Source organism: Methylocystis sp. Sn-Cys (assembly GCF_016745395.1).
Taxonomy (GTDB): Bacteria; Pseudomonadota; Alphaproteobacteria; order Rhizobiales; family Beijerinckiaceae; genus Methylocystis; species Methylocystis iwaonis.
This window is the reverse complement of record NZ_JAERVJ010000002.1, coordinates 54,591-108,472: the sequence shown is the minus strand read 5'-3', so window position 1 is coordinate 108,472 and position 53,882 is coordinate 54,591. Positions and strand designations below refer to the sequence as shown.

Genomic DNA, 53,882 nt, shown 5'->3' with positions numbered 1-53,882 from the left:
AATCCCCAATTTCTATTTCATTGACGCGCCGAAAGCGGAGGCGCCGGCTTTCGCCGCCTTTCTGGCCGAGCAGGCGCCCGGCGCCAAGATCGAGCATGTGCCGATGATGCGCGGCCGCATCATCGAGATGAAGGGCGTTCCCGTCGAGAAAATAACCGTCGCGGAGGACGCCAAATGGGCGCTCGACGGCGATCGCGGCGTGACCTTCTCGACCGACCTACCTGCAAATTCTCGCCTCGCCGCGGGCGAATGGTGGCCGGCGGATTATAAGGGCCCACCGCTGGTCTCGCTCGAGGAGCGGGTCGCGGAGGGGCTGGGGCTTTCGCTGGGCGACGAGATCAAGGTGAATGTGCTGGGCCGCGAGACGGTCGCGAAGATTACCAGCCTGCGCAAGGTCGATTGGCGCAGCTTCGGCATCAACTTCGTGATGGTGTTTTCGCCGAACACATTCGCCGCCGCGCCCTACATGGAGCTTTTCACCATCTCCTATGGCGCGCCGAGCGTCGCGGCGCGCGACGCAATGGATGCGCGCCTCGCGCGCGAGGCGGCGAAGCGCTTCCCGATGATCGTGTCGGTGCGCGTGAAGGACGCCTTGCAGGCAGTCGATAAAATCGCCGGGCAATTGGCGCTGGCCGCTCGCGCAGCGGCCGGGCTCGCCATCGTCACGGCTATTCTCGCCCTCGCCAGCGCCGTGGCGAGCGGCCAGCGGGCGCGGCTGCATGACGCCGTGGTGCTGAAGACCCTGGGCGCGACGCGCGGATGGCTTGCGACGACCTATGCGCTGGAATTCGGCCTCGTCGGGCTCGTCGCCTCGCTGATTGCGCTCCTGGCGGGCGCGGGCGCGGCCTTCGCAATGACGACCATGCTGATGAAGATCGACTTCGTTTTCCCGGTGGGCGCCGTGGCGGCGACAACAGCAGCGGCCCTTGCGGTCACGATCGCGCTCGGCCTTGCGGGCACCTGGCGCGTTCTGTCGCGTCGTCCGGGACCGGAGCTGCGGGAGTTGTGAGCCTCAGGCGTCGACGAGCCGGAATTTGAAATCCGGAACGGCGGCGCTGCGGAGAACCTCTTCCGGCCCCTTCCGCGTCACGCTGCCCCAGCCCGTTTCGCTCGGGCCAAGATGGACGAAGGCCACGCGCTCATTGGCGTCGACGACCCAATATTCGCGCACGCCATGCCTGGCATAGAGCTTGGCCTTCAGGTTGAGATCATAAGCGAGGCTGGAGGCGGCGACTTCGATCGCGAGCGAAACATCGGGGCCGCGGACTTCTTGTGACCTCAGACGCTCGGGGTAAACCGAGATATCGGGCTCGACAAACGTATCCGACGAAAGAAAGATCGAGGTTTCGAAACCGACGATCAATTCAGGCGGGCAAGCGCGCACAAGCGCCATTGCAACTTTGGACTTGATGCGCTCATGCGCAGAATACTTCGGCCCCATGGGGACAATTTCCCCCTCGATCAGCTCGAAATTCTCATCTTCGGAAATGATGCCGGCGTCCTGCATGGCGATAATCTCGTCGACCGTGAAGGCGCGGCGGTAATATCCCTCGGCGGCTTTGGTGATGGTCGACGGCATTGAGCGACGGCTCCTCGCGCGTAACCTATCATAGGACAGGGCGCGCGGCGAGGAGCCGGCCAGCCGCCTCAACTTTGCGGCCGCTCATCCTGGAAATCCCGCGCCGGGTCCGCCGCGGCGCGCACCACGAAATCTACCTTTCCTTCCACAATATCGCCGTCGGTCGATAGCACCCGGTAACGAATTTGATAGGGCCCCGGCTTCAGCGCCGGCGCTGGAAGGGTCATCTCTCGCGAGGCTGTTTGCTGCGTCGTCTCGGCGATCACGGCGCCCTTGTCGTCGGTGAGCTTCACGACCGAGAAATGCGCATCGGCCGTAGCCGAGAAGGCCAGCTTGATCCGTGACAACGGATGCATCACCTCCTGCTTCTTCGCCGGAACCGAGTCGATCAGATAAGCGTGAGCCAGAGCTGAAACCTGCGTTGCAGCCAAGGCGAGCGCGGCAAGGGCGACCGTCTGAGGCAGCATCATGAGCCTTCCTCCTGCAAGGCCGCCGCCTATCGCGGCCCATGTGATTCAAACGTCTGGGCTGAGCCGTTGTTCGTTTCCAGTTTTGAATTTTTCTAAAAGGCTGCCGCGACGCTCGCCCTTGCCCTTCCGCCCGCGCCGGACTAAAAGCACGCGATGCGCCGCCGGCCGAGAGGCCGTATCGGCGCTTTTTGGCTTGACCGCGCCGTATCCCGCGGGCGGGCCGCGGACTTCGACCCGGAAGCTGACGCCCGTGCCAGACAAGAGCGTGTTTTCGCTGCAGAATATCGGCGTTTCGATCCTCGCTGGCCTCGCCGCCGCGACGATCGCGCTCGTCGTCACGCGCGGCGGCGTCGGCGGGCTGATCTTCGCCCATCTCGCGCCGCTGCCAATCCTCATCGTGGCCTTCGGCTTTGGAATCGTCCACGGCGCGACCTCTGCGATTCTCGCGACGCTGATCCTCTCGATCTATCCCCACCCTGTCGTGGGCATGGGCTATGGCTTGCTGGTCGCCGGCCCGGCCTGGCTCGCCGCCTATGCGGCGTCGGGCGCGCCGCGCAGCGGCCGCGATCTGATCCGGGCGAATTTTTCGAGCTGGGCCTGTCTCGCCGCCGGCGGCGCGATCGCCTTCGCCGTCATCCTGTGGCTCGTCGTCGCCTCCGTCAGCAATGGCTCGCTCGACGAGGCGCTGAACCCGATCCGCGCCCGCGCCTTCATATTGCTCGACAATATGCGGCGCGACCACCAACTGCCCGAATCCTTGAACCCGACCGAGCTTTCAGGCCAGGTCGCCCTCGCCGTGCCGGCCTTTCTGGCGGGTTACGGGCTCTTCGTGCATGTCGCCAACATCTGGCTCGGAGCGGCAATCGCCCGCGCCTCCGGCCTTCTGACGCGTCCCTGGCCCGACATCGCCATGGAGTTCCGCCTTCCGCGTAGCGTGGGCGGGCTGTTCCTGACCGGCCTCGCTCTGACGTTTTTCCCTGGCCCGTCGGGGGCGATCGGCCTGGTTCTGGCCGCCACCATGGGCATGCTGCTGATGCTGCAGGGCCTTGCTGTCGTTCACATTTTAGTGCGCGGCTCCAAGTCCAGCGCATTGGTCCTCGCGATTCTCTATTTCATGCTCGGCTTCCTCGGATGGCCGATCGTGCCGCTCACAGTGCTCGGCGGCGCCGACACAATCTTCAACTATCGCGACCGCAAGACGGCCGCGGCGCCCCAAAATCCGGCGAAAAGCGATTGACAGAAGCCGGATTTTCCTGACAAAGGCGCCAACTCTCGGAGAAGAAGAAAATGGAAGTCATTCTGCTCGAACGCGTGGCCAAGCTCGGCCAGATGGGCGACACGGTGCGCGTGCGCGACGGCTACGCGCGCAATTTCCTCCTTGCGCGCGGCAAGGCGCTGCGCGCCACGGAAGGCAATAAGGGCCATTTCGAGACCCAGCGCGCTCAGATCGAGGCCCGCAATCTCGAGGCCAAGAAGGAAGCCGAGGCCGTCGCCGAGAAGCTCGACGGCCAGACCTTCGTGATCATCCGCCAGGCGGGCGAGAGCGGCCATCTCTATGGCTCGGTCGCCACGCGCGACGTCGCCGAGGCCGCGACGGCCGGCGGCTTCTCGCTCAACCGCAACCAGATCGTGCTGACCCATCCGATCAAGGCGCTGGGCCTGCACAGCGTGCCGGTGCATCTGCACCCGGAAGTCGACGTCAAGATCACGCTCAACGTCGCCCGTTCGGAAGAAGAAGCCGAGCGCCAGGCGCGCGGTGAATCGGCCACGGCGCGCGAAGAGACCTCTATGGACGATCTCGGCCTCGAGATCGGCGCGGCGCTGGCGGAAGCCGGCGACGTGGAGCTGTAAGAAGCTCTTCCCGTTTTTGTCGTTTGGCCCGGCGCTCGCAAGACCGCCGGGCTTTTTTCGTTGCCCCGCCTTCCAGCCCGAACCCGTCATTGCGAGCGAAGCGATGCAACCCAGAGCCGCACCGGTGTGCTGGATTGCTTCGTCGCTGCGCTCCTCGCAGTGACGATCGCGAAGTGATTCGCGCGGGCTGCAAGCCCTAGCGCTTCCCCGCAGCCTGATTCTTTTCTGCTCTGTGGAAAAGACTCGCAACTGGCGCCGCTAAACCTTCGCTTAAGAGTCAAGGCTGGCGCCCTTACCTCGTTCATGCGAAGGTCACACTCGAACCGGCCGGCTTCCGCGTCGCGTGTTTGAAAGCCCCCGGAATTTCATTCGCAATAAACGAGCTTCTATGCCGCCGATCGAACAATTGGCGGGCCGCCGCGCCTTTCAGGTCGCGCAGCCCGAGACGCCCGCCTATCGCACGCCGCCCCACAATATCGAGGCCGAACAGGCGCTGCTCGGCGCGATTCTCGTCAACAACGACGCCTTCGACCGCGTCTCGGATTTTCTCAAGCCCGAGCATTTCTCCGAGGAGCTGCACCGCCGCATCTATGAGACGACGGGCCAGCTCATCCGCTCCGGCAAGCTCGCGACCGTCGTCACCCTGAAGACCTTTCTCGCCGACATCGAGCTGCCGGCCGGCGTCACCATACAGGCCTATCTCGCGCGCCTCGCGGCGGAAGCGACGACAATCATCAACGCCGAGGATTACGGCCGCATCGTCCACGACCTCGCGACGCGGCGCGACCTCATCAGCATCGGCGAAAGCATCGTCAACACCGCCTTCGACTCGCCCGTCGACGCGAGCCCGCGCGCCCAGATCGAAGAGGCCGAGCGCAAGCTTTATTCGATTGCCGAGACGGGACGCTACGAAGGCGGCTTCCAGCGCTTCGCCGACGCGCTCACCATCGCCATCGACATGGCGTCGAGCGCCTATATGCGCGACGGCCACCTCTCGGGCGTTTCCACAGGGCTTGCCGATCTCGACGAGAAAATGGGCGGCCTGCAGAAGTCCGACCTCATCATCGTCGCCGGCCGCCCCGGCATGGGCAAGACGGCGCTGGCGACCAACATCGCTTTCAATATCGCCAAAGCCTATCAATATGAGACCGAACCGGACGGTTCGCACAAGACCATCAACGGCGGGATCGTCGGCTTTTTCTCGCTCGAAATGTCGGCCGAGCAATTGGCCACCCGCGTCATCGCCGAGCAATCCGGCGTCGCGAGCTACAAAATCCGCCGCGGCGATCTCAACGAAGAAGACTTCCGCCGCATCGTCGACGCCTCGCGCGAGATGCAAAGCATTCCCTTTTACATCGACCAGAGCGGCGGCATTTCCATCGCGCAGCTTGTCGCCCGCGCCCGGCGGCTGAAACGCCAAAAGGGACTGGATCTCCTCGTCGTCGACTATTTGCAGCTCCTCTCCGGCTCGAAATCGCGCGGCGACAATCGCGTGCAGGAACTCACCGAAATCACCACGGGCCTGAAGGCGCTCGCCAAGGAACTGAACGCGCCGGTGATCGCGCTCTCCCAGCTCTCGCGTCAGGTCGAAGCGCGCGACGACAAGCGCCCGCAACTCTCCGACCTTCGCGAATCCGGCTCGATCGAGCAGGACGCCGACGTCGTGCTCTTCGTCTATCGCGAGGAATATTATCTGAAGAACCGCGAACCGCGCGAAGGCACCGAAGAGCATATCCAATGGCAGGCCGAGATGGAGCGCGCCTATGGCCGCGCCGAGGCGATCATCGGCAAGCAGCGCCACGGCCCCACGGGCACGGTGGCGCTGGCCTTCGAGGCCGAGGTGACCCGCTTCTCGAATCTCGCGGACGAGGACAAGCTGCCGGCGCCGATGTGAGGCTGACGATGCCGACCGTTCTCAGGGTTGGTCCCTATCGGTTTTTCTTCTACAGTCTGGAAACGGGCGAGCCGCCTCATATCCATATCGAGTGCGGCACGAGCACCGCGAAATACTGGCTGTCGCCAGTGGAATTGGCTCGATCGCAGGGGTTTCGCGCTCAGGAGCTGACAAAGCTGCGGGCGCTCGTGATCGAAAATCGTGCGCGCTTCCAGGAGGCCTGGGATGCCCATTTCCGCAGTCAAACGTGATGCTTCGGTTGTCGGCTTGGAGTTCGACGAGCACTCCCTGCGCCTTTTCCTTGCAGACGGCCGCGAGCTGGCGACCCCGCTAGAGTGGCTTCCTCGCCTGCGCGATGCTTCGGCGGAGCAACGGAGAAACTGGCGTCCGATCGGCAAGGGGGAAGGCATACATTGGCCAGACATCGATGAGGATGTCTCCGTCAACGCCCTCCTCGGACTGCCGACGTAAAAAGGCCCCGCCAAAGAGCGAGGCCCAATATCATATCGAAGCGTCTTTCGCCGTCAGCGCTCCGCGACCGTCCACGTCTGTTTCGACCGATCGTAGCGGAAGCCCGGGGCCGAGCGGAGCTGATCCTTGTTGACGTTCATTGCGAGCCAGAACTTGTTCTCGCGCTGCGTCGGCGTCACGGCGTCGAACGAAACGGCGACATCCTTCTCGCCCATGCCGAGGAAGCCGCCGACCGACACGATCACCGCCTGCACCTTGCCCTCGCGATCGAGGAGCATGTCCTTGATCTCGCCGAGCTTGTTATCCTGCTGGTCATAGACGTTCTGATCGTACCAATTGGAGACCGCCGAGGCGTGCTGCGGCAGCGTCGTCATCAATTGCGCCGGGGCGCCTGTCGTCCCCATGGTCGCGTTCGGTCCGCGCGTGCTCGATCCGGCGCCCGGCCCCATGGTCGTGCCGCCCGTCGCCTGTGCATAGACGGCGCCGGCCCCCGCCGTCGCCAGCGCAGCCGCGAACATAATCGCTTTCAACATGTCTGTTACTCCGTCGTCGCAAGCGCGAGCCGCGAGCGTGCGATGTCGCGCACCCGTTTCATGACTTCACGCTCTTCGAGGCTCTAGGCACGTGAGACTAGTGTCACGTGCCCCTACAACAGACGGGCTCGGGCGTTGTTCCTAGCTTGGCGGGGTTGGGAAGACGAAGCGATCTTGCAACTCGTCATTGCGAGCGCAGCGAAGCAATCCAGGGCCGCGATTGGGCTCTGGATTGCTTCGTCGCTTCGCTTCTCGCAATGACGGTTAGGCCCGCAACGGCTTACCGCGGCAGCACGGCCCAGTAATCGAGGTCGAGCAGCACCGCCGGATCCGGCTTGCCGTCGGCGGCGTTCAGCGGGAACTCGGCGCAGGGCTTGTCCTTGGTCGCGACGAGGCGCAGGCGCAGCGCGCCAATGTCGCTGCGGCCGGGGATCTCCGCCTTATCCAGCACCTCGCTCCAGGCGAAGATGGTGCCGCCGGCGAAGAGCGGATTGACGTGCTTGCCGCCATTCACCGCCGAGACGTGGAAGACATTCTCCAGCCCGTTGAAGGACAGCGCGCGCGCCATGGAGATCACATGGCCGCCATAGATGATGCGCTTTCCGAAGCGGCCCTGCGATTCGTAATACTGGTTGAAGTGAACCTTGGAGTTGTTCTGGTAGAGGCGCGTCGCGAGCATATGCTCGGCCTCCTCGACGGTCATGCCGTCGATATGGTCGATCTTCTCGCCCACCTCATAGTCGCCCCAGAAGAAGGGCGAGCCGGCGAGCGCCTTGTCATAAGCCGCGACATTGAGCGACGGGACGGCCTTGCCGAGCTCGGACGGCGTAACGGCCTTGGGGAGGTCCGGCACGACGGTCGGGCCAACGGGCGCGTCCTTGTCGCGCTTCTTCACCATCACCCAGCGTGCGTAGGAGAGCACCGTTTCGCCACGCTGATTCTTGCCTGTCGTGCGCACATAGACGACGCCGGTCTCCTTGTTGGAGTTCTCCTTGAGGCCGATGACCTCGGAGGTCGCGTCGAGCGTGTCGCCCGGATAGACCGGCGCGAGGAATTTGAAATCGGCGTAGCCGAGATTGGCGAGCGCGTTGAGCGAAACGTCGGGCACCGTCTTGCCGAGCACCAGATGAAACACCAGCATGTCGTCGATCGGCGCTTCCTGATAGCCGATCGCCTGGGCGAAGGCCTTGGAAGACTGCACGGCAAAACGCGGCAGATAGAGCGCCGTATAAAGCGCGACCTCGCCGACTGTGACAGTGCGCGGCGCGGCGTGGCGCAGCACCTGGCCGATTTTGAAGTCCTCGAAGAAATTGCCGACGTTGATTTTCGACTTGCTCATATTTCTAGCCGTTTGTTGGCGCCAGCTTTGCCAGCGCATCGAGGTAGCGCGCGGGGTCGCCCGCGACAAAAAGCTTCTTCACGCGGCTCGTTTCGCCGGAGCGAATCGTCACCGCTTTTTTGGGCGCCGACAACGCCTTGGCGATCAGCTCGATCAGAGCCGCGTTGGCGCGCCCGTCCTCCGGCGCAGCGCGCACCCGCGCCTTGAGCACGCTTTTGCCGTCCGACAGCGTTTCGATCCCGTCTATGGCGTCGCGCCCGCCCTTGGGCGTCAGCCGCAGCCAGAGCGTGACGCCGTCGGGTTCAACCGACCAGGGCGGCTCAGCCATAGACCAGGGTGCGGGAAATGACGTCGCGCAGGAACTGCAGGGCGAGCAGCAGAATCAGCGGCGAGATGTCGAGGCCGCCGAACGCCGGCACGATGGAGCGGATCGGCCGCAGCGCCGGCTCGGTGAGGGCGTCGATTGCGCGCCAGATCGTCTGCGCAGCCTGGGAGCGCATATTGATCACGTCGAAGGCGGCGAGCCAGGACAGGATGACAGAGATGATCAACACCCACCAATAGAGGTCGATGATGGTGAGAAGCAGATTCGCAACCGCGTAAGACATGCCTTCGTCCCGCAAATGATGGGCTCGGCGCCTTCCTAGCCTCCCCGCCCCCGCGCGGCAACCTTTTGCGACGCCGCAAGCTTATGTGCGAAAAATGACGTTCGGCGTCGATCGGCGATTGACAGAGAAAGGCGCGACCTTTATCCACCCGCCTCGGAGCGGGGCTGTAGCTCAGATGGGAGAGCGCTGCAATCGCACTGCAGAGGTCGGGGGTTCGAATCCCCCCAGCTCCACCAAAAGACCCCAACGAAATCATAGGCAAAGAAAGAAGCGCCTCAAGGCGACGGGAAAGTGCGCGCGAACGCGTCGTTGCGAGCGCGGCGAAGCAATCCAGAGCCCCGTCCCTGCCCTGGATTGCCGCGTCGCTTCGCGCCTCGCAATGACGATCGCGCGACAATTGCCCTCGCCTCCCACCTCGCCGGCTACGCGATCCAAGTTCGAAAAGACCACTGCTCTGCCAGGCAGGCGTCTAGTTCACCAGGAATGGCGAGGGGCGGTGTGAGCGCTCTTATCGTCGCACTCATCATGGTTTGCGTCGGCGGAATTTGCATGCGCCGCGCCCTGTCTCGCGACTGGCGCCCGGACGAGCGAGAACGCCGGGCTTTCCTGCTCTTTTGCGGACTCTTCGGCGCCGGGAGCGTCATTCAGGGCTTGGCGACGAGGAGCGACGCGCCACTGCTTTCGGTGCGGGTCTTCGCCGGTCTTCTGCTTCTGGCGAGCGCCGGTATCGCGATTAAACGCGGTAAATAACCTCTGCGGCTGTCCGCCTTAGCGGCTGCCGCGCTCACCAAAATACGGAGGCTCCGGCGGGCAGTCGGGCGTCGCGCACCTCGGCTTGTAGGCATAAGGGATCATCGCGACGATAAACATCGCGACGCCCAGGACGATGATCGCAAGTCTGTAATTCATGGCGGCCCTCTTCGTGATCTGTTTGGGCCCAGGGCGTCTTTGCGTCCGTGACAATGTCGCTCAATCGACGGGCGAGCGTCCGCCTGCCTTTGGCCAGCGTCCATCAGCCACGTCATGCCCGCGCTTGTCGCGGGCATCCACGCCAGGACATTGCGACACGCGAGGAAAAGAAACGGCGTTGTTCCGCTCATCTTTTTAGCTTTTCCGCGTCGGCGCGGCGTGGATGGCCGCGACAAGCGCGGCCATGACGTCGGGATAATCCGAATTCGGAGCCCTGCGTCAGCGTCGCCTTCAGTGACGGCGCCGCAGACGGCAATTTGAATGTAGGCAGGGTTGATTACGGCCAGCGCCCACCGATTTCCCCTCGCATGCTTGTCAGGAAAGCGCAGGCGAGAAATGGCCCGTATCCAGTTTTACAAATTAGCGATTGGCGGTGGCGTTGGGCGCCTCGTGGGGAGCGTCTCCATGCCGCCATTCGCCGATGAACTGGCGTTCGTTGCATGGGCGCAGGAGGAGCTTCCTGACAGACGCGCAAGCCCCAATATCTGGGAATGGCCCGAAGCGGTTCGCGCGATTGACGAATCCGGGGCCGAGCTATTCCGCTGGACCATCTGGAATCAGATCCAAGCTGGGAAGCCGCTTACCAAAGCGAATTGAACTAGAAACGGGTCAGGACGAGCGCCGCACCGTCTTGATCGCCGCCATCGGCTGCCCCGAGCGCTCGGCGATCTCCCGATCCTGCGCTTCGAGGGCTGCGCGCGCGGGCGCGTCGCCGTCGAGCCCGCCGAGAATTTCCTTCGGAACGCGGCGATTGGAGCGCTGGCTGCCGTCTTCATAGATCACATCGAAAAGGACGAATTCGCTCTTCGAAGCCGGTTTACGAGCCATGGCTGGGCTCTCCTTTGGTGCAATTAGCGCGCTTTCTCATCGCCCGCATGTTTCCATGCGAGCGGAAAGCGCGCTAGCAGCCGGCCACGACCGTGGCCGGCGTGAGCGTCAATTGGCCTGGGCTGCGGGCGCAGGCGCCGCCAGACGCGGCTTCGTGGGGCGAGCCTTACTCTTGGGCGACGGCAGGAGCCCCTCGCGCTGCGCCTGCTTGCGGGCAAGCTTGCGGGAGCGGCGAACGGCTTCCGCCTTCTCTCTCGCGCGCTTCTCCGAAGGCTTTTCGTAAGCGCGGCGCAGCTTCATTTCCCGAAACACGCCTTCGCGCTGCAACTTCTTCTTGAGCACACGAAGCGCTTGATCGACATTGTTGTCGCGAACCAGAACCTGCACGAGTTCTCCGATCTGAAAGTGAGGGACGGCCCCTACTGAGACGCCACATGACGCGCCCCGATGCTCCGGCATCGAAGCGAAAGCTGCGAGAACTCGGATATCGGGAAGATCTCAGGGTGGGGACTTCACGTTCGACCGCCGAACGACCCTGTCCCCTCTCCTGTATGGTACTGCGCCGGCGAGCGCCAGTCTAACAGCGCCTAACCGGGATAATTGGCGGCGTTTTCCCGGCGCCCGCTCATTTTGGGCCAATCGGCGCCTATGACCGCATTTTCATACAACTTCCATTCTGGGCGGGCAGCCCGACCGGGAACCAGAGCCACAAAAGCGCTGGTTTGCTCTGGATTCGATCGCTCGCCCGCGAGCGATCTGGAATGGCGGCGAACCCCGTCATGGCCGCGCTTGTCGCGGCCATCCACGCCGCGCCGACGCAGAAAGCTGCGAACATGAGCGGGAGCAACGCCGCTTCTTCTCCCCGCGTGTCGTCATGTCCTGGCGTGGATGCCCGCGACAAGCGCGGGCATGACGCGGTTGCGTGGGGTTTGTTAACCTGGATCGGAGCCCTGAGCGTGCAAAGACCGCAGTTGCGCGAATGATTAAAGCGTGCTCCATAAGGGCAAAGCCTAAAATGGCCTTGACCAGCATGCGGCTGCGCCGCAATTTCCTGGTTTTCCGCGCCCCTGACGCTCTTGTCACCGCAGACTGACGGTGATTCGCCCCTATCCGCGCACGACAGAAGCGCCCTGTCGGCGAGACACTCAACTTTCCAGGCCCCTCACGCAATGACTTTCTTCGACGCGAGCCCCGCGCTCGCCCGTGCGCTCGAAGAGCGCAACTACACAGCGGCCACGCCCGTTCAGGCCGCGGTCCTGGCGCAGGCGCGCAGCGGCGACATGCTCGTGTCGGCGCAGACCGGCTCGGGCAAGACGGTCGCCTATGGATTGGCCATCGCCCCCACGATTCTCGGCGACACCGGGCAGATCGCCGACGCGCGCGCGCCCATCACGCTCATTGTCGCGCCGACGCGCGAGCTCGCGCTTCAGGTCGAGCGCGAGTTGAGCTGGCTCTACAAATATGCGGGAGCGCGCATCGTCGCTTGCGTCGGCGGCATGGATGCGCGCCTCGAAAGACGCAAGCTGTCGGAGGGCGCCCATATCGTCGTCGGGACGCCGGGACGTCTGCGCGATCACATCGAGCGCGGCGGATTGAATGCGTCGATGCTCAAGGCGGTCGTACTCGACGAAGCCGATGAAATGCTCGACCTCGGATTTCGCGAGGACCTCGAGTTCATCCTGGAAGCGTCGCCTGTCGAGCGACGCACCTTGATGTTCTCGGCCACCATGCCGAAAGGCATCGCCGCGCTCGCCCGGCGCTATCAGCGCGACGCGCAGCGGATCGACGTCGCCGGCGGTTCGCGCGGCCACTCCGACATCGAATACAGGGCGATCCGCGTGGCGCCGCACGAGACGGAGCTGGTGACCGTCAATCTCTTGCGCTACTTTGAGGCGCCGACCGCGATCGTCTTTTGCAACACGCGCGAGTCGGTCAGGCATTTACACGCAACCTTGCTCGAGCGCGGGTTTTCAGCGGCGCTTTTGTCGGGCGAACTCAGCCAGCACGAGCGAAACCACTCGATGCAGGCGCTACGCGACGGGCGGGCGCGCGTCTGTGTCGCCACGGATGTGGCGGCGCGCGGCATCGACCTGCCGAATCTGGATTTGGTGATCCACGCAGACCTTCCGCACGACGTCGAAGCCCTGCAACATCGCAGCGGGCGCACCGGCCGCGCCGGCCGCAAGGGCGTCAGCGCCCTGCTCATCCCCGCCTCGCGGCGCCGGCGCGCCGAGCGGCTGTTGGCGGACGCGGGCGTGGGAGCGCATTGGAGCGGGCCGCCAACCGCCCAGCAAATCCTGGATTTGGACCAGGACCGGATGCTGAAGGATCCGCTTCTGACGGAAACGCCCGCGGAAGAAGATTTTCGCGTGGCGGAATTGCTTCTCGCCGAACGTACGCCGGAGCAGATCGGCGTAGCGCTGGTCCGGCTCTATCGCTCGCGTCTTCCGTCGATCGAGGAAGTCGTGGATCCCGGGGAGGAGCCTGCCCGCCGCGATACGCGCAGCAAGCCGCGTCTCTCCGCCACTCAAATGTGTGAAGAGGCGCGCAAACGCCCGCCTTCCGTCAGCCTGTCCGAACCCGGCGTGTGGTTCCGCCTCGATATCGGCCGCAAGAAGAACGCCGATCCGAAATGGCTGTTGCCGATGCTCTGCCGGAAAGGCGACGTTGCAAGGCAGGATATTGGCGTCATTCGTATTTTCGACCATGAAACGAAAGTCGAAATCTCGTCGCGCGCGGCGGCTCAATTCGCCGCGAACATGCGCCGTCCTGGCGGCGACAATATTCGCGTCGAGAGATTGAGCGGTTCCTCTGAGGGCAAGGCGCGCAATGACGCGACGCCCAAAAGGCAAAAAGAACCAAGAAGCAAAAGTCAAAAAACTGGCCAGAACCGAACGCGGTGACAGTCGGACGGGCGGAGAATCGACTGCCCGCTCTTGAGCATCTTTTAATAACCAATCGGATACTTATCTTTGGCTGTATGGCCGATATTTGGCTTGGAAGCGCCGGAACGGGGTGAGACGCCGGAGCGTCTTCCGGTTCGGGCTTACACAGGAACAGGAGAAACGAGTGGCTAGAGTGACAAACAAGCGGTCGTCTTATCTTTACGGCTTCAACGAGTATCGCCGCGGCGATGCGTTCATTTATCTCGGCGTCCCGTTCGAGCGCGTGCGCAACGCGGCCAAAATGTACGGCTCTCGCAATAAAATGCGCTTCGAGATCACCGAGACAAAAAAAGGCGCGAGGGTCGAGCGCATCGCCTAACGCTACTGTCTGAAGGCGGCGCATCAAAAGTTGGACAGATTTGGTATCAAGCGTCGGCTGAGTTGCTTCGACACAGCGGCGAGCAGGCGCTTTATCTGCAATCGATCGTGTGCGCTCATACGAATATCGCTTGGCGCGATGCGCAGATCCGCCAGCAGCGCCGCTGCTAGCCGATTGCCTGCAAAGCGGGTGATCGCGTAGCGTCGAGCCATAGCAAACGCCTGGAAGTGGCGCAGCAATCATGCTCGATCGAATGCTGTGGCCGTTCGATACTCCCGCTCTTGCGACGCGCGCGAGGGCGCCATCGGCCTTACCCCGGCAAGTTCAACAAACAGGCCCCGAAGCAGCGCGCAACGGGGCCGGCGTATTTCCGTAAATAAAGTGACGGTGCGCCGATCGCCGCGCGTCTACTTGCCCATGCGTCTACTTGCCCTTGCGTCTACCTGCCCATCATGACCGCCATCGCGTCCTTGATGTCCTCGACGGTCACGAAGCCTTTGCGACCCTTGTCGATCTTCTCGAAATTTGCCGAAACGCGCGGCATGCCGGCCTTGGCCTCTTCCGCGGTGAGCTTGCCGTCGCCGTCCTTATCGGCGGCGGCGAATTTGCTCTCCATGGCGGCGAGCTGTGCGGCGTTCTGCGCCTGCGCGGCGCCCAGTCCGATAAAGATCGTCGCACCAACGGCCATTGACAGGCCGGCGTATCCTTTCCTCATCTCGTCATTCCTCCCTAACGCCCAGATTCAAAAGCTGGAGCGCATTCTTTTCGCAAGAGTCTACCAACTTTTGCGGAATGCGCTCTAGCGGCGATGAACGGGCGAGTGTCGCGCATGGCCGCCACGGCGTCAAAAAGGGGCCGATTCGCGCCCGGAGGCGCTTTTGGCCGATCGGAAAAAGCGCGCAGGGCGTTTGAGACGCCAACGGCGCCGCCCGCCGGGCACGGCGCCCGCGTTCGACGAAAGCCATGAAAATCCAGGGTGAAAGGCCACTTGTCGGCTGGCGGCGGCAAGGGCCTGAAACCGCTTGGCGCCCACGAACAAAGTCTCAGAATTGCTACGATCCTCCAATACACGTATCTGTGAGGCTGCTTGACACGGTAGCATGAGCACAGCGATTTTTTGGGAGGAACGCATCGAATGGCGCGTGTTTTATCGACCATTGTGACGGCTCTCGTCGCAGGCGCGATCGGCTTCGGCCTCGGCGTCTATGCGGCGCCGAGCGAGGGCGTCGCCTCTCTGAGGGCGGCGATCGAGAAATTGACGGCGCCGAAGACCGAAGAGGCGCCTGCTGGAACGGCCCCCGCGGAGCCCGCCGCGGCGGAGGAAGCGCCGAAGGAGCCAGACGTTTCGACCGCCCCCGCGGCCGAGTCCGCCCCCGCCGAGACGCCGGCGGCCGTCGAGGCGCCCGCGCCGCAGGAGCCGCAGCCTGCTCCCGCCGCTGCCGAGACCTTTACCCCCGCGCCGCTTCCCGCGCCTGCCGCCGCGCCGCTTCAAAGCGAGCCGGCCGCCGCCGAGGCGCCCGCGCCGGAAGCCGCTCCTAAAGCCGAGGCGAAGCCGAAACCCAAGCCGAAGCCCAAGCCCAAGCCGAAGGCCAAGCCCAAAGCGGCTCCCGCCGACGCGCCGGCCGAGGCGCCCGCGCCGCAGCAGTAATCGGCTAAAAATATTTCGGCCGGCGCCCAGCGCCGGCCGTTTTGCTAAGCTTGTCGGAAGCAGCCTGAACCGCGCGCGGCTTACGCGCCCCTGCGAAACTTCGGCGACCAGCAGGTGACGTTCAATTCATCGAACGATCATCGCAGCTCCACAAAACTCTCATGGCTCTCTCACATGACGCCGCTAGCAATCTGGCGATGCGGTGCGATCGCGCGCTTTCTGGTCACCCGGAAGTCGCGCCATTCCAACAATCGGGGGAATGTCATGGCGAATGAGACGACGCGGAACGCCGGCGCCGGTTCGGCGGAAAAGAAAGAAAGCTACACGGGCAAGATCGCCGGCGGCCTGGTCGGCGCCGTAATTGGCGGCGCGATCGGCGCCATCCTGCTCGGCGCTTACGCCGTCCTCCCGATCGCCGTCATGGTCGGCGTCCTCGGCGTGGGACTTGGCTCGGTCTTCGACTGAGAACAGTCGGAGGGCGTCTTCAGGCGTAAGCATTTGAGCGCGTGTTGCTCGAAAAATAACTTATCGTTTTCTGCGCGTAATCGCCTACTTGAGGCCTCGCTCCCGCGGCGGGGCCTTTTTTGTCCGGCCATGGACCGCGAGCCTTCACGCTCGCTCGAGGAAATGCGAGCCTGAAGGCTCGCGGTCCTGCCACTTGACGCCGGGAGAAAATACCTAGAACATTAGGAGAACAAAAACCTCCGTCCGCGCCATGCCGCCGCCCCGCTACGCAGAGCTTGCGACAACCACCAATTTCTCCTTCCTGCGCGGCGCGTCGCATCCGGAAGAGATGGCGGCGATGGCGCTGGCGCTCGGGCATTGCGGCATTGGCGTCGCCGACCGGAACTCGCTCGCGGGCGTGGTGCGCGCCCTCTCCTATCTGCGGGCGCATCAGGAAAGCGTCGAGGATTTTCGCCTAGCGGTCGGCGCGCGGCTCGTCTTTCGCGACGAGACGCCGGACATTCTCTGCTACCCCAAGGATCGCGCCGCCTATGGGCGCCTGTGCCGGCTGCTGACGCGCGGCAATATGCGAACCGAGAAGGGCGACTGCGCGCTTTTTCTCGCCGATCTTCTCGACTTCGCCGAAGACCAGCAGCTCATCCTCATGGAGAATGGCGCGCCGCCCCCCGCCCTGTTGGAGGCGGCGCGGGGCCGCGTCTGGCTGGCGGCGACCGCCCTGTTCGGCCCGCGCCCGCGCGCGCGGCTGCTCGGCCGCATCGAGCTTGCGCAAAAGCTCGGCCTGCCGCTCGTCGCGGTGAATGACGCGCATATGCATGTCGTGGAACGCCGCCCGCTCGCCGACGCGCTGACCTGCATCCGGGAGAAGACGACGCTCGACGAAGCTGGTTTTCTCCTCGTCGCCAACGGAGAGCGGCATTTGAAAAGCGCCGCCGAAATGGCGCGGCTCTTCATTGACGCGCCAGGCGCCGTCGATGAAAGCGCGCGCTTTCTGCAAAGGCTCGACTTCCGCCTAACCGATCTCGCTTACGAATATCCCAGCGAATTGCGCGAGGGCTTTGCAAGCGAGCAGGAAGCGCTCGAAGCGCTCTCGCGCGACGGCGCAAAGGCGCGTTACCCACAAGGCGTTCCCGATCAAGTCTCGGCGCTACTCGAACGCGAATTGACGCTCGTCGCCGAGTTGAAATACGCCGCCTATTTCCTCACCGTGCACGACATCATGCGCTTCGCGCGAAGCAAGGGAATTCTCGCGCAGGGGCGCGGTTCGGCGGCCAATTCCGTGATCTGCTTTTGTCTCGGCGTCACGGAAGTCGATCCAACGAAGCACGATTTGCTCTTCGAGCGTTTCGTTTCCGCCGCGCGCAACGAGCCGCCCGACATCGACGTCGATTTCGAGCACGAACGGCGCGAGGAGGTGATCCAATATATCTACAGCCGCTTCGGCCGCGAGCGCGCGGGGCTTGCCGCCGCCGTCACCACCTATCGCGGCAAGAGCGCCATTCGCGAGATCGGCAAGGCTTTCGGCCTGTCGAATGATCTCGTCGGCCGCCTGTCGTCGGCGGCCTTCGGGCGCGGCAGCGAGCGCGGTAAGCGCGGAGAGGATATTACCAAACTCGGCCTCGACGCATCCGAGCCGCGCTTCGCCAAGGCGCTGGCGCTCGCCGAGGAGATTGAAGGTTTCCCGCGTCATCTGACGCAACATTCCGGCGGCTTCGTCATCACGCGCGAGCGCCTCGATGAAGTCGTCCCCGTCGCGCCCGCCGCCATGGAGGGCCGCAGCACGATCGAATGGGACAAGGACGATCTCGACGCGCTGGGCCTGCTCAAGATCGACGTGCTGGCGCTCGGCATGCTCACCTGCCTGCGCAAGGGCCTCGCGCTTCTCGCGCAGCATTACGGGATCGCGCATCGCCTCTCGTCGATCCCCGCCGAAGACGAGCGTGTCTACGCCATGATCTCGCGCGCCGATACTGTGGGCGTCTTCCAGATCGAAAGCCGCGCGCAAATGTCCATGCTGCCGCGGCTCAGGCCCAATTGCTTCTACGATCTCGTCATCGAGGTCGCGATCGTGCGCCCCGGCCCCATTCAAGGCGACATGGTGCACCCCTATCTGCGCCGCCGCATGGGCAAGGAGCCGGTCTCCTATCCGTCTAAAGAGCTCGAGCAGGTGCTCGGCAAAACCCATGGCGTGCCGCTGTTTCAGGAACAGGCGATGCGCATCGCCATCGTCGCGGCGGGCTTCACGCCCTCGGAAGCCGACCAGCTTCGCCGCGCCATGGCGACCTTCAAACGCGCCGGCCTCATCGGCGGCTTTCGCGACAAGATGATCTCCGGCATGACGCAGAAGGGCTATGCGCGGGAGTTCGCCGAGCGCTGCTTCAGCCAGATCGAGGGCTTCGGCACTTACGGCTTTCCGGAAAGCCATGCGGCCTCCTTCGCGCTGCTCGTCTACGCCTCGGCCTGGCTCAAATGCCGCTACCCGGATGTCTTCGCCTGCGCTTTGCTGAATTCGCAGCCCATGGGCTTCTACGCCCCCGCGCAGATCGTGCGCGACGCCAAGGAGCATGGGGTCGACGTGCGCGAGGTGGATATCAATGCGTCGGATTGGGATGCGACCTTGGAGGCGGGTGAATCCCAAGGGACAAATGAGGATCAGGGGAGCATGGCGACCAATACCTCCCCTTTACGGGGAGGTCGGCGGCCGCAGGCCGCCGGGTGGGGCTCGAGCCGCAACGACGCTGATGGGGCCTTACCCCACCCGTCGCAGCTTCGCTGCGCCACCCTCCCCGTAAAGGGGAGGGATGAACTCACGCCCAGCGTCAGTCATTCCCCCAAGTCTCTCCACCCCCGCCACGCCGAGATGGAAGGCGACATTATCGGCGACCGCGCCATCCGCCTCGGCTTCCGCCAGATCAGAGGCGTCGCGGAGGAAGACATGCGCCGTCTCGTGGCGCGGCGTGGCAAGGGTTACGATTCCGTTCGCGACGTCTGGCTGCGCGCGGAGCTCTCCCCGGCGGCGATCCAACGCCTCGCCGAAGCCGACGCCTTCGCCTCTCTCGGCCTCTCGCGCCGCGATGCGCTCTGGGCGGCGGCGGGGCTCAATCGCGTCGGCGACAAGGACGATCTGCCGCTTCTGCGCGCGCTCTCTTTCACGCCACTGGAGCCCGACGCCCATCTGCCGCCCATGCCGCCGGGGGAGGAAATCGTCGAGGATTATCGTTTCCTCTCCCTCTCGCTCAAAGGCCATCCTGTGGCCTTCCTGCGCGCCCGGCTGGAGGCGCGCGGCGCCCTGCCCTGCGAGGCGCTCTCGCGCTTCCCCGATGGCGACGGGCGGCGGGTCACGGTCGGGGGCCTGGTGCTGCTGCGACAGCGGCCGGGCACCGCCAAGGGCGTCGTCTTCATGACCATCGAGGATGAGACGGGCCAAGCCAATATCATCGTCTGGCCGAAGCTTCTGGAGCGTCAACGCGCCGAGATCATCGGCGCCCGCTATGTCGCCGTCACCGGCCGGCTGCAAAAAGAATCGGGCGTCATCCATGTGGTTGCGCAGCGCGTCGACGACCTCTCCGCCGATCTGCGCCTCCTGGAGGCGATGCGCGTCTCGAAAGGCGAGGCGATGCCGAAAGCTCGTAACTTCCACTGAAACGCAAGCGAAACCTTTTCACATTAAAAGCATTATCACTCGGCTGCTTGGCCGAAACCAAAACAGATTTTTCGAAGGGAGTATTCGAATGCGACTCAACAAAAGCCTCGCTCTTACTGCGATCTTTTTGCCGCTCCTGGCGAGCGCCGCCTCGGCCGCGCCCGTCACGAGCCCCGTCAATGTGCGCTCGGGCCCGAGCCCGAAATGGCCCGTCATCGCCACCATCCCGGCCGGCGCCGATGTGCAGGTCCTGCAATGCGGGGGCGGCTGGAAGCGCGACTGGTGCAAGGTCTCCTTCGGGCAAATCAGCGGCTATATCGCGGCGGGCGTGCTCGCGCCGTCCGGCAATAATGTCGAGATCGCGCCGGTCGTCACCTCGGAGCTCGCCAATCTCTATAAGGGCCCGGGCATGAAATATAAGGTCATCGGCGCGGTGCCGGGCGGTTCGAGAGTCAATAAGGGCGCCTGCTATGCGGGCTGGCAGGCGAACTGGTGCCAGGTCAATTACAACGGCACGGTGGGCTATATGATGGAAAGCCTGCTGCAGCGCGAAGGCGCCCTCTTCCCGATGTGAGCCGGCGGCTCGCATCCGCCTTTTGAAAGACTGGCGCAAAACTTCTATCTTCCACCCTATCCAGGGAGAAAGAGATGAACGCGCCAGTCCAACATGCCGCCGAGCGCGTCTCTCCGCTGCTGCGCCGCATCGTCGCGCCGAACGGCGGGCCCTTCACCTATAAGGGAACCTGCAGCTATATCGTCGGCCACGGCGAGGTCGCCATTATCGACCCCGGGCCCGCCGATCCGCGCCACCTCGCCGCCCTGCGCGCCGCGATCGCGGGCGAGCGGCTGAAATATATTCTCGTCACCCACACGCATCGCGACCATTCGCCGGCGGCCCGCGCCTTGAAGGAAGCCACTGGCGCGACGATCGCCGGCTGCGCGCCCTATACCCCCTCGCCCAACATCGCCATCGTCGGCCCCGGCCTCGACGCCTCGCATGACGCGGCCTATGCGCCCGATGTCATTCTCGGAGAGGGCGACCGTCTCGATCTTCCCGACGCGACGATCGAAACGCTGGAGACGCCCGGCCATACGGCGAACCATCTCTGCTTCGCCCTGCTGGAGGAGAAAGCGCTTTTCACCGGCGACCATATCATGGGGTGGTCGACCACGGTGGTGGCGCCGCCGGACGGCTCCATGGCCGACTACATGGAATCGCTCGAAAATCTGCGGCTGCGCGACGATCGCATTTTCTGGCCGGGCCATGGCGAGCCCGTGCGCGATCCCGCCCGCTATCTTCGCGCCCTCGTCCACCATCGCCACGCCCGCGAGGCGGCGATCCTGCAACGCCTGGCCGAGGGCGACGACACCATCCCCCAGATGGTCGCGCGCCTTTATGAGGGCGTCGACAAGCGACTCCACGGCGCCGCGGCCATGAATGTCTTCGCGCATTTGGAGGATTTGGTCGGGCGCGGATTGGTCGAAAGCGAGGGCCCGCCGCGACCCGCGGGACGATATTCGCTCAGGTAATATGAGATTCGCTCGATTGGTCCAGCGTCATTCCCGACGCTCGCGCCGTTCGGTCGCCACCGTCATTGCGAGGAGGCGGAGCCGACGAAGCAATCCAGGGCCGCATCGCCGCCCTGGATTGCCCGATGCGAGCTGTTCAAACGGAAGCGGTATGAGCGGATTACGGCGTCTCGCCTTCCGGGAGCAATATCACCACCTCGTTCTTGTGCACGCGACCGAGGCTCTTGCGCGTTTCCTCGTCGAGAATATCGGCGTCGATATTCTCGCCCTTGATAAGCGCGATTCTGGCTTCCCATTGCATGCGCTGCAGCTTCAGCATGTCGCGTTCGAGGCGGAGCTGCGCGAGCTTCTGCTCATATTCTTCGCCGGTCTTGAGGCCGCGCTGGCCGTGGACGCCGTGCCAGACAAAATAGCTCGCGACCGCGCCGGCCGCACAAAACAGTGTGACGGGCAAGATCAGCGAGCGAAGAAACAGGCGGAGTCGGTGCATGAGCAAAACGCTAGCGCCGACTCCTATCGTTATCGTTAACGGGCCGTCAAAGCCGGGCCTGCTTTATCGGCGCCCGCCTCTCGCCACGCGCTCGATCTCGGCGCGCACCAGCCGCTCGACAATGACCGGAAGATTGTCGTCGAGCCATTGTTTGAGCATCGGGCGCAGCATCTCCTGCGCGTATTTCTGAAGGAGGCCGCTGTCGTTGAGGATCATGCTCGCCGCGAGCGTCTGGAATTGCGAAGCGACCGAGGAGGCGGCCTCGGCCGAGACCAACGGCGCGTCTTCGGCTTCATATTCGACGATGTCGGCGCTGTCGTCGTCGACGTCGTCCGTCGGGGCTTCGGGGGCGAAATCCACCGGCTCGGAAAGCTCCGGTTCCTCGAGATAATCGTCTTCTTCTTGCGCGTCCGTCTCCTCGACCAGTTGGACGGGTTCCGGCGCGCGGTTCAGACGCAGCGGCAGCGATCTGATCTTGGCCGCGGAAGCGAGATGCGGCTCTTCTTCGGCGGCAGGCGCCGGCTGCAGGGCGGCTTCCGGCGCAACAGCCTCCGGGACGAGAGCGGCGGATTGCTCTGCGATGGCGCGCTCGGCGTCGCGGCGACGACGTTCCTCGCGCTCGCGACGCGCGCCAGGAAGCGTGTCGTCGTCGGCGATGATGCGGCGGATGGAAGCGAGAATTTCCTCCATCGACGGCTCGTGCGCGCGCATCTCTTCATGGATTGAGGGCGACGGGGCGGAAGCGTTCGCTGCGCTCATGGAGTGCTTTCTCGAAATGGTTAGCGTTGTGTCTTACGACGCAAAGGTCGATTAATCAGTGACCCTCGCCCGCCTCCGAATCAACACGGCGGTACCGAATTCCACACCTTTCGGGTCACGCTGTCACCATTTCAGATCATCGCCCGTCCGGCGTGTCCGTTCCGATCCACTTCAATTTGACTTGTTCGTAATGGACGCCAGGGTCGTAAAGCGCCACGTCGAGATTGATCTCCTGCGCCGACAAACGGCCAATGGAGCCGAGCGCGGCGTAAGACGCCACCACGCGATCACGCTGCGAAATCACCAGCCCCACGCGCGCATTGAGCAACGCCTGCTGGGCGTTGAGCACGTCCAGCGTCGTGCGCTGGCCGACCTTCGCCTCTTCGCGCACGCCGGAAAGCGCGGTCTCCGCCGCCTTCACAGCCGCCTGCTGGGAGATGATGGAGGCCTTCGCCGTCTCGAGCAATCCGTAGCTCGACACCACGCTGGCGCGCACGCTGTCGCGTTGCAGGTCGGCGTTCAAGCGCGCCTGCCCGAGCTGTTCCTTGGCCTGGCGGATCGAGGCGTATTCGGCGCCGCCCTGATAGAGCGGCACGTTCAACTGGCCGGTCGCTGCGGCCGAAAACTGCCTCGATCCCGGAAAGCCCAGGAATGAATCATATTGGTTCGAGACCTGCGCATTGACCGACAGGGTCGGCGACAACGCGCTCTCCGCGACCTTCACGGCGAGCTCCGCCGCATCGACCTGATGCAGCGCCGAAACGACGCCCGGGTGCTCCGCGAGCGCGATGGCGATGGCCTCGTTCAGCGATTTGGGAAGAAGCGGCTCCAGCGAACGGCCGGGCTCGAGATGGCTCGGGTCATTGCCGATGAGCTGATGATAGTTGGCGATGCTCGTCTTGAGCTGCGCTTGCGCGGCGTAGAGATCGGAGCGCGCCTGGGCGAGCGAGGCTTCGGCCTGCGCCACGTCGGTGCGCGTCACCTCGCCGACGTCGAATCGATCGCGGGTCTGCTTGAGCTGCTGCTCGAGAACGGAGATGTTGTTCTTGCGCAGATTGACGACCGCCGTGTCGCGCAGCACATTCATATAAGCGGTGGCGCCGTTTTGCAGGATCGCCTGCTCGGTGAGACGCATCGTGGCGCGCGCGGCGAAGACGCCGGACTCGGCCTGGCGCATGGAATTTGCGGTGCGTCCGCCGTCGAAGACATTCTGCGTGATGTTGAGCGTGGCGCCGCGCGGCCAGCCGACAAATTCGTCGCCGAAATATTGCCGTTGGCCGGTCGTCGTATTTCGCCCGCCGGGAATGCGCAGATTACCGTATTGGGGGCCGGCAGAGGCCTGGATGTTCGCTTTCGGCCGCATGCCGGCGGCGGCCTTGGGCGTCTCCTCGTCGCGCACGCGCACATTCGCGCGGCTCTGATTGAGATCTGGATTGCCGGCGTAAGCCCGAGCGAGCGCCGAGAGAAGCGATTCGGCCTGTGCGTCGCTGATCGAAGCCGAAATCAGCGCCGCCGCGATGAGGGCGCTCTGCGCAACAGTCGCAAGGCCCTGCCCCGGCGACCGTTTAGACGCCACATCCATACTGAACGCTCCTCATCACAATCCGGCTTCCGCCAGAAGCACGACAGCGAGAACGCCCTGCCCAGCAGGCGATTCTCCACAAGACGCGGCACAAGGAACGCAAGGTACGCGAAAAAGCTGAATGTAGGCGCGTCAGAAGACGAAAGACGGCGCCTTCGCAAAACCCTCGAGAACCGGCGCATTCGCGCTGAGCAATGAGATTCGTCCGGCGAGCTGGCCATCCTGACGCTCGAACCGCACAACATGCTGTCCGGCGCCCGTCTCCGGCGTCACGATCGCAAGAAGACGGCCGTTCGGCGTCAACTGAGCGAAGAGCGTGTCGAGACCCGCCTCGACCGCGCCATGGACAAAGATGACGTCATAAGGCGCCGCGGCGGCGAAGCCCTGCTGATGCGGACCCGTCACGACGCGCGCATTGGCGGCGCCGAGCGCCGACAGGCCATCCTTGGCGCGCGCGGCGAGCTCCGGATCGGATTCGAGCGCGACCACCTCGCCGACAAGGCCGGCAAGAAGCGCCGCCGAATAGCCGGCGCCGCCGATGTCGAGCGCCCTCTCGCCCGGGCGGGGTTCGCCCCCTTGCAGGAGGCGGGCGAGAACGAGCGGCGGCAACAGCGTGCGCTTGTTTCCGCCAGCGCCGTTCACCGTGATGGCGAGGTCCGAATAGGCCAGCGGCGCCTGGCTCGCAGGCAGGAAGAGCTCTCTGGGAATCTCGAGGAAGCGCGCGAGGAGCGGCACGTCCGTGACATCGAAGGGACGAAGCTGACGCTCGACCATCGTGCGGCGCAACGCAGCCGCCGCTTGTCCCTGCTCCGCATCCCGACGAACCGTCGCCACCGCTGCTTCCGACATTCAATTCCCGGCGTCAGGCCGGCCTCTAATTTCGCAAGATCGCCCGGCGCGAAAAGCCGGCGCGGGCTTTATAGGTTCAGCCTCACGCCATGTCCATGGCCGCAGCCGGCGCGGATTTCGCCGCTTTGCCTTCGGCCGGCGCCAAACCCGCCTCTCCGAGCGCGCGCATTTGAGCGAGCGAGGTGTTGTCGAGCACCTGAGCGATGGCGTCGCGCGCTTTGAGCATGACCAGGCGGACGGGGCAGCGACACTCGTCCGGACAGTCGTCGCATTTGCGATAAAGCCGCTTGCTGGCGCATTGAATCGGCGCGAGCGGCCCGTCGAGAACGCGCACGAGGTCGCCGACGGCGATCTGCTCCGGCAGGCGGGCGAGCATATAGCCGCCGCCCTTCCCCTTCTTGGAATGGACAAAGCCGGCGTTGCGCAATTCGCTGAGGATGGCGTCCAAAAATTTCTTGGGGATTTGATTGCTGGCGGCAATATCCGCGACAAGCGCCGTCTGGCCCGGCTCAATCCCAGCGAGATAGGACATCGCCTTCAGTCCGTATTTTGCTTTTTTCGTGAGCATTCGACAGCTTACCACAGATTTCGCGCCAGGCGCGGCCCCCGCCGCGTCGGGAGGCTTACCCTATTCTCCCGCTCGGCGGCGCGACTAAATCACATATTCGACGCCTTTCATATAAGAGCTTGACGGCCTCCCTCCAGTCACTCTAGCTTTCAACTAGAACAGTAGACATTTGACGCGACAAACTTTTCCGACAATATACATTAGAAGATGGTGGCTCCCGTGTTTGCACGGGAAGCGGATGTGAAAAAGAAAGGAGCCCATCCCAATGGTCTCGGTCGCCGATGCGCTCCATGCCTTCAACCCTCTATATTCGCTGTCAGGATTTGTCGTCGGCTCGCTCGTCGGGCTCACTGGCGTCGGCGGCGGATCCTTGATGACGCCGATCCTCGTGCTGCTTTTCGGCATTGCGCCGACGACGGCGGTGGGGACGGACCTGCTCTACGCCGCCGTCACCAAGAGCGGCGGCACGATCGTCCATGCGCGCAACGATACGGTCGATTGGCGCATTACGCGGCGGCTCGCCTGTGGCTCGGTTCCGACGACGATCGCGTCGCTCCTCCTGCTCTCCTGGCTCGGCAAGACGGCCGGCCATGCGGCGAACGGCCTCATCACATCGGCGCTCGGCGTCGCCCTGTTGCTGACCGCCGTGGCGATTCTCTTCCGCGGCTGGATCCTCAATTACATTGCGCGCCACACCGACAATCTGACCGACAGCCGCGCACGCTTTCTGACAATCGTGCTCGGCGCGTTCATCGGCGTGCTGGTCTCGGTCTCCTCGGTGGGCGCCGGCGCCGTCGGCATGACGGTGTTGCTCGCCCTTTACCCGCGCATGCCGACGGTGCGCCTCGTTGGCTCCGATATTGCTCACGCGGTGCCATTGACGCTGGTCGCCGGCTTCGGGCATTGGCTGATGGGCGGCGTCGACTGGCTGTTGCTGTTCTCCCTGCTTGTGGGCTCGCTGCCCGGCATCTGGCTGGGAAGTCATCTGGCCGCTCGCGTTCCCGACCACTATTTGAGGCCCGCGCTTGCGACAATGATGGCGGCGGTGGGGGCCAAGCTGTCGATCTGAAACTCGTTCCGGAGCAAGACATGTCGAAAGACACGCCGTTCACGCCACCCGCAAAGCCGGGCCGCGGCCGCATTTACGACTCCATCACCCAGACGATCGGCGACACGCCGCTCGTACGGCTCGACCGACTGGCGAAAGAAAAAGGCGTGAAGGGCAACCTTCTGGCCAAGCTCGAATTCTTCAATCCGATCGCCAGCGTCAAGGACCGTATCGGCGTCGCCATGATCGACGCGCTGGAAAAGAGCGGCAAGATCACCCCCGGCCAATCCGTGCTCATCGAGCCGACCTCCGGCAATACGGGCATTGCTCTCGCCTTTGTCGCGGCGGCGCGCGGCTACCGGCTTATCCTCGTCATGCCGGAATCGATGTCGATCGAGCGGCGCAAGATGCTCGCATTGCTCGGCGCCGAGCTGGTGCTGACGCCCGCCGCCCAAGGCATGAAGGGCGCGCTCGCCAAAGCGTCGGAGCTGGCCGCCGAAACCCCCGGCGCCGTTATTCCGCAGCAGTTCGAAAACCCCGCGAACCCCGAGATTCACCGCGTCACCACGGCGCAGGAGATCTGGAACGACACCCAGGGCCACGTCGATTATTTTGTCTCGGGCGTCGGCACCGGCGGCACGATCACCGGCGTGGGTCAGGTGCTCAAGCAGCATAATCCGGCGTTGCGCGTGGTGGCGGTGGAGCCGGAAGATTCGGCGGTGCTCTCCGGCCGCCCGCCGGGACCGCACAAGATTCAGGGCATCGGCGCCGGCTTCGTGCCGCCGATCCTCGATCGCGGCGTCATCGACGAGATCGTCACCATCGGCAATCAGACCGCCTTCGACACGGCGCGCCTGCTCGCGCGCGTGGAGGGCATTCCGGTGGGCATTTCCTCGGGCGCGGCCGTGGCCGCGGCGCTGGAAATCGCCGGACGGCCGGAGGCCGAGGGCAAGAATATCGTCCTGATCATCCCCTCCTTCGCCGAGCGCTATCTTTCCACGGCGCTGTTCGAGGGGCTGTAAGCAAACCTAGCTGCCTCGCCGTCATTGCGAGGAGCGAAGCGACGAAGCAATCCAGAGCAGCTATCACGGCCCTGGATTGCTTCGCCCCGCTCGCAATGACGGGCTAAACTCGAGCGATCCCTCTCCGGCCATCTGCTGCATTCGCGTTCGCCAAGTGAGCGGACGCACGGAACTCTCTGGACGCCTGGCTACCATTGCGAATTGCGCAGTGGAATTGCGCGGTCAGGAGTTGGTTATGCGCAAATCATCTTCAGCTTTCTTTGCGGCGATCCTCGCTACGGAGAGTCTCGCCCCGAATATTTCTCATGCCTCGGGCGCGCTCCCGCGCGCCTGGGCGTCTGCCCAGTTCGGCGCCGACAGCGCGAGCTGCGGCGCCCTTACGAGCCCCTGTAAGACCTTCCAATATATGCACGACGCCATCGTCGCCGTCGGCGGCGCGATTCTGGTGCGCGATCCGGGAGCCTATGGGCCAGTCGTGATCAAGAATGCGCTGTCGATCGTCAATGCGAACGTCGGCGACGCCAGCGTGTCGGTCTCCTCCGGCGACGCAATCGCCGTCCAGGCCCCGACGACGGCCTCGATTCTCATCAAGGGTCTCGTCATCGACGGGGGTGGAACCGCCACCAATGGCGTCAACGCCACGGGCTTCGGCAACATCGCCATCCAGGATTGCACGGTCATCGGGTTCAAGGGCAATGGCCTCGCCATCGTCCCGCAGGCGGGCCCTGGCCTCTTCGCTGTCGCCGATACCCTCGTGCGCGACAACGGGACTGGCGTTCTCGTGCAGGGCAATATCGCAAACGCGCAGAATATGAACTATGTGCAGCCGACCGGAACGCTGACGCGCGTGAAGGCGAACGCCAATGGGGTCGGCGTGCTCGCGACGAGCCTCGCCTATGTCGAAATCGACCAGGTCGACGCGACCGCGAACGCGGCCACCGGCCTTTCGGTCACGAATAACGGCTTTATCTACCTCACGAAATCGACTGCCGTTGGAAACCCGACCGGCGTCAAAGTCTCAGGCGGTTTCGCCTCCACTTATGGCGACAACAGCTTCATCCGGAACGGCGTCAACATCAGCGGATCGCTGACGGCGATTGCTCACAATTGAGCGCGACAGGCGACGCAAATCTCGCTGTCATTGCAAGGAGCGTAAGCGACGAAGCAATCCAGAGCCGCGTTGCGGCCCTGGATTGCTTCGCTTCGCTCGCAATGACGGCTGGGAGAAGGTCACTCCTTCGCGGCCGCCGCCGTGACGCGCTTGCGCTGATAATGGCGCCCATAGGCGCCGACGATATAGCCGACCGCGCAGATTACGAAATACACGACGATCAGAAAGCCGCCGCGCTGATTGGCGGAATGCGCCTTCTCCAAAAGCCCGGTGACAGACTCCTGATCGAGCAATTTGTCTGAAACGACGCCGCAGACGACGGCGAGAATCGGCACCGACCACGACGGCAACCGAAAATAGCCGATCGCCGCTGCCGCCGCGAAGGCGACGAAGCCGAACACATGAGCGAACTGGATCATGATCGACTGAGACACTAATCCGATGAAGCGGATCAATTTGAGCATTTCGCGCCCCTTCTTGGTTCTTTTCGACCGATCTTACACATTGGGCAGGTGCTGCGCGAGGGCCTCCAGAACGGCCATGCGGACCGCGACGCCCATTTCGACCTGCTCGCGGATCAAGGAACGGCCGCTGTCCGCGACGGCGGAGTCGATCTCCACGCCGCGGTTCATCGGGCCCGGGTGCATAACCAGCGCGTCGGGCGCGGCAAAAGCGAGCTTTTCCTCGTCAAGGCCGAAGAAATGATAATATTCCCGGGCGCTTGGCGTGAGCGCGCCGGCCATGCGCTCGCGCTGCAGCCGCAGCATCATCACAATATCTGCGCCGTCGAGCCCGCTGCGCATGTCGTGATGGACCTCGACCCCGAGACGAGAGAGGCTGTCGGGGGCGAGCGTCGACGGCCCGACCACCCGGAGCCGCGCCCCAAGCGCCGACAGCAGCAGAATATTCGAGCGCGCCACGCGCGAATGGAGAATATCGCCGCAGATCGCGATAATGAGCCCCTCGATGCGCCCCTTGTTGCGGCGAATGGTCAGCGCGTCGAGCAGCGCCTGAGTCGGGTGTTCATGCGCGCCGTCGCCGGCGTTGACGACCGAGCAGTCGACCTTTCGCGCCAGAAGATGCGCCGCGCCGGCCTGCGCATGCCGCACCACGATGATGTCCGGGCGCATGGCGTTGAGGGTCATCGCCGTATCGAGCAGCGTCTCTCCTTTGGATTCCGACGAGCGCGCCACCGACATATTCATCACATCCGCGCCGAGGCGCTTGCCGGCGATCTCGAAGGAGGCCTGCGTGCGCGTCGAGGCTTCGTAGAAGAGATTGATCTGCGTGCGCCCGCGCAGGATCGACCGCTTCTTCTCGACCTGCCGCGACACTTCGACCGCCTGCTCGGCCATGTCGAGAAGCATTTCGATCGTCGGCCTCGACAGGCCTTCGATGCCGAGGAGATGGCGGCGCGGGAAAACGGTTGGGACATCTGGCTGCATGGCCATGTCTATAGCGGGGTTTGACCGCCGCCGCGACCCCTCGAAATATCCGCGCGCTCACCCCGCCGCAGCGAGGCGTCCGGGCTCGTGCTGGGACGTCGGCGCTCGCGCCTCCTCGACGATCGGAAAGCCGCCGAATAGGTCGCCGATCTGCCGCACCGGGCGCGGCGCGCTGAACAGATAGCCCTGAACCTCGCGGCAGCCGAATTCGCTGAGCATTTTCAGTTGGCGCGCGGTTTCGACGCCCTCGGCGGTGACCGAAAGCGAGAGGGAGCGCGCCAGCTCGATCGTCAGCTTCACCACCGAGGCGCACATCGGATTGGTTTCCAGATTGGCCACGAAAGAGCGGTCGATTTTCAGCCTGTCGAGCGGCAGGCCCACGAGATTGGCCAGGGAGGAATAGCCTGTTCCAAGATCGTCGAGCGCCGTCTTCACGCCGAGCTGGCGCAGGTTGGCGAGCATGTCGTAGGCTTTTTCGCCGTCGAGGATCATCGCCGTTTCGGTGAGCTCGAGCTCCAGCCTGCCCGGCTCGAGGCCGCTCGCATTCAGCGCCTCGCGGACAATCTCCTCGAAATCATGTTTGCGCAATTGCAGCGCGGAAACATTGACCGCGAGCCTGAGATGCGACGGCCATTCTTGCGCCGCGGCGGTCGCTTCCCGCAGCGCCCAGGAGCCGACCCGCTCGATCTGGCCTTCACGCTCGAAGAGCGGCACGATCTCCGCGGCGCTGAGCACGCCGCGCACCGGATGGCGCCAGCGCAAGAGCGCTTCGAAGCCCGTTGTTTCACAGCTCTGCGAATCGACGAAGGGCTGATAGACCATGAAGAGTTCGTGCTCGGCGAAGGCGCGGTCGAGCTCGGCGCCGAGCGTGTTTCGCTCGGCGATGAAGCCGAATCGGTCGCGAAATAGCGTATATCCGCAACGGCCGGCCTGCTTCGTTGCATACATTGCGCTGTCGGCGCTACGCATGATGCTTTCCGGATCGACGCCGTCGCTCGGCGCGATGGCGACGCCGATGCTGGTGGAGATTTGCAGGCTGCGTCCCTCGACCTCGAATGGCGCGCGAAAGCTGGCCAGGATGCGTCGCGCGATCGTCACCGCGTCTTCGACGTTGCGAATATCGACCGCAATGAGCGCGAACTCGTCGCCGCCGAGGCGCGCGACAAGATCGTTTTCGCGCGTGGACGCCTTCAACCGACGCGCGGCTTCGACAAGAACGAGGTCGCCCGCCTCATGTCCCATCGAGTCGTTGACGTTTTTGAAGCCGTCGAGATCGAGGCACATCAGCGCGAAGCGTTCGTCCTTGCGCGCCAAACGCGCGAAGGACCGCGCAAGCTCTTCACGAAAAGCGACCCGGTTGGGCAAAAGGGTCAGCTCGTCGCGGAGGGCCCCTTCCTGCGCCGCCGCCTCGGCCGCGCAACGCTGCGCCGCCGCCTCCGCGCGTTTGAACGCGCCGTTGATCATCACCAGGCTGTAGAGAGTCGTGGCGAAGCCGACAACGTCGAACACAGGATCGTGCTTGCTCAAGAGCGCGACGGCGAAGCCCGCCCAGATCGGCGCGACATGGGCCAGCAAAGCGCCGGGGATCATGCACAGCGCAAAACCGCCGCCGAACAAGGTCGACAAGACAAATCCGACGATGACAAGTTGCTGCGGCAGCGGCGAGTCGGCGAAGAAAAAGGCCGGAAAAACGCCCCATAGCGCACCATGCAGAAACGCATTCGCCGTGGCCCGCCACACGCCATTCGCGGAAACGGCGCTGCGGTGACGCTGCGGCGCGCTCACCCGCCGGGCGTAAACGATTCCCGCAAGGCAAAATACCAGCGCTGTCCAGACTTCGACCTGCCCGGCGACGGGGGTTTCCCACATCAGCAGCAAAAAGGTCAGCGCGCTGAAACAGGAAACGAGCAAAATGACCGGCGTCCCCCGTTCGAGATCGGTGAGTTGCTCGGCGCGGAAACGCCCCCGAACGGAAGGCGAGAGCGGACAAGCCTCGAAAGCCAGCGGGTCGCCCTCGAGAAAATGGCGTAGACGCGCGAGGCATGATCTGTCGGAATCGAAAAAGTAAGCGCGCAGGCGCGACAGCGCGCCAGAAAATGCGGATAAAAACATCATGCCATCCCGCGGCCCATTTTTCCCTCGGCGTCATGCCGGGAGAGAATCCGATCGGATGTTCCGCCGCAGACGTTGACAATTGTTAAAGCTGTGCCGGGCGCGCGCCTGAAAAGGAGTTAATGTTTCCTTTTCCGGGGTCTGGCCTTGACTTATGCTCGCCGCGAGAACATGTGTCGGATTGCTAGGGTTGCGGGTGCGGACAAGTATCATTAAGCTCTGGCGAATGAGCGCTCCGGGCGGGGTTCGCCGCGGAGTTTTTGTAGGGCCACCTTATACTCACTTTGAGTATATAGGCCGCGTAGACGTCGACTACTGTGAGGGGCAAGCGAGCCATGACGTCCCAAACCGCCGAACTGACGAGAGACCTCGCGCCCGCGCCGACGATCCGCCCGCGCGCGCTGGGCCTGGGGCCCGACGGCCGCTTTCCGATCATTCCCCGCCCCAATCTGGAATGGACCCCGGAGGTCGAGGCGGCGACGGCGCATCTCTATGAGCGCGTCTCCAAGGTGATTCCGGCGATCGAATGGCCGTTTCACGCGCCTTACGTAAAGGCGATCAATGACATCAAGAAGACGCGCAATGCGGTGATTCTGGCGCATAATTACCAGACGCCGGAAATCTACCACTGCGTCTCGGACTATATCGGCGACAGCCTGCAGCTCGCCAAGCTGGCGGCGAAATCCGACGCCGAGGTCATCGTCCAGGGCGGCGTCTATTTCATGGCCGAGACGTCGAAGATCCTGAACCCCGAAAAGACCGTGCTGATCCCCGACGCCGAAGCCGGCTGCTCGCTCGCCGCCTCGATCACGGCCGCCGACATTCGCGCGCTGCGCCGCAAATATCCGGGCGTGCCGGTGGTCGCCTATGTGAATACCTCCGCGGAGGTGAAGGCCGAGGTCGACATCTGCTGCACCTCCTCCAACGCCGTGAAGGTGGTGGAGAGCCTCGGCGTCGACCGCGTCATCATGGTTCCCGACCGTTTCCTGGCGCAGAACGTCGCCGTGCAAACCAAGGTGAAGATCATCGCCTGGAACGGCGCCTGCGAAGTGCACGAGCTTTTCACGGCCGAAGAAATCCTCGGCTTCAAGGCCGATCATCCGGGCCTCAAGGTCATCGCCCATCCGGAATGCCCGCGCGAAGTCGTGGAAGTCTCCGATTTCTCCGGCTCCACGGCGGCGATGATCGATTATGTGCGCACGAAAAAGCCGGCGCGCGTGCTGCTCGTCACCGAATGCTCCATGGCGGATAATATCGCGGCGGAGACGACGGGCACGCAATTCGTGCGCCCCTGCAATTTCTGCCCGCATATGAAACGGATCACGCTGCCGAAGATTCTCGACGCGCTGCTCGACATCCGCGAGGAGGTCTTGGTAGACCCGGCCGTGGCCGCCCGCGCGCGGCAAAGCGTGCAACGGATGATCGATCTGGGGTGAAGCCCCTCCCTGTCCCTCCCCCGCAAGTGGGAGAGGGGACGCTCGCGATCGGCGCTGTCGATGAAGGCCCCAACCTGCTCCCTCTCCCGCTTGCGGGGGAGGGTTGGGGAGGGGGCGCAACGGGAAGACCACATGCCCTCTCTCGACGCGGTTCTCGCCGCCATCGACGCCGCCAACGCCGAAGACCCCCGCAAAGTCGACGGCCGCGCCGTCGAGACAGTATATGCAGAGCGCATGAGCGCGCGTCTCGCCGCGCTCTACCCCAACGCCTCGGACCTTTTGAAAATCGCCGCCCGCGCGCAGCATCTGCGCCGCTGGGAGATTGCGCGCGGCGATTACCCCGAAGGGCGCAAGGGCTACAATGACTGGCGACGCACGTGCCGCGCCCATCACGCCGAACTCGCCGGCAGGATCATGCGCGCCAATGGCTATGACGAAGCGGCGATCGCCCATGTCGGCGCGCTGATCCGGAAGGAACAATTGAAAAAAGACCCGGAATCGCAGGCTTTGGAGAATGTCGCGGCGGTCGTCTTCCTCGAACATTACTTCGACGAGTTCCTCGCCAAATACGACGGCTACTCCGACGACAAGATCGTCGATATTCTCGGCAAGACCCTTTGCAAGATGTCCCCCAAGGGCCATGCTGCAGCGCTTGCTTTACCCCTGCCCGAGCGCGCCCGCGCGCTCGCCGCCGCCGCCGTGGCGCGCGAAGCCGCCGCGCTCGAACGGCTCGCCGCCGTCTCACTCGATTAGCCTATGCCGAAACAGCTTCCTCCCATCGTCATCGTCGGCGGCGGCCTCGCCGGGGTTTTCTGCGCGCTGAAGCTCGCGCCGCATCCCGTGGCCATTCTGGCGCCGACGCCGCTCGGCTCGAGCGGCTCCTCCTATTGGGCGCAGGGCGGCATTGCGGCGGCGGTCGAGGAGGGCGACACGCCGGAACGGCACGCCGAGGATACGGTTGCGGCAGGCGGCGGCGTCGTGGACGCTGAAATTGCGCTCGGCATGGCGCAGGAGGCGCGCGCGCGCGTCGAGGATCTCGCCGCCATGGGGGCGCCCTTCGATCGCAAGGATTGCGGCGCTTTCTCGCCGTCTCGCGAGGCCGCCCATTCCCGGCGCCGCGTCGTGCGCGTCATGGGCGACGGAGCCGGCCGCGCCATCATGGAGACGCTGGAGAGAAAGGTCGCCGAGACCCCGTCGATCACCGTCGTCGACGGCTATTCCGCGCAGGAAATCATCACCCGCGACCGTCGCGTCGTCGGCGTGCGCGCGCGCCATGCGTCGGGACGCATCTGCGACATCCCCTGCTCCGCGCTGGTGCTCGCGACCGGCGGCGTCGGCCACCTCTACCGGCTCACCACCAACCCCATCGAGTCGCGCGGCGTCGGCCTCGCCATGGCGGCGCGCGCTGGGGCCATCGTCGCGGACGCGGAATTTGTGCAGTTCCACCCCACCGCGATCGATATAAACGCCGACCCGGCCCCGCTCGCGACCGAAGCGCTGCGCGGCGAAGGCGCCATCATCGTCGACCGGGACGGGCGGCGCTTCCTGCTCGACGTCGACCCGGCGGGAGAGCTGGGCCCACGCGACATCGTCGCCCGCAGCGTCTTCGCCAGCGTCAAGGCGGGACGCGGCGCCTTCCTCGACGCCCGCGCCGCCGTCGGCGCCGAATTCCCCGCGCGTTTCCCGACCGTTTACGCGAGCTGCAAGGCGGCGGGAATCGACCCGGTGCGCGAACCCATCCCGATCGCGCCCGCGGCCCATTACCACATGGGCGGCGTGTGGACCGACGCGCGCGGCCGCACGAGCGTCGCCGGCCTCTGGGCGATCGGCGAAGTCGCCTCGACAGGCGTGCATGGGGCGAATCGTCTCGCCTCCAATTCTCTTCTGGAAGCCGTTGTCTTCGGCGCGCGCGTGGCGGCCGACATCGGCGCGACGCCTTTGCAGGACATCGATTCGCGCGTCGCCGCCGAGCGCGCCGAGGCTTCCGCGCGCGAAAGCGATTTTGCGATCATCGAGGAATTGCGCGACCTCATGTCCGCCAATGTCGGCGTCATCCGCGACGTCGCCGGGCTCTCCGGCGCGATCAAAGCGATCCGCCGGCTATCGAGCCGGGCGCGGGATATCGAGGTCTCGAATATGCTGACCACGGCGCTGATGATCTCCGCCTCGGCGCTGATGCGGCGCGAGAGTCGCGGCGCGCAGTTCCGCTCGGATTATCCACAGCCGGACCCCGCCTTCGCCCGGCGCTCGCAGATGACGCTCGCCGAGGCCCTGCGGATCGCGGACGAGGTCGGAACGTGACGGTGCGCGCTAATCGGCGTCGCGATTCCCATCCCTCCCCCTTGCGGGGAGGGTGGCCCGGCGAAGCCGGGACGGGTGGGGCCCGAGCCCAGTCACGCCCGAGATTGTCGACCCCCACCCCTGCCCCTCCCCGCAAGGGGGAGGGAGCGATGCTGCGGGCGCCGGCGATACGTAACTTAGATGCGCGAGCGCGAGACGCCCTTCGCAACCGCGCCAAGGACAATCTCGCCCGCGATCCCCATCCCTCCCCCTTGCGGGGAGGGTGGCCTCGCGCCGCGGGGCCGGGTGGGGCCCGAGCCCGATCACGCCCAAGATTGTCGACCCCCACCCCTGCCCCTCCCCGCAAGGGGGAGGGAGGGATGCTGCGGGCGCCGGCGATGCATAACTTGGACGCGCGAGCGAGAGACGCTCTTCGCAAACGCGCCGACGACACTCTCGCCCGTGATCCCCATCCCTCCCCCTTGCGGGGAGGGTGGCCTCGCGCAGCGGGGCCGGGTGGGGCCCGAGCCCGATCACGCCCGAGATTGTCGCCCCCCACCCCTGCCCCTCCCCGCAAGGGGGAGGGAGGGATGCTGCGGGCGCCGGCGATGCATAACTTGGACGCGCGAGCGAGAGACGCCCTTCGCAACCGCGCCGAGGACAATCTCGCCCGCGATCCCCATCCCTCCCCCTCGCGGGGAGGGTGGCCCGGCGAAGCCGGGTCGGGTGGGGCCCGGCCGCATTCACGCCCGAGATTGTCGACCCCCACCCCTGCCCCTCCCCGCAAGGGGGAGGGAGGGATGTGGCAAGCAGAGTGGCTCACGGGAGACGGCGTATGAGCTTCGACCTCTCTCCTCTTCTCGTCGACGACGCCATCCGCGCCGCTTTGGCGGAAGATCTCGGCCGCGCCGGCGATATAACGACGCAGGCCACGATCCCCGCGCGCGCCACCGCCCGCGCCGTCATCGCCGCGCGGGAGACGGGCGTCGTCGCCGGCCTGCCCTTGGCGCGCGCGGCCTTCCGGCGGATGGATCAAAATATCGGCTTTGAAGCGTGGCTCGAGGACGGCGCCAATGTGGTCCCCCGCGCCATCGTCGCACGCATCGACGGGCCGGCGCGCGCCATTCTCTCCGCCGAACGCGTCGCGCTGAATTACCTGGGCCGGCTCTCCGGCGTCGCCTCGCTCACGGCCCAATATGCCGCCCGCATCGCCCATACGAAAGCCAAGGTCTGCGACACGCGCAAAACGACGCCGCTGCTGCGCGCCTTCGAGAAATACGCCGTGCGCTGCGGCGGCGGCGCTAATCACCGCTTTGGCCTCGACGACGCCGTGCTGATCAAGGACAATCACATCGCAGTCGCCGGCGGCGTGGTCCCCGCCCTGCGCGCGGCGAAGCGCTTCGTCGGCCATCTCGTCAAGATCGAGATCGAGGTGGACACGCTCGCTCAGCTAAAAGACGTCCTCACTGAGGGCGCCGACGCCGTGCTGCTCGACAATATGACGCCCGACGATCTGCGGCGCGCCGTCGAGATGGTCGGCGGCCGAATGATCTGCGAAGCCTCGGGCGGCGTCACGCTCGACACCGTCGCCGAGATTGCCGAGACCGGCGTCGATCTCATCTCGGTCGGCGCGCTGACGCATTCGGCGAAGGTTCTGGACCTCGGGCTCGATATAGAAATCGCTTGAGCGCTGGACCGCGCGCCTTCAGGCGCGCTCAAAAAAATGCGCGCCTGAAGGCGCGCGGTCCGTTCGATCACCTCAACGCCGCGCTCAGCCGCCCGAGTTTCAGCCCCCGCCTCTCCAGCATCTCCGGCATGCGCGGCGACAACAGAAACGCCAGCTCCTGCTCCCGCGTGATCGTCACCGGGTCGAGCGCCTTCAGCTCGTCGTCCACATGGCCCGGGTGGCACATGATGAGGTGACGCCGCCCTGGCGCGCGCAGAAAGGTCTCGAAGGCCTTGGCGTAATCCTTCCCCGGATCGAAATCGGAAAAGCCGGAAAAACCGTCGTTCACCGCAAAGCCGCGCCATTTGGCGGCGCGGCGCAGGCCCGAGGTCAGGGCGCGCACCGCGAGCGCCTTGCCGATATGGGCGCGGCGCAACGCGATGCGGTGCGGCCCATCGGCGGCGTCGCGCACCCAGGCGCGGCCGGCGAGCTTACGCGCCGCCATGGCGTCGAGCAGCGCTTCGCGAATCCCCGGCAGCCCATGGATATGTTGATGCCCGTCGACGAAATCGGGCCGGCGCTCCATCACCGCCTCAAAACGGTCGAGCTGACGCTCTATTTCGGCGCGAATCTCCTCCATGGGGAGCTTGCCGCTCATAGCGAGGCCAATGACCTGCCGGACTGCGGGAAACGCCCCGGTCGGCGCAAGCTTCGGCATGGGCGAGAGCGGGCGGCCGAGCGTGAGGTTGAAATGCAGGCCGACGTCGGCGTTTTCGCAATGGCGCAGGAGGTCACGGCCCATCGCCGGCCAATGCGATCCGTTCACCAGCGCCGAGACGGCCGTCAACCTCCCGGCGTCGAGCGCTTTCAAAATGCCGACCGAAACCCCTTGGGAGAGGCCATAATCATCCGCGCAGAGGGCGACGATCCGCTCATTTGCCTTGGCCATCCCGCCTCCCATCTATGCCGCGCGACGAATTTCTGCTTGAAGCCTGCGTCATGAGCGACACCATCGAGACCCCCGATATATCGGTCGTCATCCCTGTCTTCAACGAGCGCGCCAATTTGCGCCCGCTTGCGGCGCGGCTCACGCACGCATTGGCGCAGGCGGGCGTGAGCTTCGAAGCGATCTTCGTCGACGACGGCTCGCATGACGCCAGCATGGACGAATTGCGCGCCCTGTGCGCACAGGAGCCGCGTTTTCGCGCCCTCTCCTTCTCGCGCAATTTCGGCAAGGAAGTCGCGATTGCGGCGGGTCTCGACGATGCGCGCGGCCGCGCCGCCGTCATCATGGATTCCGACCTGCAGCATCCGCCCGAGGTCATCATCCAATTCGTCGAGAAATGGCGCGAGGGCTATAAAAACGTCTATGGCCAACGCACGGACCGGGCGAGCGACCCGAAGATGCGCACCATCTTCACGGAGGTTTTCTACCGGCTGCTGGCAAAATTCGGCGACGTCTCGCTGCCGCCCGGCGCCGGCGACTTTCGTCTGCTCGATCGGCAGGCGGTCGACGCCTTGCTCTCCATGCGCGAACGCGCCCGTTTCAATAAAGGCCTCTACGCCTGGATCGGCTTCAAATCGATCGGCGTGCCTTTCGAGGTCGACGCGCGGGCGAGCGGCGTATCGAAATTCAACTTCACCCGTCTCGTCAGCTTCGCTCTGGACGGGCTCATGTCCTTCTCCTCGATCCCGCTCAAAGTCTGGACTTATGTAGGGCTCGCGATCTCGATCTTCGCGCTGGGCCTCGCCGGCTATTATTGGGTGCGGACCATGCTTTTCGGCGTCGATACGCCCGGCTTTCCGACGCTCGTCGTCTCGATCGCCTTCTTCTCGGGCGTCCAGCTCATCTCGCTTGGCGTGCTCGGCGAATATGTCGCGCGCATCTTCAACGAGGTGAAAGGACGGCCGCTTTATCTCGTGGCGGAGCGGGTGGAAGCAAACAAGCAATCTCGACGCGCCAAAGAATGAGGAAGGCGCGCCGCGCCTTCACCCACGCAACTGCGTCTCGCGGCTCAAGCGGCGGCCTTGTCGCCGCTGGATTGATCGGCGCCGTTCGGGCCAGGAATTCTGTCGAGCACGGACAGGGCTTCGATTCTGGCCAGTTGAAGAAGATGGGCGACCGTCGGCAACTGGGACCGTATCGCCATGTCGGCGAGCTCGGCGCTCATGTCGCTGATATAGATTACAGAGTCTTCCTGAAATTGCGGCTCGAGGCTAACGTCGGACATATTTCAGCTCCTGGCGACATATCTGAAATGGAAACTACGAGACGTCGAACAACGCATCTGTCTGATCCGTAATTTTCCCAGACCGGGCATCCGCCCTGGGATTTGCGTGGCTCCTCCTGCTCTCGCGCCGACCCACCGCCGCGCCCCGGCCTGATTGTGCCTCGAGCCGACGTAAGCTTGGCCATAATGCCTGATCAGCGGTCCAAGACTATTGCGAAAACGCGCCCGTATTGTGTTTCGCGCGGATAAACCGATTGGATTTCACATGTTTGCCGGTTTGGTTTCCCCTTCCTTACCCCGGAGCGGCGCTCGGTCGGTTGGCCGGAAGGACAGTCGCTCTCCGGATAGAAGGGTGATATTTTGATCCGATCATGACGATCGCAGCGCGCCCCGCCGGCTCTCGGCTGGGAATTATTCTCGGTTTCTCGGCCCTGCTTTTCCTGGCGTTCGCCTTCGGGCTACGCCTCGTCTGGTTCGGGGCAGAAGCGCCCTTGCCCCCGCTTCTCGAAAATCTGCCGGATTCGAAAACCGAAGCGGATCAAGAAATCTTCCTCGCCCGCCTCGATCGCGCCTTTCCCGCGGGCTTCGCCGAATCGGACCTTCTGGATGCGCTGGCCGCGCAGGGCTTCACCCGCGCCGCCGCGCCGGAGCGCGTCGCGACTTACGATCGCGGCGCGGGGTTGAACGACAAATGCCGACGCAGTGGAAACCTGCGGTGGAGCGCCGACGCCGCCGGGCGCGTGACCAAGCTCACGGGCGGCTATTATCAGCATTGCCCAACTCATTAGCGCTTGCTTAACAAGAGCGCGATAAATCCCCGTTTTGGGGATGGCCTTGAAATGGAGCGTCAGCTTCCAGCAAGGCTACCGATCCATCCTCGCCGATGCTTCCCGATTCCTTCCTGCAGTCGGGAAGCGGACGCCGGCGTGTCGGGTCGGATCCCCATGCGTCGGCCTTCTTCTTTCTTTTGGTTGTCGAGCGAATTGGAAGCCCCGTGAGATCCCTACGGTCCATCGCCCCCTTACTTTCGATTTTCGCGCTCATTTTCTGCGCGGCGTTCTTCGCTGGAATGACGGTGAAGGCGCAAGCGCAAGGCGCGTCGGACATTTCGAGCCTTTGGTCGTGGGCGGTCCAGTCCTGGACGACCGAAACCACAGCCGACGGCAGGATCATCAAGGTCGTTCACGAGCCTTTCGCCTTGACCCGGAATCTCGCCCTGATCGCGCTGACGATGATCGGCGGGACGATACTGGTGACGGAAAAATCGAGCGCCTCGAAAATCACGCCGGCCAAGCTCGCGATCATGCGGGGCCAGCTCGACGAGGGGATCGGCGCCATCATCGATCTCCTCCAGGGCTATGCGGAACGCAATCAGAAATTCGCGGATTCCGTGCTCAGAGGCAGCGCCGAGCTCGCGAAAGCGAGCAGCCCGGAACGCCTGAGATCCGCCATCGAATTCCTGATCTCCGAAAACCAGAAGATGTTGAAGGAGACCGAGGCCTATCAGGCAAGCCTGCGCAACTCGCGCGATCAGATCAGCAAGCTTCGCTTCGAGCTGGCGGAAAAGCAGGCCGAGACTCAGAAGGACACTCTGACGTCGGCCTTTAACCGGCGATATTTCGACGCCAAGCTCGCCAATGTCCTGGCGGACGCCAACCGGCGCGCAACATCGATCAGCTTGATCCTGGCCGATCTCGACCACTTCAAGAGCATAAATGACGAGCATGGGCATCTTGCGGGCGACGAGGTGCTGAAGATGTTCGCCGATCAGATGCAGAAGCATGTGCGGGCGGAGGACACCGTCGCCCGTTTCGGCGGCGAGGAATTCGCGGTCATCCTTCCCCACGCCAACATCGAGGCCGCCGTCGCGGTCGCCGAGAAAATGCGGCGATGGCTCTATGGCAATAATTGGAAGATCGCCGGCAAGCCACAGACCCAGAAAATAACGGCGTCGTTCGGCGTCGCCCAATCGCGCGCCAATGATACGCCCGACGAACTCATCAAACGCGCCGACTCCTGCCTCTATGCGTCGAAATCCTCGGGCCGCAACCGCGTCACCCCCAGCCACGTCTGAGGCGGCGCGCGGCTATCTCCCGTAGCCGAGCGTCTCGATCTTGATGAGGCGGCCATTTTCGAAGGTGAGCGTCGGCATGAGCCGGGTCGGGCCGAAATTATAGACCCATTGCTCGATCCGCACTTCGCGCGCCACGGGAAGCGGATAGGTTTGCTCGAGCGAGTCGAGCGGCCTCGGTATGGTCGGGTTCGTCCCGCCGGCCCGATATTCTGTATGTTCATCCGTATAGGCTGGCGCGCCGCAGCGCTGCAGCACCTCGAACTTGGACTGCCCCTCAACGACAAGCTCCGAGCCGCAGCGTAGCGCCGCGGCGGGGACAACACTCGCCGCAAGCAAAGGGATGGCAAGGAGCAGGTTTAATCTCATGTGATACTTATTCCCATTTGAGCAGCTTGCATTGGGGCTTGTCATTCCCGGCAGGCTGAAAGCCCGACCGGGAATCCAGAGCCACAGAAGCGCTGGTTTTGCTCTGGTTTCCCGATCGCTCGCTGCGCGAACGTCGGGAATGACACCGAACCGATCAAGTGGATCTCGTATTACTGGCCCAGTCGACGCGGCGCGCTTAAGAACCGCGCCAGAGAAACGCCCGATCCGGAAATTAGAGATTCTCGACGCGGCGCGCCACCGGCAGCGGAAGAGACGCTGATTTCGAGAATGATCCTGTTAAAAGGCAGGCAATGATTCGCAATCTTCTCTCGGTCGGCGGTTTCACCCTGCTCTCGCGGCTCACGGGCTTTCTGTCGCTCGCGATGCAATCGGCGATCATGGGCGCGGGCGTCGTTTCCGACGCTTTCTTCATTGCACAGCGCCTGCCCAACAGTTTCCGCAGCATTTTCGGCGAGGGCGCTTTCAACGCCGCTTATATCCCCTGCTACGCCAAGGCGCTGGAACAGGACGGCGCCGAGCCGGCGGAGGAATTCGCCGGCGAGGTCTATACGCTGCTCCTCGTCTCGCAGATCGTGCTGCTTGCCCTCGTCTGGCTCTTCGCGCCGCAATTCGTCGGGCTGCTGGCGCCGGGGCTCGGCGATCGGCCGGAGAAATTCGCGCTGGCCGTGAGCCTGACGCGCATCACCTTTCCCTACCTCCTCTTCATGACGCTCTTCGCGCTGCACATGGGCACGCTCAACGCCCATGGCCGTTTCGCGCTGCCGGCCTTTGCGCCCAACCTCATGAATCTCACGGTGATGGCGGCGCTCGCCGTCGCCTTTCTGTTTCCGAACGCCGGCTATGCGGCGAGCTGGGGCGTCACGATCTCCGGCGCGCTGGAATTGGGCCTCCTCATGTGGGGGGCGCGGCGCATCGGCGTGTTGCGCGGCCTGCGCAAGCCGCATTGGCCGCGCGTGCGCGAGTTTTTCATCAATCTTGGCCCGGCCGTGATCGGATCGGCCAGCCCGCAGATCGCCGTCTTCGCCGACACGATTCTTTCCTCCATGCTCGCGGATGGCGGCGTATCGGCGATCTCCTATGCCGAGCGGCTGTATCAGCTTCCCATCGGCGTTATCGGGATTGCGGCAGGCACCGTGCTGCTCCCCGAGATGAGCCGCCGCATCGCCGCCGGCGACGTCGACGGCGCGCATCAAGCGCAGAGCCGCACAATGGCGCTGACCATCGCGCTCGCCGCGCCCTTCTTCATCGCCTTCGTGACAATCCCGGAGCTCATCGTCGCCGGGCTTTTTATGCGCGGCAGATTTACCGCCGCCGACGCCATTGCCGCCGGCGACGTGCTCGCCGCTTACGGCGGCGGGCTGATGGCGCTGGTGCTGATCGCGTCTGCAAAGGCGAGCTTTCAGTCGCGCGGCGACACGGCGACGCCGATGAAGATCGCGCTTGCGGCGCTCGCCGTGAATGTCGCGCTCAAAATTGTGCTTTTCCAGCCGCTCGGCGCGGTCGGGCTCGCGACGGGGACCTCGGTCCAGGTCTGGGTCAATCTCGGCGCGCTCCTGGCGATCGCCATCGAGCGAGGATTTGTCGACTTCGACCGCGCTTTCGCCAAGACGCTGGGGGCGACCGTCGTCGGCTGCGCGCTGCTGGCGATGGTCGCGGCTTTCGGCCGGGCGCCCGCGCTGGCCTTCGGGGCGCATTTCGGCTCTCAGGCCAATCTGGCGGCGCTCATTCTTTTGGGCGCGGCGGGCGCGGTCGTCTATGGCGCGGCCCTTGCTGGCGCGCTGCACCTTATGGGAATCAAAATCGGCGCTCTGCGTGCGCGCGTGAAGCGATCGCCGGCTTTAGTCTGACGCTCGACCCTTCTGCGCCTCCAGCTTGGCGAAGCGGACCAGCACCTCGGCGCCGTCTTCCGGCGGCGACGCAAGGCGGGCGCGGAACGCGATCTTCTCGCCGGCGTCCAACCGCGACTTCGGCGCCGAAGTCGTCCAGCGGTAGCGATCGAGGCCATTCGCCCCCCGCACGGCAAGCGAGATGGCGGGGACGGCGTTGCGCTCGCGGCGGATATTGACGATCTCGCCCTCGGTGACGAGCACCCGGCGCGCGCCGTCCATCACGATGCGCGAGCGCACCTCGCGCAGCTCCAGCCCCGCGAGATTGACCGGCATGCCGAGCGCGCGATAGCTCGACGCGAGTGGCGGGGCGATGCGGACGATCCGCTCCCGCATGGCGATCATCGCCGTGGCGCCCATGATGATCGCGATGATGGCGGCCACGATTGGCGCACGGTCCCGCTTGACCTGCCGCGCCTGATGCGCGACGGGACGCGGGGGCCTGCCCCACATCTCCTCATAGCTTGGAGCGTGCGGGAACTCGCTCGAGGCTTCGGCCGCGATTTCCCGCTGCGCGCTGCTCCGGTGGATGTCCTCTCGAGTAAAGCTCATTTCAGGTTCCCGCTGTCGCAACGCTGATCGGCGAGCCGTCGCCACCGGCAGGGCAACCGGATGAATGCCGGACGTCAGCCGATCCCTCCCCTTTACGGGGAGGGTGGCCCCGCGTAAGCGGGGTCGGATGGGGCAAAGCCCCACCGCTACCGTTGCGGCGCGAGCCCCACCCGGCGCCTCCCCGTAAAGGGGAGGTATCTGGGCTAACGATACCGGCGCGCCATTCACCCGATGGCCCTGCGTCCATTAGGCGCTGTTATGGTTAAGAGCGCGTGAACTGCTATCCTTCGACGCTGATTCCCAGCAACCCAACCGCCGCTTTTGACGCGGCTCGATCGCCTGGAGCGGCAAACCGGTGCTGAGCTTCGAGAATGTCGGCTTGCGCTATGGCGTCGGCCCGGAAACCCTACGCGACCTCACCTTCCAGATCGCGCCGCGGTCCTTCCAGTTCCTTACCGGCCCGTCGGGCGCTGGCAAGACGACGCTGATGCGGCTCATCATCATGGCGCTGAAGCCGACGCGCGGTCTTATCAATATTTTCGGCCGGGACGCGGCGACGCTCGAGACGGATGAGATCGCCGACGCCCGCCGGCGGATCGGCGTCGTCTTCCAGGACTTCCGCCTTCTCGACCATTTGACCGTCTATGAGAATGTGGCGCTGCCGCTACGCGTTCTGGGGCGCGAGGAGGCAAGCTATCGCTCGGAGGTCATCGAGCTCCTGAAATGGGTCGGCCTCGGCGAGCGAAAGCATAGCCTGCCCACCGTGCTCTCGGGCGGCGAGAAGCAGCGCGCCTCCATCGCGCGGGCGCTGATCTCGCAGCCAAAGCTCCTGCTCGCCGACGAGCCGACCGGAAATGTCGATCCGACTCTCGCCCGCCGCATTTTGCGGCTCTTTGTGGAGCTGCACAAATCCGGGACGGCGGTCGTGATCGCGACGCATGATCTGAGCCTGATGGACCAATATGAAGCCGCGCGGCGCCTCGTGCTCGCGGACGGCCGTCTGCATATTTTCGAGTGAGGCGAATGGAGCTGCCGCCTTTCGTCGCCGATCTCCTCGCGCGCGCCGGCGTCCTGCGCCAGCCGGCGCCCGCCGCCGAGGAGGACGCCGCCGCCTTCCGCTCGCCGCTCGTGCCGACCGATTCTGTCGCCGGCCGCTCGCTCGTCATCGTCATTGCGATCATGACCTTCCTCGCGGCCCTCGCCGCCGGCGCCGCGCTGCTCGTCTCACAGGCGAGCGTCGAATGGCGCGCCGAGGCGTCGAGCGAAGCCAGCGTCCAGGTACGGCCCACGCCGGGTCGCGACATCGACGCCGATCTCGCGACGGCGGCCGAACTTTTGCGAAAAACCCCCGGCGTGCGCGAGGCGCAGGTCTATACGAAGGCCGAGTCGGAATCGCTGCTGTCGCCCTGGCTCGGCGAGGGCCTCGACCTTTCCGAGCTTCCCACGCCGCGCATGATCGTGGTGAAGCTCGATCCCAAGGAGCGGCCCGATCTCTTGGTTCTACGCGCGGAGCTGACCGAGGCTGTCCCCAACGCCGTGCTCGATGACCACCGCCTGTTTCTCGAACGGCTCGGAGATATGGCGCGCGCGGCCGTCGCCGTCTCGACGATGATTTTCGTCCTCATCCTCGGCGCCATGGGCATCGCTGTTGCATCAGCGACGCGCGCAGCCGTCGCCACCAACCGCGAGATCGTCGAAGTGCTGCATATCGTCGGCGCGGCCGACACTTTTATCGCGCGCGAGTTCCAGCGCCGCTTTCTCGCCTTGGGGTTCCGCGGCGCGCTGATCGGCGGCGGCGCAGCGATCGGCTTTCTCTTTCTGGCGCGCGCCTTGACGCATCATTGGCGCGCGACGGCGGGCGGGGAACAAATGGAGGCGATGTTCGGGGACTTCTCCATTGGCGTCGACGGCGTTGTCACGATCCTTTTGCTCGCCGGCGGCATTGCGCTTCTCACCGGCTTTCTGTCCCAGGCGATCGTGTTCCGTTACCTGAGGCGGCTGGGATGACGGCGATCATCCGGAACGCCGCCTTATGACCATATATCTGTCCAGAAACCGCGCCTCGATGCGCGGTCGACGAAACCGGCGGGAGGGAGGCAGAGTGGCGGGGCCAGCGCGTCAGGCAGGCACGGGACAGGCCAATATCGGGCGCGCCGTCGGCCTCGTCGCACTCGGCGGCCTCGCGTTCGGAATTCTGCTTTTTGTCGCGGGATATGTCTGGTTCGCGCTCTCGCTGGCGCGCAACGAGCCGCGCCTGACGGTCAGGGCGGAGGGGATCGTCGTCTTCACCGGAGGGTCCGACCGCGTGCAGGAGGCGGCCGAGCTTCTGGCGCGCGGCCAGGCGAACCGCATGCTCATCACCGGCGTCAATCGGGCGACCCGCAGCTCGGTTCTGGCGAGATTGCTGCCCGTCTCACACAGGCTGTTCGATTGCTGCGTCGATCTTGGCTATCAGGCGCAAGACACGATCGGCAACGCTCGGGAAACGCGCGAGTGGGCGCAGACGCGCAATATCTCCCATTCGCTCATCGTCGTGACCTCGAATTACCATATGCCGCGCGCGCTCGCCGAGCTCTCCGCCGAGCTGCCCGATGTGACGCTGCATCCCTTCCCGGTTGTGAGCGATCATGTAAACGTCGCCGGCTGGGCGAGCGACGTTGGCGTTATCAGGCTCGTGGGCGGAGAATATCTCAAATATCTCGGCGCCCTCGCGCGCATCACCCTGCGCCAGAACGAGACCGGCCCCGATATGACCGCGCTACGAGGGGAGCCGGCGTCGCCGTAGGACCGCGAGCCTTCAGGCTCGCTCAGACTGATGACAACGTGGCGATGACGCCCCTCGCGCTTCGAGACGGCTGCTGCGCAGCCTCCTCAGCATGAGGGACTTCTGCTTCTAGGCCAAACACTTAGGCCTCATCCTGAGGAGCGAGCGAAGCTCGCGTCTCGAAGGACGAGGCCGCCTCGGAGGTTTGCCAACAAACGGCGCGCGCCTTCAGGCTCGCAAGAAAAATGCGCGCCTGAAGGCGCGCGGTCCATTTTCCGGCGGCTTGTTAAGCCGGGCGCCGCTGGCGTAAAAGGCGCGGGTCTGCCGCAAGGAAGCGCCGCCCCATGATCTATCTGCGTTCGCTGGTCTTCCAGATTCTCTTCTTCCTGGCCATGGTCGCGCTGATGCTGATCTGGCTGCCGGGCCTCTTCATGGGCCGGCAGGTCTCGCAGGAGCTCGGACGCACTTGGGGCCGCGTGTCTTTGTGGCTGCTCGACAAGATTTGCGGCACGAAGGTCGAGTTCCGCGGGCTCGAAAACAAACCCAAAGGCGCGGTGATCGTCGCCTCGAAGCATCAGTCGATCTGGGACACTTTCGTCCTGCCGACCCAATTCCCGGACTTCAGCTACATCCTCAAGCATGAGCTGGTCTGGCTGCCCTTCTTCGGCTGGTATCTGCTCGCCGCGGAGCAGATCGCCATCGACCGCGCCAAGGGCGGCAAGCTGCTGCCGCAGCTCATCGAGAAGTCGAAGACGCTCTTTGCACAGGGACGCCAGCTCTTCATCTTTCCGGAAGGCACGCGCCGCCCGGCTGGCGCGCCGCCGGCCTATAAGATCGGCGTCGCCCATCTCTACGCCGCCGCGAAAGTGCCGGTGCTGCCCGTGGCGCTCAACGCCGGCCTGTTCTGGCCCCGGCGCTCATTCCTGATCTATCCGGGCACGGTGGTGATCGAATTCCTGCCGCCCATCCCGCCGGGTCTGCCGACGCGCGAATTCTTCGAGAAGCTGCAAAACGACATCGAAACCGCCTCGGACGGGCTGATTGCCGAGGCCATTGCCGCCAATCCGAGCTTTGCGGCCCGCGTTGCGGAGAATCGGGCTAAGGCGATTGCCAAGGATAAAGCTCGGGCGGAGAAAAAGGCGGCCGGGCGCGGCCGAAGCTCCGCGACGGGAGAAGCGTAAATGTGCACCCACTACATCTAATCACGATCGGCCCTCTCCCATTTAGGACGAGGGCGACAGCCAACCTATCGCTCTTTGGCACCAGCGCCACGGTTCCGAATTCGGTTTAACGCGCAGACGAGTTCCGCCGTCATGGCCGCGCTTGTCGCGGCCATCCACGCCGCGCTGACGCGGAAAGCTGAGAGCATGAGCCGGAATAATGCCGCGTCTTCTCCCCGCGTGTCGTAATGTCCCGGCGTGGATGCCCGCGACAAGCGCGGGCATGACGCGGTTGCGTAAAGTTTGTTAACCTGGATCGGAGGCTTGGTCAGATGGCGGGACCGCCTCGACCAAAAGCAGCCCGTAGTTTAGGATGGGCAGCACTTTGTCGTGCAGGAACCAAGTCATGTGGAATCTTTTCACGATATTCTTTAGCTTCGTTCTCACTGCGGTCATCGGGAACTTTCTTGCCGCAGGTTGGCAATATCGAAATTGGATTGCCCAACAAAAAGTATCTGTGTCTCAGAAAAAGAATGAAGAGCAAATGGCGCTGCTAGATGAAATCGAACGCCTAGCGTCCTCACGCCGATTTCATATGGCCCGATTTGCTTATTCGCTAGAGACAGACGACGATGAACTGATTAAGTCGAGATTCACCGAATTCGACAAAACGCTAGTACAATGGAACGAGAGATACTCAGCTTTTTTGGCGAAACTTCGTATTTACAGAACTTTCGACGACGCTATCCGTCTCGAAACGAGAATTCATACCCCTTTGTCTTTGTGCACCTCTGATCTAGCGGCATTACACAAGAAAGACAAGGCAACTCGTTTTGAAAAAATACGAAAACTAAAAATTCACGCCCGACTGAATACGATTAACGGGGAGATTATTGATTTCTCCAGAGATTACCTCACGGAGATTAGCCGTAATTCAGTGATTGTAATAGATCCAGATAGCAGAGATTTTAAATTTGAAAATCTACACTACTTTACTACTCTATTTCTATTAAAATCCCTATTCCGGGAGCGCCAGAAATACTTCTGACTAAGCAATTCTTCTTTTAAGGACGGGGTATAACTTGGCTGCATAGAGGGCACGTCGGTGAACCTTGGAGAACCATTCAGGTGTCTGACTTCGAGGGCAAGGGTATACAAGCATAGCCGCAAGCTCGGCTGCTTGTGGAAAAGTTAATTGGTCGAGTCTCGCCTGGTAGCAGTGATCAGCGGCTTCATCGAGCCCGCGCAAACCATGCCCCAGGTAGGCACAATGTAAATAGGAGCGCAATATCTCAATCTTTGAATAATGGAATTGAATAACAACAGACAATATCATCTCGTAAACCTTCCGGCGGATGGTAGGAGACTTATAACCGGTAAGAGTCCTCACAAGCTGCATGTCGATAGTGCTAGCGCCTCCGTGTTTTTGTCTGCTTAAAATACGCCACGCTTCTCTCGCGATCGACTTTAAATCAACCCCGTGGTGGCTAAAAAAACGCCGATCCTCCAATATTAAGATCAATATTTCCAGCTCAGTTAACGCCGGAGAATCCCAGTAAGCAAAAGGCTTTTTGTACGAGATCTCAAACAGGTCGCTATTCAATTTTATTAGCAAGTTACGAAAAGACGGCAACTTTGCCGGTGTCTCGCGATCGTTTGAACACATCTTTGAATCCCATTTTTAGAAATGCCGCCAACACCCGATAATTCAGCTCCAAATCACGCCTTCGTCGCCTCGAAAGCCGGCGCGCGCGCCGAAAAGTCGCCGAGCCAGGCGACGAGCTTGGGATATTTCGCCCGCCATGCGCCTTCGAAGCGCAGATCGAGATAACCGAGCGCGCAGGCGACCGCGATCTGGCCGATCGTGATGTCGCCGACCGGCGGCGCGGCTTCAAGCACGGCAAGCGCGCGGTCGATCTTGCCCTGCTGCAGGTCGATCGCCTCCTGATCGCGCAGCTCGGGGCGGCGCATGGCGGTCTCGTAGCGCATCAGCAGCGCCGCGTCGTTGATCCCGTCTCCGAGCGCCTGCAGGCGCAGCGCCTCGAAGCGCCGCGCGGGATCGCTAGGGAAAAGCTTTCCGCCGCTGAGATGGTCGAGATACTCCGCGATCACGCGGCTGTCGTAGAGCGCCGTTCCATCGGCCAGAATAAGCGTCGGAATTTTGCCCAGTGGATTTTGGCTGCGCAATGTGTCGTCCGGATCGGTCGTGCTGGCAGGCACGACGTCGACCTGCGCGGTAAGTCCAACCAGATCGGCGACAATGCGGATTTTGCGCGCATAGGGCGAGGCGGGGGAATAACGAAGGATCATCATTTGCGGACCACCGCCGTTTTGCTGAACGTCGGCGCGTTCCTTATCCCGACCGCGCGCCCCTGCGCAAGGAAGTCAGGGATGGCCCTCCCCGGCTACTTTTAGCTCGGTAAGCTTTTCCGCTTTGGCGCCGTCGTCCGGCTGGAGGGAAGGCAATGTGCGCTCCAGGCTGAGAAGCGCGTCGCGTTTTTGCCGTGGGAGGCGCGAATCAGCGAGCGCGATAAAATCCTCATCGCTGTGCGGGCAGCCGATGCGGCCTCGGAATATCAAAATCCCCGTTGGCGTCACGATGCTATCGCCCGCCCGCAAGGTTGCGTCGTGCAAGCGCAGAAGGGATTTATCCGCCGCGGCGGGCTGAAGCGGTTCCGCCCCGCAAAATAAGGGTTTTGACAGCCTGGCTCCCGTCGAATCAGAGCCTTCGGCGGTTTCCATCGCGTGAGCGCGCTCTTGCGCATTCTTTTTTGGAGAATTGTCGAAGCGCAAAGTGAAGGAATGACGTCGCGTGGCGCTGTGCTGGACGCGCGCTTGCGGCCGCGGCGCGCTGCGCGCCTCATCGGCGCCGCCCAGGCCGAAAAGCTCTTCAAAGAATCCGGCCTTAGCTGGAGTGGCGAGACTCGCGAAGAAGAGTGCGCACATAAAAAAACGGGCGATCTTTTCGGCTGGGCCACGCTTGTGAATGCTCATGGAATACATACGAAATGCCTCCACAATAATGCATCCGAGTATAACGATGACAGGTCGCGCTAATGACGGATTGACCCGTTCGCGAGAGACACTCTCGCAACGACAGGTAAACAATCGAGATGAGAATTCGTTTCATCTTATGTATTGGGCGCGACATCTTGTCCCGCGATGAGGCTCCCTCGTTCCGGCGAATGATTTACCTCAGCCCTCAAATCGCGGTTCGTTGTCATTCCCGACGCTCGCGCAGCGAGCGATCGGGAATCCAGAGCAAACCAGCGCTCTTGTGGCTCTGGATTCCCGGTCGGGCTTTCAGCCCGCCGGGAATGCCCCCCCCCAATGCGAACTTTCAACCGGAAATGACGTCACTCCCCCGTCAGGCGATCGATCTCGAAGCCCGCGCCTTCGGCCTGGGCCAGTTTCGACGCAAGGAAAGCGAGAATTTTCCGCGCCTCCTCTTCGAAAACGAAAGGCGGATTGATGACAACCAATCCCGTCCGCCGCAGACCTTCGCCCCCACGCGCAACCGCGAACGACAGGCGCAGCGTGCGTTTCACGCCCTCGCGCGCGAAGCGACCAAGAAATGCGCGCTCTGCAATGGCGTCCTTCGACGGATGCCAGAGCGCGTAAACGCCATTCGGCCACTTGCGATAGGCGCGCAGAAAGGCTGAGAACATCGCGTCGAATTCATCCGTCCGCTCGAAGGGTGGATCGATCAGCACGAGGCCGCGCTTCTCCTTGGGCGGCACATAGGCGCTGAGCCCGGTGTAGCCGTCGATATGGATCGCCTTCACCCGCGCGTCGCGTCCGAAGCGATAGCGCAGCGCCTCGAAAGCGTCGGGGCGCAACTCGCAAAAAATGGCGCGGTCCTGATCGCGCATCATCCGCGCGGCGATGAGCGGCGAGCCGGGATAGAGCCCCGGCCGCCCCTCGGCGTCGAAGACGCCGACGCAATCGAGATAGGGCGCGAGAAGCGCGCGCGTCTCATCGTCCGCGCTGGAGAGATCGGCGAGGCGACCGATTCCGCCGCGCCATTCCAGCGTGCGCTCGGCCTCGTCGGCGGCGAGGTCATAGGCGCCCTCCCCCGCATGGGTGTCGATGACGCGGAACGGCGCGTCCTTGCGCAAGAGATAGGCGAGCAGGCGCGCAAGCAGCGCATGCTTGAAGACGTCGGCGAAGTTGCCGGCGTGGAAACCGTGGCGATAGTTCATGCCGTTCTATCGGCCGGTTGCCGCCGAGCCGCAAGCGCGCCGATGTCGTTCCGCGCGCTCGTCATGTCTGCCCTGGATTCCCGCTTTCGCGGGAATGACATTCACAAGGGCGCCGGCACGGAAATCTCGCGCTGGCGGCAGCCGTGCTGCACGACCTCGGGACAGGCTCGGAACTCGCGCAAGTCCTTCGACAGGCAGATGCGCACTTCCTCGAAGACATTGCGACGGCAGGAGACCGCCATCATGCCCGGCCGCAGCCGCGGATTGGCGTCGTAGAAGGCGCGCTCGACATCGATGGGCGTGAAGGTCTGATCGCCCTTGGGCCTCACGAAAGCCGCAGGGATCGTCACCGCCTCTCGTGCGCGGGCGACATCGCCGAAATAGTCGCTCGGGCTCTTGCCGCTGCAGGTTCCGTGCTTGCGCCATTCGTAGCGCGCGAGGCGCTCGTCGGGGAAGAGCCCGTCGGCGCGCTGCAGAGCGATGCGGGAGGGCGTGCGCGGACCGTCACAGTCGCTGGGGAAGCCGTGCTCATATTGCGGCCACAGCCCATGCACGACGAAGCCCAGCCCCTTCCCCGGCTCGCATTGATCATGCGAGCCGCCGACGCTGTCGCAGAAGCCGGGCGACCAGCTCAAGGCGAGCACGTAGAAATCAAAATCCTTGGAGGGCGCGCCGCCGCGGAAACCGGCGTCGCGCTTGGCTTCAGGAGCGGGCGCGGGCGTCGCGTCTTGCGGCTTCGGCGGAAGCCGATCGGCGCAATGGTCAAGGATACAATCGTCGTCCTTGGCGCTCGCGGGCGCCAGAAAGAGGAAAGCAGAGAAAAACGCCGCCGCGCGCGCGGCAGTCAAAAAAATGCTGGTCATCGGAAAACCTCGGAGCCGCTTTGTTGAGCGGTCGGGCTCAAGGTCCGGCCGCGCGGCAATTCGGACTGAAGGCGTGGTTGCGGTCAAGCCCCTCGACGCACCAGGTGACGCCCGAACCGATGCCGATGAAGCCCAGATCCTCGCCGATGTTGTAGACGACGCGGCGGCGCTTGCCGTCGTTGAAATAGGCTTCCGCGCGGCAGTAGCGACGCGGAATATAGCTCAAACCATCGGTGCGATAGCCAAATTCGGAGGCGCTTTCATAGCCCTCGATCACGAGGCCGGAATTCCAATATTCGGCCTCCC

At 63.9% G+C, this 53,882-nt stretch carries 59 protein-coding genes and 1 tRNA gene (2 of these 60 cut by a window edge); 32 read left to right on the top strand and 28 right to left on the bottom strand.

The window, feature by feature from the left end; all coding sequences use genetic code 11:
- Positions 1–1,009: the 3' end of an ABC transporter permease gene (locus JJT62_RS05235; protein WP_202071655.1), read on the top strand. It extends 1,550 nt beyond the left edge of the window; only the last 1,009 of its 2,559 coding nucleotides appear in the window; its start codon lies beyond the left edge, outside the window; it ends in the stop codon at positions 1,007–1,009.
- A 3-nt stretch (positions 1,010–1,012) separates the two neighbouring features.
- Here the strand turns inward: JJT62_RS05235 and JJT62_RS05230 are convergent, their stop codons facing one another.
- Positions 1,013–1,579, bottom strand: coding sequence for a Uma2 family endonuclease (locus JJT62_RS05230; RefSeq protein ID WP_202071654.1), 567 nt, complete (start codon positions 1,577–1,579; stop codon positions 1,013–1,015).
- A 68-nt stretch (positions 1,580–1,647) separates the two neighbouring features.
- Positions 1,648–2,049, bottom strand: coding sequence for a copper resistance CopC family protein (locus JJT62_RS05225; RefSeq protein ID WP_202071653.1), 402 nt, complete (start codon positions 2,047–2,049; stop codon positions 1,648–1,650).
- 250 nt (positions 2,050–2,299) lie between these two features.
- On the opposite strand from JJT62_RS05225, the gene JJT62_RS05220 reads away from it, so the two are divergent.
- From JJT62_RS05220 to JJT62_RS05200, 5 genes are all read left to right on the top strand, one after another.
- Positions 2,300–3,286, top strand: a complete 987-nt coding sequence (locus JJT62_RS05220; protein WP_370568483.1) for a DUF2232 domain-containing protein — start codon at positions 2,300–2,302, stop codon at positions 3,284–3,286.
- Positions 3,287–3,336: 50 nt separating this feature from the next.
- Positions 3,337–3,900: a 50S ribosomal protein L9 gene (gene rplI, locus JJT62_RS05215; RefSeq protein WP_202071651.1), complete on the top strand. Its 564-nt coding sequence runs from the start codon at positions 3,337–3,339 to the stop codon at positions 3,898–3,900.
- A gap of 388 nt (positions 3,901–4,288) precedes the next feature.
- Positions 4,289–5,794 (top strand): replicative DNA helicase, encoded by a 1,506-nt coding sequence (locus tag JJT62_RS05210; protein ID WP_202071650.1) that lies wholly within the window; start codon positions 4,289–4,291, stop codon positions 5,792–5,794.
- An 8-nt stretch (positions 5,795–5,802) separates the two neighbouring features.
- Entirely contained in the window at positions 5,803–6,045 is a 243-nt protein-coding gene (locus JJT62_RS05205; protein ID WP_202071649.1) for a DUF4160 domain-containing protein, read from the top strand.
- On the top strand, positions 6,020–6,265 hold the full coding sequence (locus JJT62_RS05200; RefSeq protein ID WP_202071648.1) for a DUF2442 domain-containing protein: 246 nt from the start codon (positions 6,020–6,022) through the stop codon (positions 6,263–6,265). Before JJT62_RS05205 ends, JJT62_RS05200 begins: the two co-directional genes overlap by 26 nt.
- A gap of 53 nt (positions 6,266–6,318) precedes the next feature.
- Here JJT62_RS05200 and JJT62_RS05195 read toward each other — a convergent pair whose 3' ends face one another.
- The 4 genes from JJT62_RS05195 to JJT62_RS05180 all read right to left on the bottom strand — a co-directional run bounded on the left by JJT62_RS05195 (position 6,319) and on the right by JJT62_RS05180 (position 8,745).
- Positions 6,319–6,798 (bottom strand): PRC-barrel domain-containing protein, encoded by a 480-nt coding sequence (locus tag JJT62_RS05195; RefSeq protein ID WP_202071647.1) that lies wholly within the window; start codon positions 6,796–6,798, stop codon positions 6,319–6,321.
- Positions 6,799–7,078: 280 nt separating this feature from the next.
- Positions 7,079–8,137 carry a MaoC family dehydratase gene (locus JJT62_RS05190; protein WP_202071646.1) on the bottom strand — a complete coding sequence of 353 codons (1,059 nt, stop codon included), beginning with the start codon at positions 8,135–8,137 and terminating at the stop codon, positions 7,079–7,081.
- A 4-nt stretch (positions 8,138–8,141) separates the two neighbouring features.
- Positions 8,142–8,465: a DUF167 family protein gene (locus JJT62_RS05185; protein ID WP_202071645.1), complete on the bottom strand. Its 324-nt coding sequence runs from the start codon at positions 8,463–8,465 to the stop codon at positions 8,142–8,144.
- Positions 8,458–8,745, bottom strand: a complete 288-nt coding sequence (locus JJT62_RS05180; protein ID WP_202071644.1) for a YggT family protein — start codon at positions 8,743–8,745, stop codon at positions 8,458–8,460. Before JJT62_RS05180 ends, JJT62_RS05185 begins: the two co-directional genes overlap by 8 nt.
- Before the next feature lie 160 nt (positions 8,746–8,905).
- Here JJT62_RS05180 and JJT62_RS05175 point away from each other — a divergent pair.
- From JJT62_RS05175 to JJT62_RS05165, 3 genes are all read left to right on the top strand, one after another.
- Positions 8,906–8,981 (top strand) — tRNA-Ala (locus JJT62_RS05175).
- Positions 8,982–9,294: 313 nt separating this feature from the next.
- Positions 9,295–9,495 (top strand): hypothetical protein, encoded by a 201-nt coding sequence (locus tag JJT62_RS05170; RefSeq protein WP_202071643.1) that lies wholly within the window; start codon positions 9,295–9,297, stop codon positions 9,493–9,495.
- Between the two features lie 555 nt (positions 9,496–10,050).
- Entirely contained in the window at positions 10,051–10,311 is a 261-nt protein-coding gene (locus JJT62_RS05165) for a hypothetical protein (protein ID WP_202071642.1), read from the top strand.
- 12 nt (positions 10,312–10,323) lie between these two features.
- Here JJT62_RS05165 and JJT62_RS05160 read toward each other — a convergent pair whose 3' ends face one another.
- Complete coding sequence (locus JJT62_RS05160) at positions 10,324–10,542, bottom strand: hypothetical protein (RefSeq protein ID WP_202071641.1); 219 nt, start codon at positions 10,540–10,542, stop codon at positions 10,324–10,326.
- A 108-nt stretch (positions 10,543–10,650) separates the two neighbouring features.
- Entirely contained in the window at positions 10,651–10,929 is a 279-nt protein-coding gene (gene rpsU, locus JJT62_RS05155; protein ID WP_202071640.1) for a 30S ribosomal protein S21, read from the bottom strand.
- Positions 10,930–11,711: 782 nt separating this feature from the next.
- On the opposite strand from rpsU, the gene JJT62_RS05150 reads away from it, so the two are divergent.
- Both JJT62_RS05150 and JJT62_RS05145 read left to right on the top strand, forming a co-directional pair.
- Positions 11,712–13,445: a DEAD/DEAH box helicase gene (locus JJT62_RS05150; protein WP_202071639.1), complete on the top strand. Its 1,734-nt coding sequence runs from the start codon at positions 11,712–11,714 to the stop codon at positions 13,443–13,445.
- A gap of 166 nt (positions 13,446–13,611) precedes the next feature.
- Positions 13,612–13,806: a hypothetical protein gene (locus JJT62_RS05145; RefSeq protein WP_202071638.1), complete on the top strand. Its 195-nt coding sequence runs from the start codon at positions 13,612–13,614 to the stop codon at positions 13,804–13,806.
- A 23-nt stretch (positions 13,807–13,829) separates the two neighbouring features.
- Here JJT62_RS05145 and JJT62_RS05140 read toward each other — a convergent pair whose 3' ends face one another.
- On the bottom strand, positions 13,830–14,045 hold the full coding sequence (locus JJT62_RS05140) for a hypothetical protein (RefSeq protein WP_202071637.1): 216 nt from the start codon (positions 14,043–14,045) through the stop codon (positions 13,830–13,832).
- 200 nt (positions 14,046–14,245) lie between these two features.
- Positions 14,246–14,494 carry a hypothetical protein gene (locus tag JJT62_RS05135; RefSeq protein ID WP_210340579.1) on the bottom strand — a complete coding sequence of 83 codons (249 nt, stop codon included), beginning with the start codon at positions 14,492–14,494 and terminating at the stop codon, positions 14,246–14,248.
- Between the two features lie 447 nt (positions 14,495–14,941).
- Here JJT62_RS05135 and JJT62_RS05130 point away from each other — a divergent pair, with 447 nt between their 5' ends.
- The 5 genes from JJT62_RS05130 to JJT62_RS05110 all read left to right on the top strand — a co-directional run bounded on the left by JJT62_RS05130 (position 14,942) and on the right by JJT62_RS05110 (position 21,089).
- Complete coding sequence (locus tag JJT62_RS05130; RefSeq protein WP_202071635.1) at positions 14,942–15,454, top strand: hypothetical protein; 513 nt, start codon at positions 14,942–14,944, stop codon at positions 15,452–15,454.
- Positions 15,455–15,718: 264 nt separating this feature from the next.
- The gene (locus tag JJT62_RS05125) at positions 15,719–15,919 is read left to right on the top strand and encodes a hypothetical protein (protein ID WP_202071634.1); all 201 of its coding nucleotides are present in this window, start codon (positions 15,719–15,721) and stop codon (positions 15,917–15,919) included.
- A 250-nt stretch (positions 15,920–16,169) separates the two neighbouring features.
- On the top strand, positions 16,170–19,559 hold the full coding sequence (locus JJT62_RS05120) for an error-prone DNA polymerase (protein ID WP_202071633.1): 3,390 nt from the start codon (positions 16,170–16,172) through the stop codon (positions 19,557–19,559).
- An 88-nt stretch (positions 19,560–19,647) separates the two neighbouring features.
- Positions 19,648–20,133, top strand: a complete 486-nt coding sequence (locus tag JJT62_RS05115) for an SH3 domain-containing protein (protein ID WP_202071632.1) — start codon at positions 19,648–19,650, stop codon at positions 20,131–20,133.
- Between the two features lie 74 nt (positions 20,134–20,207).
- Complete coding sequence (locus tag JJT62_RS05110; RefSeq protein WP_202071631.1) at positions 20,208–21,089, top strand: MBL fold metallo-hydrolase; 882 nt, start codon at positions 20,208–20,210, stop codon at positions 21,087–21,089.
- A 160-nt stretch (positions 21,090–21,249) separates the two neighbouring features.
- Here the strand turns inward: JJT62_RS05110 and JJT62_RS05105 are convergent, their stop codons facing one another.
- From JJT62_RS05105 to JJT62_RS05085, 5 genes are all read right to left on the bottom strand, one after another.
- Entirely contained in the window at positions 21,250–21,579 is a 330-nt protein-coding gene (locus JJT62_RS05105; RefSeq protein WP_202071630.1) for a septum formation initiator family protein, read from the bottom strand.
- A 63-nt stretch (positions 21,580–21,642) separates the two neighbouring features.
- Positions 21,643–22,338, bottom strand: coding sequence for a PopZ family protein (locus JJT62_RS05100; RefSeq protein ID WP_202071629.1), 696 nt, complete (start codon positions 22,336–22,338; stop codon positions 21,643–21,645).
- A gap of 136 nt (positions 22,339–22,474) precedes the next feature.
- A complete protein-coding gene (locus JJT62_RS05095) occupies positions 22,475–23,920 on the bottom strand; it encodes a TolC family outer membrane protein (RefSeq protein WP_202071628.1) in 1,446 nt (481 codons plus the stop codon).
- Between the two features lie 132 nt (positions 23,921–24,052).
- Positions 24,053–24,769: a protein-L-isoaspartate O-methyltransferase gene (locus JJT62_RS05090; RefSeq protein ID WP_202071627.1), complete on the bottom strand. Its 717-nt coding sequence runs from the start codon at positions 24,767–24,769 to the stop codon at positions 24,053–24,055.
- Between the two features lie 82 nt (positions 24,770–24,851).
- Positions 24,852–25,337 carry an Rrf2 family transcriptional regulator gene (locus JJT62_RS05085; protein ID WP_202071626.1) on the bottom strand — a complete coding sequence of 162 codons (486 nt, stop codon included), beginning with the start codon at positions 25,335–25,337 and terminating at the stop codon, positions 24,852–24,854.
- A gap of 265 nt (positions 25,338–25,602) precedes the next feature.
- On the opposite strand from JJT62_RS05085, the gene JJT62_RS05080 reads away from it, so the two are divergent.
- The 3 genes from JJT62_RS05080 to JJT62_RS05070 all read left to right on the top strand — a co-directional run bounded on the left by JJT62_RS05080 (position 25,603) and on the right by JJT62_RS05070 (position 28,518).
- Entirely contained in the window at positions 25,603–26,406 is an 804-nt protein-coding gene (locus JJT62_RS05080) for a sulfite exporter TauE/SafE family protein (protein ID WP_202071625.1), read from the top strand.
- 20 nt (positions 26,407–26,426) lie between these two features.
- Positions 26,427–27,407 carry a cysteine synthase A gene (gene cysK / locus JJT62_RS05075; protein WP_202071624.1) on the top strand — a complete coding sequence of 327 codons (981 nt, stop codon included), beginning with the start codon at positions 26,427–26,429 and terminating at the stop codon, positions 27,405–27,407.
- A gap of 235 nt (positions 27,408–27,642) precedes the next feature.
- The gene (locus JJT62_RS05070; protein WP_202071623.1) at positions 27,643–28,518 is read left to right on the top strand and encodes a hypothetical protein; all 876 of its coding nucleotides are present in this window, start codon (positions 27,643–27,645) and stop codon (positions 28,516–28,518) included.
- 119 nt (positions 28,519–28,637) lie between these two features.
- Here JJT62_RS05070 and JJT62_RS05065 read toward each other — a convergent pair whose 3' ends face one another.
- The 3 genes from JJT62_RS05065 to JJT62_RS05055 are packed head-to-tail and all read right to left on the bottom strand — an operon-like array spanning position 28,638 to position 32,078.
- Entirely contained in the window at positions 28,638–28,982 is a 345-nt protein-coding gene (locus JJT62_RS05065; RefSeq protein WP_202071622.1) for a hypothetical protein, read from the bottom strand.
- Between the two features lie 33 nt (positions 28,983–29,015).
- Complete coding sequence (locus JJT62_RS05060) at positions 29,016–29,963, bottom strand: aspartate carbamoyltransferase catalytic subunit (protein WP_202071621.1); 948 nt, start codon at positions 29,961–29,963, stop codon at positions 29,016–29,018.
- 57 nt (positions 29,964–30,020) lie between these two features.
- A complete protein-coding gene (locus tag JJT62_RS05055) occupies positions 30,021–32,078 on the bottom strand; it encodes a bifunctional diguanylate cyclase/phosphodiesterase (protein ID WP_202071620.1) in 2,058 nt (685 codons plus the stop codon).
- A 332-nt stretch (positions 32,079–32,410) separates the two neighbouring features.
- On the opposite strand from JJT62_RS05055, the gene nadA reads away from it, so the two are divergent.
- The 4 genes from nadA (at position 32,411) to nadC (ending at position 37,478) form a co-directional block, all read left to right on the top strand.
- The gene (gene nadA / locus JJT62_RS05050) at positions 32,411–33,511 is read left to right on the top strand and encodes a quinolinate synthase NadA (RefSeq protein WP_202071619.1); all 1,101 of its coding nucleotides are present in this window, start codon (positions 32,411–32,413) and stop codon (positions 33,509–33,511) included.
- Positions 33,512–33,643: 132 nt separating this feature from the next.
- Complete coding sequence (locus JJT62_RS05045; protein ID WP_202071618.1) at positions 33,644–34,264, top strand: DUF4202 domain-containing protein; 621 nt, start codon at positions 33,644–33,646, stop codon at positions 34,262–34,264.
- A 3-nt stretch (positions 34,265–34,267) separates the two neighbouring features.
- Entirely contained in the window at positions 34,268–35,812 is a 1,545-nt protein-coding gene (locus JJT62_RS05040) for an L-aspartate oxidase (protein ID WP_202071617.1), read from the top strand.
- An 814-nt stretch (positions 35,813–36,626) separates the two neighbouring features.
- Positions 36,627–37,478: a carboxylating nicotinate-nucleotide diphosphorylase gene (nadC, locus tag JJT62_RS05035; RefSeq protein WP_202071616.1), complete on the top strand. Its 852-nt coding sequence runs from the start codon at positions 36,627–36,629 to the stop codon at positions 37,476–37,478.
- Positions 37,479–37,545: 67 nt separating this feature from the next.
- Here the strand turns inward: nadC and JJT62_RS05030 are convergent, their stop codons facing one another.
- Positions 37,546–38,406 (bottom strand): ChbG/HpnK family deacetylase, encoded by an 861-nt coding sequence (locus JJT62_RS05030; protein WP_202071615.1) that lies wholly within the window; start codon positions 38,404–38,406, stop codon positions 37,546–37,548.
- A 50-nt stretch (positions 38,407–38,456) separates the two neighbouring features.
- Between JJT62_RS05030 and JJT62_RS05025 the strand changes: the two genes are divergently transcribed.
- A complete protein-coding gene (locus JJT62_RS05025) occupies positions 38,457–39,428 on the top strand; it encodes a glycosyltransferase family 2 protein (protein ID WP_202071614.1) in 972 nt (323 codons plus the stop codon).
- A 44-nt stretch (positions 39,429–39,472) separates the two neighbouring features.
- On the opposite strand, the gene JJT62_RS05020 is transcribed toward JJT62_RS05025, so the two are convergent.
- Positions 39,473–39,688 (bottom strand): hypothetical protein, encoded by a 216-nt coding sequence (locus JJT62_RS05020; RefSeq protein WP_202071613.1) that lies wholly within the window; start codon positions 39,686–39,688, stop codon positions 39,473–39,475.
- Between the two features lie 371 nt (positions 39,689–40,059).
- Between JJT62_RS05020 and JJT62_RS05015 the strand changes: the two genes are divergently transcribed.
- Complete coding sequence (locus JJT62_RS05015; protein ID WP_202071612.1) at positions 40,060–40,476, top strand: hypothetical protein; 417 nt, start codon at positions 40,060–40,062, stop codon at positions 40,474–40,476.
- Between the two features lie 206 nt (positions 40,477–40,682).
- A complete protein-coding gene (locus JJT62_RS19500; protein WP_202071611.1) occupies positions 40,683–41,762 on the top strand; it encodes a GGDEF domain-containing protein in 1,080 nt (359 codons plus the stop codon).
- 12 nt (positions 41,763–41,774) lie between these two features.
- Here JJT62_RS19500 and JJT62_RS05005 read toward each other — a convergent pair whose 3' ends face one another.
- Entirely contained in the window at positions 41,775–42,128 is a 354-nt protein-coding gene (locus JJT62_RS05005) for a DUF2845 domain-containing protein (protein WP_202071610.1), read from the bottom strand.
- A gap of 311 nt (positions 42,129–42,439) precedes the next feature.
- Here JJT62_RS05005 and murJ point away from each other — a divergent pair, with 311 nt between their 5' ends.
- Positions 42,440–43,996, top strand: coding sequence for a murein biosynthesis integral membrane protein MurJ (murJ, locus tag JJT62_RS05000; protein ID WP_202071609.1), 1,557 nt, complete (start codon positions 42,440–42,442; stop codon positions 43,994–43,996).
- Here murJ and JJT62_RS04995 read toward each other — a convergent pair.
- Complete coding sequence (locus tag JJT62_RS04995; protein ID WP_202071608.1) at positions 43,988–44,587, bottom strand: hypothetical protein; 600 nt, start codon at positions 44,585–44,587, stop codon at positions 43,988–43,990. The genes murJ and JJT62_RS04995 overlap by 9 nt on opposite strands.
- Before the next feature lie 355 nt (positions 44,588–44,942).
- Between JJT62_RS04995 and ftsE the strand changes: the two genes are divergently transcribed.
- The 5 genes from ftsE to JJT62_RS04970 all read left to right on the top strand — a co-directional run bounded on the left by ftsE (position 44,943) and on the right by JJT62_RS04970 (position 49,559).
- Entirely contained in the window at positions 44,943–45,605 is a 663-nt protein-coding gene (gene ftsE / locus JJT62_RS04990) for a cell division ATP-binding protein FtsE (RefSeq protein ID WP_202071607.1), read from the top strand.
- Positions 45,606–45,610: 5 nt separating this feature from the next.
- Positions 45,611–46,594: an ABC transporter permease gene (locus tag JJT62_RS04985; protein WP_202071606.1), complete on the top strand. Its 984-nt coding sequence runs from the start codon at positions 45,611–45,613 to the stop codon at positions 46,592–46,594.
- A gap of 94 nt (positions 46,595–46,688) precedes the next feature.
- A complete protein-coding gene (locus JJT62_RS04980) occupies positions 46,689–47,372 on the top strand; it encodes a YdcF family protein (protein WP_370568482.1) in 684 nt (227 codons plus the stop codon).
- 323 nt (positions 47,373–47,695) lie between these two features.
- On the top strand, positions 47,696–48,532 hold the full coding sequence (locus tag JJT62_RS04975; RefSeq protein WP_202071604.1) for a 1-acyl-sn-glycerol-3-phosphate acyltransferase: 837 nt from the start codon (positions 47,696–47,698) through the stop codon (positions 48,530–48,532).
- A gap of 385 nt (positions 48,533–48,917) precedes the next feature.
- Positions 48,918–49,559: a hypothetical protein gene (locus JJT62_RS04970; protein ID WP_202071603.1), complete on the top strand. Its 642-nt coding sequence runs from the start codon at positions 48,918–48,920 to the stop codon at positions 49,557–49,559.
- On the opposite strand, the gene JJT62_RS04965 is transcribed toward JJT62_RS04970, so the two are convergent.
- The 6 genes from JJT62_RS04965 to JJT62_RS04940 all read right to left on the bottom strand — a co-directional run.
- Positions 49,560–50,177 carry a biosynthetic peptidoglycan transglycosylase gene (locus JJT62_RS04965; protein ID WP_202071602.1) on the bottom strand — a complete coding sequence of 206 codons (618 nt, stop codon included), beginning with the start codon at positions 50,175–50,177 and terminating at the stop codon, positions 49,560–49,562.
- 53 nt (positions 50,178–50,230) lie between these two features.
- Complete coding sequence (locus JJT62_RS04960; protein ID WP_202071601.1) at positions 50,231–50,824, bottom strand: glutathione S-transferase; 594 nt, start codon at positions 50,822–50,824, stop codon at positions 50,231–50,233.
- Between the two features lie 72 nt (positions 50,825–50,896).
- Positions 50,897–51,619, bottom strand: coding sequence for a hypothetical protein (locus JJT62_RS04955; RefSeq protein ID WP_202071600.1), 723 nt, complete (start codon positions 51,617–51,619; stop codon positions 50,897–50,899).
- 248 nt (positions 51,620–51,867) lie between these two features.
- On the bottom strand, positions 51,868–52,713 hold the full coding sequence (locus tag JJT62_RS04950; protein WP_202071599.1) for a 23S rRNA (adenine(2030)-N(6))-methyltransferase RlmJ: 846 nt from the start codon (positions 52,711–52,713) through the stop codon (positions 51,868–51,870).
- Between the two features lie 101 nt (positions 52,714–52,814).
- Positions 52,815–53,576: a ribonuclease T gene (locus JJT62_RS04945; RefSeq protein ID WP_202071598.1), complete on the bottom strand. Its 762-nt coding sequence runs from the start codon at positions 53,574–53,576 to the stop codon at positions 52,815–52,817.
- Positions 53,577–53,613: 37 nt separating this feature from the next.
- A protein-coding gene (locus JJT62_RS04940; RefSeq protein ID WP_202071597.1) for a hypothetical protein crosses the window boundary here: on the bottom strand, positions 53,614–53,882 show its 3' portion. 193 nt of this gene lie beyond the right edge of the window; the window shows 269 of its 462 coding nt (coding positions 194–462); its start codon lies off the right edge, out of view; it ends in the stop codon at positions 53,614–53,616.

What these genes read in the sequence shown, in the direction of transcription:
- JJT62_RS05230 (WP_202071654.1), bottom strand. Translation starts at nt 1,579, where the DNA reads ATGCCGTCGACCATCACCAAAGCCGCCGAGGGATATTACCGCCGCGCC.
- JJT62_RS05225 (WP_202071653.1), bottom strand. Translation starts at nt 2,049, where the DNA reads ATGATGCTGCCTCAGACGGTCGCCCTTGCCGCGCTCGCCTTGGCTGCA.
- rplI (WP_202071651.1), top strand. Translation starts at nt 3,337, where the DNA reads ATGGAAGTCATTCTGCTCGAACGCGTGGCCAAGCTCGGCCAGATGGGC.
- JJT62_RS05210 (WP_202071650.1), top strand. Translation starts at nt 4,289, where the DNA reads ATGCCGCCGATCGAACAATTGGCGGGCCGCCGCGCCTTTCAGGTCGCG.
- JJT62_RS05205 (WP_202071649.1), top strand. Translation starts at nt 5,803, where the DNA reads ATGCCGACCGTTCTCAGGGTTGGTCCCTATCGGTTTTTCTTCTACAGT.
- JJT62_RS05200 (WP_202071648.1), top strand. Translation starts at nt 6,020, where the DNA reads ATGCCCATTTCCGCAGTCAAACGTGATGCTTCGGTTGTCGGCTTGGAG.
- JJT62_RS05195 (WP_202071647.1), bottom strand. Translation starts at nt 6,798, where the DNA reads ATGTTGAAAGCGATTATGTTCGCGGCTGCGCTGGCGACGGCGGGGGCC.
- JJT62_RS05190 (WP_202071646.1), bottom strand. Translation starts at nt 8,137, where the DNA reads ATGAGCAAGTCGAAAATCAACGTCGGCAATTTCTTCGAGGACTTCAAA.
- JJT62_RS05185 (WP_202071645.1), bottom strand. Translation starts at nt 8,465, where the DNA reads ATGGCTGAGCCGCCCTGGTCGGTTGAACCCGACGGCGTCACGCTCTGG.
- JJT62_RS05180 (WP_202071644.1), bottom strand. Translation starts at nt 8,745, where the DNA reads ATGTCTTACGCGGTTGCGAATCTGCTTCTCACCATCATCGACCTCTAT.
- JJT62_RS05170 (WP_202071643.1), top strand. Translation starts at nt 9,295, where the DNA reads ATGCGCCGCGCCCTGTCTCGCGACTGGCGCCCGGACGAGCGAGAACGC.
- JJT62_RS05165 (WP_202071642.1), top strand. Translation starts at nt 10,051, where the DNA reads ATGGCCCGTATCCAGTTTTACAAATTAGCGATTGGCGGTGGCGTTGGG.
- JJT62_RS05160 (WP_202071641.1), bottom strand. Translation starts at nt 10,542, where the DNA reads ATGGCTCGTAAACCGGCTTCGAAGAGCGAATTCGTCCTTTTCGATGTG.
- JJT62_RS05150 (WP_202071639.1), top strand. Translation starts at nt 11,712, where the DNA reads ATGACTTTCTTCGACGCGAGCCCCGCGCTCGCCCGTGCGCTCGAAGAG.
- JJT62_RS05135 (WP_210340579.1), bottom strand. Translation starts at nt 14,494, where the DNA reads ATGGCCGTTGGTGCGACGATCTTTATCGGACTGGGCGCCGCGCAGGCG.
- JJT62_RS05130 (WP_202071635.1), top strand. Translation starts at nt 14,942, where the DNA reads ATGGCGCGTGTTTTATCGACCATTGTGACGGCTCTCGTCGCAGGCGCG.
- JJT62_RS05125 (WP_202071634.1), top strand. Translation starts at nt 15,719, where the DNA reads ATGGCGAATGAGACGACGCGGAACGCCGGCGCCGGTTCGGCGGAAAAG.
- JJT62_RS05120 (WP_202071633.1), top strand. Translation starts at nt 16,170, where the DNA reads ATGCCGCCGCCCCGCTACGCAGAGCTTGCGACAACCACCAATTTCTCC.
- JJT62_RS05115 (WP_202071632.1), top strand. Translation starts at nt 19,648, where the DNA reads ATGCGACTCAACAAAAGCCTCGCTCTTACTGCGATCTTTTTGCCGCTC.
- JJT62_RS05110 (WP_202071631.1), top strand. Translation starts at nt 20,208, where the DNA reads ATGAACGCGCCAGTCCAACATGCCGCCGAGCGCGTCTCTCCGCTGCTG.
- JJT62_RS05105 (WP_202071630.1), bottom strand. Translation starts at nt 21,579, where the DNA reads ATGCACCGACTCCGCCTGTTTCTTCGCTCGCTGATCTTGCCCGTCACA.
- JJT62_RS05100 (WP_202071629.1), bottom strand. Translation starts at nt 22,338, where the DNA reads ATGAGCGCAGCGAACGCTTCCGCCCCGTCGCCCTCAATCCATGAAGAG.
- JJT62_RS05095 (WP_202071628.1), bottom strand. Translation starts at nt 23,920, where the DNA reads ATGGATGTGGCGTCTAAACGGTCGCCGGGGCAGGGCCTTGCGACTGTT.
- JJT62_RS05090 (WP_202071627.1), bottom strand. Translation starts at nt 24,769, where the DNA reads ATGTCGGAAGCAGCGGTGGCGACGGTTCGTCGGGATGCGGAGCAGGGA.
- JJT62_RS05085 (WP_202071626.1), bottom strand. Translation starts at nt 25,337, where the DNA reads ATGCTCACGAAAAAAGCAAAATACGGACTGAAGGCGATGTCCTATCTC.
- JJT62_RS05080 (WP_202071625.1), top strand. Translation starts at nt 25,603, where the DNA reads ATGGTCTCGGTCGCCGATGCGCTCCATGCCTTCAACCCTCTATATTCG.
- cysK (WP_202071624.1), top strand. Translation starts at nt 26,427, where the DNA reads ATGTCGAAAGACACGCCGTTCACGCCACCCGCAAAGCCGGGCCGCGGC.
- JJT62_RS05070 (WP_202071623.1), top strand. Translation starts at nt 27,643, where the DNA reads ATGCGCAAATCATCTTCAGCTTTCTTTGCGGCGATCCTCGCTACGGAG.
- JJT62_RS05065 (WP_202071622.1), bottom strand. Translation starts at nt 28,982, where the DNA reads ATGCTCAAATTGATCCGCTTCATCGGATTAGTGTCTCAGTCGATCATG.
- JJT62_RS05060 (WP_202071621.1), bottom strand. Translation starts at nt 29,963, where the DNA reads ATGCAGCCAGATGTCCCAACCGTTTTCCCGCGCCGCCATCTCCTCGGC.
- JJT62_RS05055 (WP_202071620.1), bottom strand. Translation starts at nt 32,078, where the DNA reads ATGATGTTTTTATCCGCATTTTCTGGCGCGCTGTCGCGCCTGCGCGCT.
- nadA (WP_202071619.1), top strand. Translation starts at nt 32,411, where the DNA reads ATGACGTCCCAAACCGCCGAACTGACGAGAGACCTCGCGCCCGCGCCG.
- JJT62_RS05045 (WP_202071618.1), top strand. Translation starts at nt 33,644, where the DNA reads ATGCCCTCTCTCGACGCGGTTCTCGCCGCCATCGACGCCGCCAACGCC.
- JJT62_RS05040 (WP_202071617.1), top strand. Translation starts at nt 34,268, where the DNA reads ATGCCGAAACAGCTTCCTCCCATCGTCATCGTCGGCGGCGGCCTCGCC.
- nadC (WP_202071616.1), top strand. Translation starts at nt 36,627, where the DNA reads ATGAGCTTCGACCTCTCTCCTCTTCTCGTCGACGACGCCATCCGCGCC.
- JJT62_RS05030 (WP_202071615.1), bottom strand. Translation starts at nt 38,406, where the DNA reads ATGGCCAAGGCAAATGAGCGGATCGTCGCCCTCTGCGCGGATGATTAT.
- JJT62_RS05025 (WP_202071614.1), top strand. Translation starts at nt 38,457, where the DNA reads ATGAGCGACACCATCGAGACCCCCGATATATCGGTCGTCATCCCTGTC.
- JJT62_RS05020 (WP_202071613.1), bottom strand. Translation starts at nt 39,688, where the DNA reads ATGTCCGACGTTAGCCTCGAGCCGCAATTTCAGGAAGACTCTGTAATC.
- JJT62_RS05015 (WP_202071612.1), top strand. Translation starts at nt 40,060, where the DNA reads ATGACGATCGCAGCGCGCCCCGCCGGCTCTCGGCTGGGAATTATTCTC.
- JJT62_RS05005 (WP_202071610.1), bottom strand. Translation starts at nt 42,128, where the DNA reads ATGAGATTAAACCTGCTCCTTGCCATCCCTTTGCTTGCGGCGAGTGTT.
- murJ (WP_202071609.1), top strand. Translation starts at nt 42,440, where the DNA reads ATGATTCGCAATCTTCTCTCGGTCGGCGGTTTCACCCTGCTCTCGCGG.
- JJT62_RS04995 (WP_202071608.1), bottom strand. Translation starts at nt 44,587, where the DNA reads ATGAGCTTTACTCGAGAGGACATCCACCGGAGCAGCGCGCAGCGGGAA.
- JJT62_RS04985 (WP_202071606.1), top strand. Translation starts at nt 45,611, where the DNA reads ATGGAGCTGCCGCCTTTCGTCGCCGATCTCCTCGCGCGCGCCGGCGTC.
- JJT62_RS04975 (WP_202071604.1), top strand. Translation starts at nt 47,696, where the DNA reads ATGATCTATCTGCGTTCGCTGGTCTTCCAGATTCTCTTCTTCCTGGCC.
- JJT62_RS04970 (WP_202071603.1), top strand. Translation starts at nt 48,918, where the DNA reads ATGTGGAATCTTTTCACGATATTCTTTAGCTTCGTTCTCACTGCGGTC.
- JJT62_RS04965 (WP_202071602.1), bottom strand. Translation starts at nt 50,177, where the DNA reads ATGTGTTCAAACGATCGCGAGACACCGGCAAAGTTGCCGTCTTTTCGT.
- JJT62_RS04960 (WP_202071601.1), bottom strand. Translation starts at nt 50,824, where the DNA reads ATGATGATCCTTCGTTATTCCCCCGCCTCGCCCTATGCGCGCAAAATC.
- JJT62_RS04950 (WP_202071599.1), bottom strand. Translation starts at nt 52,713, where the DNA reads ATGAACTATCGCCACGGTTTCCACGCCGGCAACTTCGCCGACGTCTTC.
- JJT62_RS04945 (WP_202071598.1), bottom strand. Translation starts at nt 53,576, where the DNA reads ATGACCAGCATTTTTTTGACTGCCGCGCGCGCGGCGGCGTTTTTCTCT.